The organism is Pseudoalteromonas sp. S327, assembly GCF_005886415.1.
Lineage (GTDB): Bacteria > Pseudomonadota > Gammaproteobacteria > Enterobacterales > Alteromonadaceae > Pseudoalteromonas > Pseudoalteromonas atlantica.
On the sequence record NZ_PNDP01000037.1, the window covers coordinates 57672 to 110993 of the forward strand.

Annotated in this window: 46 protein-coding genes and 4 tRNA genes (1 of these 50 cut by a window edge); 23 read left to right on the forward strand and 27 right to left on the reverse strand. The window is 40.8% G+C overall.

Annotated features, from left to right (window positions below):
- Nucleotides 1–710, forward strand: the 3' portion of a protein-coding gene (locus tag CWB60_RS12530) for a TonB-dependent receptor domain-containing protein (protein ID WP_138577373.1). Its footprint begins 2233 nt before the window's first position; 710 of the gene's 2943 nt are visible here — the last part of the coding sequence; the start codon falls outside the window, past its left edge; the stop codon is at nt 708–710.
- A gap of 282 nt (nt 711–992) precedes the next feature.
- Here the strand turns inward: CWB60_RS12530 and CWB60_RS12535 are convergent, their stop codons facing one another.
- Nucleotides 993–1466, reverse strand: a complete 474-nt coding sequence (locus CWB60_RS12535) for a Dps family protein (RefSeq protein ID WP_004585992.1) — start codon at nt 1464–1466, stop codon at nt 993–995.
- Between the two features lie 346 nt (nt 1467–1812).
- Between CWB60_RS12535 and CWB60_RS12540 the strand changes: the two genes are divergently transcribed.
- Nucleotides 1813–2022: a hypothetical protein gene (locus tag CWB60_RS12540; protein ID WP_024033977.1), complete on the forward strand. Its 210-nt coding sequence runs from the start codon at nt 1813–1815 to the stop codon at nt 2020–2022.
- Here the strand turns inward: CWB60_RS12540 and CWB60_RS12545 are convergent.
- Together CWB60_RS12545 and CWB60_RS12550 are read right to left on the reverse strand one after the other, a co-directional pair.
- Nucleotides 2019–2624, reverse strand: coding sequence for a PGAP1-like alpha/beta domain-containing protein (locus tag CWB60_RS12545; protein ID WP_004585990.1), 606 nt, complete (start codon nt 2622–2624; stop codon nt 2019–2021). The two genes, CWB60_RS12540 and CWB60_RS12545, sit on opposite strands and share 4 nt — an antisense overlap.
- 17 nt (nt 2625–2641) lie before the next feature.
- On the reverse strand, nt 2642–3178 hold the full coding sequence (locus tag CWB60_RS12550; RefSeq protein ID WP_138577375.1) for a YaeQ family protein: 537 nt from the start codon (nt 3176–3178) through the stop codon (nt 2642–2644).
- Between the two features lie 927 nt (nt 3179–4105).
- Between CWB60_RS12550 and CWB60_RS12565 the strand changes: the two genes are divergently transcribed.
- The gene (locus CWB60_RS12565; RefSeq protein WP_024033975.1) at nt 4106–4873 is read left to right on the forward strand and encodes an LlaMI family restriction endonuclease; all 768 of its coding nucleotides are present in this window, start codon (nt 4106–4108) and stop codon (nt 4871–4873) included.
- Between the two features lie 25 nt (nt 4874–4898).
- Here the strand turns inward: CWB60_RS12565 and CWB60_RS12570 are convergent, their stop codons facing one another.
- Nucleotides 4899–6173 carry a DNA cytosine methyltransferase gene (locus CWB60_RS12570; protein ID WP_138577379.1) on the reverse strand — a complete coding sequence of 425 codons (1275 nt, stop codon included), beginning with the start codon at nt 6171–6173 and terminating at the stop codon, nt 4899–4901.
- Between the two features lie 94 nt (nt 6174–6267).
- On the opposite strand from CWB60_RS12570, the gene CWB60_RS12575 reads away from it, so the two are divergent.
- The 3 genes from CWB60_RS12575 to CWB60_RS12585 are packed head-to-tail and all read left to right on the forward strand — an operon-like array spanning nt 6268 to nt 9982.
- Nucleotides 6268–7947 carry an McrB family protein gene (locus CWB60_RS12575; protein WP_055019629.1) on the forward strand — a complete coding sequence of 560 codons (1680 nt, stop codon included), beginning with the start codon at nt 6268–6270 and terminating at the stop codon, nt 7945–7947.
- A gap of 12 nt (nt 7948–7959) precedes the next feature.
- Nucleotides 7960–9210, forward strand: coding sequence for an LlaJI family restriction endonuclease (locus CWB60_RS12580; protein ID WP_055019628.1), 1251 nt, complete (start codon nt 7960–7962; stop codon nt 9208–9210).
- A 13-nt stretch (nt 9211–9223) separates the two neighbouring features.
- Entirely contained in the window at nt 9224–9982 is a 759-nt protein-coding gene (locus CWB60_RS12585) for a dCTP deaminase domain-containing protein (protein ID WP_138577381.1), read from the forward strand.
- Here CWB60_RS12585 and CWB60_RS12590 read toward each other — a convergent pair.
- Entirely contained in the window at nt 9956–10684 is a 729-nt protein-coding gene (locus CWB60_RS12590; RefSeq protein ID WP_055019626.1) for an HAD family hydrolase, read from the reverse strand. The genes CWB60_RS12585 and CWB60_RS12590 overlap by 27 nt on opposite strands.
- 411 nt (nt 10685–11095) lie before the next feature.
- Here CWB60_RS12590 and ylqF point away from each other — a divergent pair, with 411 nt between their 5' ends.
- The gene (ylqF, locus tag CWB60_RS12595; RefSeq protein WP_138577383.1) at nt 11096–12049 is read left to right on the forward strand and encodes a ribosome biogenesis GTPase YlqF; all 954 of its coding nucleotides are present in this window, start codon (nt 11096–11098) and stop codon (nt 12047–12049) included.
- Nucleotides 12050–12863: 814 nt separating this feature from the next.
- The gene (fusA, locus tag CWB60_RS12600; RefSeq protein ID WP_024033968.1) at nt 12864–14948 is read left to right on the forward strand and encodes an elongation factor G; all 2085 of its coding nucleotides are present in this window, start codon (nt 12864–12866) and stop codon (nt 14946–14948) included.
- A gap of 357 nt (nt 14949–15305) precedes the next feature.
- On the opposite strand, the gene mdoH is transcribed toward fusA, so the two are convergent.
- From mdoH to CWB60_RS12670, 14 genes are all read right to left on the reverse strand, one after another.
- The gene (mdoH, locus tag CWB60_RS12605; RefSeq protein ID WP_054983609.1) at nt 15306–17267 is read right to left on the reverse strand and encodes a glucans biosynthesis glucosyltransferase MdoH; all 1962 of its coding nucleotides are present in this window, start codon (nt 17265–17267) and stop codon (nt 15306–15308) included.
- Nucleotides 17239–18858 carry an OpgD/OpgG family glucan biosynthesis protein gene (locus CWB60_RS12610; RefSeq protein ID WP_138577385.1) on the reverse strand — a complete coding sequence of 540 codons (1620 nt, stop codon included), beginning with the start codon at nt 18856–18858 and terminating at the stop codon, nt 17239–17241. Before CWB60_RS12610 ends, mdoH begins: the two co-directional genes overlap by 29 nt.
- Nucleotides 18859–19183: 325 nt before the next feature.
- Nucleotides 19184–21913, reverse strand: a complete 2730-nt coding sequence (locus CWB60_RS12615; RefSeq protein ID WP_138577387.1) for an ExeM/NucH family extracellular endonuclease — start codon at nt 21911–21913, stop codon at nt 19184–19186.
- 130 nt (nt 21914–22043) lie between these two features.
- Complete coding sequence (hemB, locus tag CWB60_RS12620) at nt 22044–23054, reverse strand: porphobilinogen synthase (protein ID WP_138577389.1); 1011 nt, start codon at nt 23052–23054, stop codon at nt 22044–22046.
- Between the two features lie 12 nt (nt 23055–23066).
- Nucleotides 23067–24914, reverse strand: a complete 1848-nt coding sequence (locus CWB60_RS12625; RefSeq protein ID WP_138577391.1) for a sensor domain-containing diguanylate cyclase — start codon at nt 24912–24914, stop codon at nt 23067–23069.
- Complete coding sequence (locus CWB60_RS12630; protein ID WP_138577393.1) at nt 24914–25699, reverse strand: TatD family hydrolase; 786 nt, start codon at nt 25697–25699, stop codon at nt 24914–24916. Before CWB60_RS12630 ends, CWB60_RS12625 begins: the two co-directional genes overlap by 1 nt.
- Entirely contained in the window at nt 25699–26229 is a 531-nt protein-coding gene (locus CWB60_RS12635; protein ID WP_054983614.1) for a hypothetical protein, read from the reverse strand. The genes CWB60_RS12630 and CWB60_RS12635 overlap by 1 nt, the downstream gene beginning before the upstream one ends.
- A 1-nt stretch (nt 26230) precedes the next feature.
- The gene (tatC, locus tag CWB60_RS12640; RefSeq protein ID WP_138577395.1) at nt 26231–26971 is read right to left on the reverse strand and encodes a twin-arginine translocase subunit TatC; all 741 of its coding nucleotides are present in this window, start codon (nt 26969–26971) and stop codon (nt 26231–26233) included.
- 48 nt (nt 26972–27019) lie between these two features.
- Complete coding sequence (gene tatB, locus CWB60_RS12645) at nt 27020–27349, reverse strand: Sec-independent protein translocase protein TatB (RefSeq protein ID WP_004587474.1); 330 nt, start codon at nt 27347–27349, stop codon at nt 27020–27022.
- A 5-nt stretch (nt 27350–27354) separates the two neighbouring features.
- Nucleotides 27355–27609 (reverse strand): Sec-independent protein translocase subunit TatA, encoded by a 255-nt coding sequence (gene tatA / locus CWB60_RS12650; protein WP_004587475.1) that lies wholly within the window; start codon nt 27607–27609, stop codon nt 27355–27357.
- A gap of 79 nt (nt 27610–27688) precedes the next feature.
- On the reverse strand, nt 27689–29293 hold the full coding sequence (gene ubiB / locus CWB60_RS12655; RefSeq protein WP_138577397.1) for a ubiquinone biosynthesis regulatory protein kinase UbiB: 1605 nt from the start codon (nt 29291–29293) through the stop codon (nt 27689–27691).
- A 9-nt stretch (nt 29294–29302) separates the two neighbouring features.
- Nucleotides 29303–29986: a ubiquinone biosynthesis accessory factor UbiJ gene (locus tag CWB60_RS12660; protein WP_138577399.1), complete on the reverse strand. Its 684-nt coding sequence runs from the start codon at nt 29984–29986 to the stop codon at nt 29303–29305.
- 11 nt (nt 29987–29997) lie between these two features.
- Nucleotides 29998–30753, reverse strand: a complete 756-nt coding sequence (gene ubiE, locus CWB60_RS12665; RefSeq protein ID WP_004587478.1) for a bifunctional demethylmenaquinone methyltransferase/2-methoxy-6-polyprenyl-1,4-benzoquinol methylase UbiE — start codon at nt 30751–30753, stop codon at nt 29998–30000.
- A gap of 95 nt (nt 30754–30848) precedes the next feature.
- Nucleotides 30849–31835: a GGDEF domain-containing protein gene (locus CWB60_RS12670; protein WP_004587479.1), complete on the reverse strand. Its 987-nt coding sequence runs from the start codon at nt 31833–31835 to the stop codon at nt 30849–30851.
- 355 nt (nt 31836–32190) lie between these two features.
- Between CWB60_RS12670 and CWB60_RS12675 the strand changes: the two genes are divergently transcribed.
- Together CWB60_RS12675 and CWB60_RS12680 are read left to right on the forward strand one after the other, a co-directional pair.
- Nucleotides 32191–33969, forward strand: a complete 1779-nt coding sequence (locus CWB60_RS12675; RefSeq protein WP_138577401.1) for a DUF885 domain-containing protein — start codon at nt 32191–32193, stop codon at nt 33967–33969.
- Between the two features lie 96 nt (nt 33970–34065).
- Entirely contained in the window at nt 34066–35547 is a 1482-nt protein-coding gene (locus tag CWB60_RS12680; RefSeq protein ID WP_004587481.1) for an FMN-binding glutamate synthase family protein, read from the forward strand.
- A 37-nt stretch (nt 35548–35584) separates the two neighbouring features.
- Here the strand turns inward: CWB60_RS12680 and mtnK are convergent, their stop codons facing one another.
- Nucleotides 35585–36802, reverse strand: coding sequence for an S-methyl-5-thioribose kinase (gene mtnK, locus CWB60_RS12685; RefSeq protein WP_138577403.1), 1218 nt, complete (start codon nt 36800–36802; stop codon nt 35585–35587).
- 128 nt (nt 36803–36930) lie between these two features.
- Between mtnK and mtnA the strand changes: the two genes are divergently transcribed.
- Entirely contained in the window at nt 36931–37956 is a 1026-nt protein-coding gene (mtnA, locus tag CWB60_RS12690; protein ID WP_138577405.1) for an S-methyl-5-thioribose-1-phosphate isomerase, read from the forward strand.
- Nucleotides 37957–38004: 48 nt separating this feature from the next.
- On the opposite strand, the gene CWB60_RS12695 is transcribed toward mtnA, so the two are convergent.
- From CWB60_RS12695 to CWB60_RS12705, 3 genes are read right to left on the reverse strand one after another with little or no spacing between them, the layout of a single operon-like run.
- Complete coding sequence (locus CWB60_RS12695; protein WP_138577407.1) at nt 38005–38547, reverse strand: 1,2-dihydroxy-3-keto-5-methylthiopentene dioxygenase; 543 nt, start codon at nt 38545–38547, stop codon at nt 38005–38007.
- Nucleotides 38544–39227, reverse strand: a complete 684-nt coding sequence (gene mtnC / locus CWB60_RS12700; protein ID WP_138577409.1) for an acireductone synthase — start codon at nt 39225–39227, stop codon at nt 38544–38546. The genes CWB60_RS12695 and mtnC overlap by 4 nt, the downstream gene beginning before the upstream one ends.
- A complete protein-coding gene (locus tag CWB60_RS12705) occupies nt 39227–39850 on the reverse strand; it encodes a methylthioribulose 1-phosphate dehydratase (RefSeq protein WP_004587487.1) in 624 nt (207 codons plus the stop codon). Before CWB60_RS12705 ends, mtnC begins: the two co-directional genes overlap by 1 nt.
- A gap of 212 nt (nt 39851–40062) precedes the next feature.
- Here CWB60_RS12705 and CWB60_RS12710 point away from each other — a divergent pair, with 212 nt between their 5' ends.
- The 3 genes from CWB60_RS12710 (at nt 40063) to CWB60_RS12720 (ending at nt 43453) form a co-directional block, all read left to right on the forward strand.
- Nucleotides 40063–41205, forward strand: coding sequence for a methionine aminotransferase (locus tag CWB60_RS12710; protein ID WP_138577411.1), 1143 nt, complete (start codon nt 40063–40065; stop codon nt 41203–41205).
- Nucleotides 41193–41966, forward strand: a complete 774-nt coding sequence (locus CWB60_RS12715; protein ID WP_004587489.1) for an amidohydrolase — start codon at nt 41193–41195, stop codon at nt 41964–41966. Before CWB60_RS12710 ends, CWB60_RS12715 begins: the two co-directional genes overlap by 13 nt.
- Nucleotides 41967–42034: 68 nt before the next feature.
- Nucleotides 42035–43453, forward strand: a complete 1419-nt coding sequence (locus tag CWB60_RS12720) for a mannose-1-phosphate guanylyltransferase/mannose-6-phosphate isomerase (protein ID WP_138577413.1) — start codon at nt 42035–42037, stop codon at nt 43451–43453.
- Nucleotides 43454–43481: 28 nt separating this feature from the next.
- Here the strand turns inward: CWB60_RS12720 and CWB60_RS12725 are convergent, their stop codons facing one another.
- The 3 genes from CWB60_RS12725 to CWB60_RS12735 all read right to left on the reverse strand — a co-directional run bounded on the left by CWB60_RS12725 (nt 43482) and on the right by CWB60_RS12735 (nt 47002).
- Nucleotides 43482–45638, reverse strand: coding sequence for a response regulator (locus tag CWB60_RS12725; RefSeq protein WP_138577415.1), 2157 nt, complete (start codon nt 45636–45638; stop codon nt 43482–43484).
- 116 nt (nt 45639–45754) lie between these two features.
- Nucleotides 45755–46411: a helix-turn-helix transcriptional regulator gene (locus CWB60_RS12730; RefSeq protein ID WP_004587492.1), complete on the reverse strand. Its 657-nt coding sequence runs from the start codon at nt 46409–46411 to the stop codon at nt 45755–45757.
- A 219-nt stretch (nt 46412–46630) separates the two neighbouring features.
- Nucleotides 46631–47002, reverse strand: coding sequence for a histidine triad nucleotide-binding protein (locus CWB60_RS12735; protein WP_004587493.1), 372 nt, complete (start codon nt 47000–47002; stop codon nt 46631–46633).
- An 88-nt stretch (nt 47003–47090) separates the two neighbouring features.
- Between CWB60_RS12735 and CWB60_RS12740 the strand changes: the two genes are divergently transcribed.
- Nucleotides 47091–47702: a DUF2057 domain-containing protein gene (locus tag CWB60_RS12740; RefSeq protein ID WP_029772876.1), complete on the forward strand. Its 612-nt coding sequence runs from the start codon at nt 47091–47093 to the stop codon at nt 47700–47702.
- Nucleotides 47703–47871: 169 nt separating this feature from the next.
- Here CWB60_RS12740 and CWB60_RS12745 read toward each other — a convergent pair whose 3' ends face one another.
- Nucleotides 47872–49716 (reverse strand): M1 family metallopeptidase, encoded by a 1845-nt coding sequence (locus CWB60_RS12745; RefSeq protein ID WP_029774313.1) that lies wholly within the window; start codon nt 49714–49716, stop codon nt 47872–47874.
- Between the two features lie 133 nt (nt 49717–49849).
- Between CWB60_RS12745 and murB the strand changes: the two genes are divergently transcribed.
- The 8 genes from murB to CWB60_RS12785 all read left to right on the forward strand — a co-directional run.
- On the forward strand, nt 49850–50857 hold the full coding sequence (gene murB / locus CWB60_RS12750; RefSeq protein ID WP_138577417.1) for a UDP-N-acetylmuramate dehydrogenase: 1008 nt from the start codon (nt 49850–49852) through the stop codon (nt 50855–50857).
- Complete coding sequence (gene birA / locus CWB60_RS12755; protein ID WP_138577419.1) at nt 50857–51849, forward strand: bifunctional biotin--[acetyl-CoA-carboxylase] ligase/biotin operon repressor BirA; 993 nt, start codon at nt 50857–50859, stop codon at nt 51847–51849. Before murB ends, birA begins: the two co-directional genes overlap by 1 nt.
- Nucleotides 51846–52571: a type III pantothenate kinase gene (locus tag CWB60_RS12760; protein ID WP_054983626.1), complete on the forward strand. Its 726-nt coding sequence runs from the start codon at nt 51846–51848 to the stop codon at nt 52569–52571. Before birA ends, CWB60_RS12760 begins: the two co-directional genes overlap by 4 nt.
- A gap of 111 nt (nt 52572–52682) precedes the next feature.
- Nucleotides 52683–52758 (forward strand) — tRNA-Thr (locus CWB60_RS12765).
- A gap of 40 nt (nt 52759–52798) precedes the next feature.
- Nucleotides 52799–52883, forward strand: a tRNA-Tyr gene (locus CWB60_RS12770).
- Nucleotides 52884–52928: 45 nt separating this feature from the next.
- Nucleotides 52929–53003: transfer RNA gene (locus CWB60_RS12775), tRNA-Gly, on the forward strand.
- A gap of 11 nt (nt 53004–53014) precedes the next feature.
- Nucleotides 53015–53090: transfer RNA gene (locus tag CWB60_RS12780), tRNA-Thr, on the forward strand.
- Nucleotides 53091–53225: 135 nt separating this feature from the next.
- Nucleotides 53226–53322: GTP-binding protein (locus CWB60_RS12785; RefSeq protein ID WP_249318404.1), on the forward strand; the 97-nt coding region annotated here is incomplete at its 3' end.

The window sequence follows — 53322 nt, forward strand, 5'->3', positions numbered from 1 at the left end:
CGGGCCTTGACGTTACCCTTGATTACTTTGATATAGAAATCACAGATGCGATTGTATCTACACCGCGCCAATTTATTTTAGATCAATGTTATGGCGGTGGTGACGATAGCTTCTGTAGCTTTATAACTCGCCGTAGCGGCCCTTCTGGTAATAATAGCGCAGGTTCACTTGAGTTTATTGACAGTGGTGTATCAAATAGTGGTGGTTTAGGAACTGAAGGTGTTGATTTAACACTAACTTACTCTGCCGATATTGGCCCAGGCGCATTTAGAACTCGCCTTGCATACACTTACTTGATTGACGGTTACACTATTCCGTTACCGGGTGCGGATAAAGATGAATTTGCTGGTGAAATTGGCGCATCTGAACACAAAGCTAACTGGAACTTAGGCTATAAGCTTGATGACTTTGATTTTAACTGGAGCATGACCTACATAGGGGCTGCTGACTTTGATGATCAATTCTTAAGTGGCTTTGGTATACCTGCTGGCGGCGTGGGTATTGGCTCAGTAACCTACCATGATGTACAAGCAAGCTATCATATAAGTGACGCGGTAGAGCTATACGCCGGCGCTAACAACCTATTTGATAAAGAGCCTCCACGTATACTTTCAGGTGTTAGTGGCTCAAGCACAGGTACTGAAACCGACGCAGGTACGTATGACCCAATCGGACAAACCTTCTATATTGGTTTTAGAAGTAAATTTTAAGCAGTTAATACTGCACAATTGTAGTTTTTCCAGCCTCATTTAATTAAGGAGCTGGTATTAACAAAAGCCCCAGCCGTTGCTGGGGCTTTTTAATGCAAGCGCGAAAAGGGTGGGCTGGTTTGCTTTAAAATTATTTATGCTCCGCTTAAACCAAAAACAACGCCACTGGTAACAGTGGCGTTGTTTAGTCAATAGGGGGCGCTAATATAGTATCCGAATCGCAAAGAAATTTACGATTCTCCCTATTTGTAGCCCTCCCCTTTTGAGGGCTTATTTTTTAGCTTAGTCTAAGTACGCTTTTAACATCCATACTAGTTTTTCTTGCTCTGAAATATAATCACCCATTAATGACGCTGTACCTTCATCATCTGCATCACCTGCTTGAGTAAGTACTTCACGTTGCATTTTAATTAGTGTGCTGTAGCCAGCTAATAGGTTTTCTACGGCTGCCGTACCATCGCTAATGTTTTTAGCTTCTTTAATTTCACTTACTTCTAAGTAATCAGAAAACGCATGTAGTGGCGCGCCATCTAACGTTAAAATACGTTCAGCAATTTCATCTACTTTTTCAAGCAGAAGATTGTAAATCTCTTCAAATTTAATGTGTAATTCAAAAAAGTTACGGCCTTTAATATTCCAATGAAAACCGCGCGCATTCATGTATTGAATTTGGTAGCTGCTCAATAATGTATTGAGTGACTTAACAATGTCTTCGCTTTTTGCGCTGTTTAAACCAATTGCATTTACCTGTGACATACCTTGCTCCTTGATGAACCGTTTATTTATGAACTGATGATCATTATTGCTCAGTGCTATTAATTAGTAAAATTGTTTAAAACAGTCAATGCAATAGGTTTTAACTATTAATAACGTGCAGCGCAATAAATCACTCATACAATATAGATGGGTTGAATTTATTAAAATTCTACCCCTTAACAATAAAATAAAGACAAAACATGGATAAATTATGATCTAAAACAAGTTTTCTACAAGGTTGAATATTGGCTATTTGATGTATTGATCTAAATCAGTAAATGCTTATGGCTGTAGCGCATAATTCACTCAAGCAAAATAAATATCTTAAATTTATTGGAGAGCGATTATGGATGCAAAAACAGTAAAACAAAATAAAGCAGAGTTAATAGTGGTAGGTATAGCCGTTATAGCATTTGTATTGGGGCTGGTGGCGCATTTAGCAGGCGCAAGTTTTGCTAATGCCGACACGTTTGGCTACATTGCCGCACCCATGCCACTTATTTTGGGGGTGATATTTTTAATCAGTTATAAAATAGCAGAGGCGGGGGAAGACTAGGCTGCTTCGTTAAGGCACTTAATAATGTATTCAAGCACTTGGCGAGAATAAATCATGCTGGTATGGCTTAAATGAAACACTTTATGCTCAGCCATGCCTTTAAGCTTGGTTTCGTCTAGTAAAACGGTGCCATCGGACTGACTGCCTTTGACAATTAACGGCATTAACCCAATGGGCAAATCGCCAGCAATACTGTAAAGCTTGGCCTTAAACGGCCAGTTACCATTTTTAGTGAGTAAAAACTCGACGCTGTTTTTTAAAAAGGTTTCAAACCCTTTTTGCTTCATCTTTTGCGCTATGTGGCTGCCTTGATGGGGTGTGCCAAGCGTAATCACTTTAGTGACATGGTGACTCGCTGGCGTGCCTGCCTCTAAGTAGGCGCGGGCAATTAATCCGCCCATAGAGTGACATACTAATGCAGAGGGCTCATCACCAATAAACTCATCAATTTGTTTAAATATGGTGCTTAAGTTAGGGTCGAGCGTATTGTAAGTGAGATTAAGTACTTTAACTCCAGACTGTTCAAGACGAGAGCAGAGTGGGCGCATAACAAAGCCCGACATATAAAGGCCGTGTAATACAATAACGTGGTTTATTTTCATACGCCCTTACCTACAATTTACATTAACTGTTGCGGTTTTATTTCGATATTAGCCGTATCAGAACTGACCCACACTTCACCATCTTGAACGGTAATGGTAAGTTTTATATTGCGGTCGGCTAAATCTGCAAGTGCCTGAGTAGCGGCGTAATCAAGGCTAAAAATACTTAAGTTTTTAAAATCGTACAACTTAGGTTGATGTTTTTGCCACCAAATAGCTTGGTTGTTTTCGCCATAGGTATAAAGCACCACTTTTTTAGCTTTATTGCAGGCTTTTTTAAGACGCTTTTCATCTGGCAGGCCCAGCTCAACCCACAGCTCTATCTCTTCACTGTAGTTTACATGCCAAAGCTCAGGTTCATCGTCGGCACTTAAGCCTTTGGTAAATTCTAAGCCATCACAACTATTTAGCGCATAGGCTAATAAGCGAATCATCAAGCGTTGCTCGGTTTCAGAGGGATGCTGTGCCAACGTTAAATTAAAATCTTGGTACACGTGGCGGTCCATATCGCTTAACGATAATTGCGCTTTAATAATGGTAGATTTAAGAGCCATAATATCTAATCTAAAAAAATTTGCGCCAGTATAGCGCATTAATACCCAAACCACCTCAAGATACAGCGTTCAGCGTTTAATTAAAGCCCCAAAGGGATTACTCTGTAAATAGGGTTTTTAAGTGGTAACAGCGCAGATAATCAGCGTTTATGAAACGCCCAAGGGTTGGTTTAAAAGCGATTGATACTGCGTTATTAATTTTAGCAATAGAACCACTATTATTTGCAATCAACGCCTTGCCTAAATCGCTTTTAACTCCAACTGAAACTCAGATCTTAAGGTGGTTTGGGTATAGAGACTTGCCAGTTAAAATAGCTAAAATTATATTAATAATTAGTGTGTAACTTGAAGTAGATTTTTAAATATAGTTATTGTTGAATAGTTTAGATATTAAAATTGTTAGGCGGGGACAATTTTTCTAGATCAGCAATTTTAAGAAAATTTGAATTAATCGTTTTAAAAACTCTCGCTTGAAAAATTCATAATATTAGCGCCATACTGAGATATAGTTTTGCTTTTCAGACTTTTTAGTAAAAGCCTAACTTCAATTAAGTCATTACCAATATCAGAAATTTCATCTTCATCCTTTGATGTTTGACATATTAGAGATATTTTTGATTCCATCTCACAACGGATTCAAGAATGATTTTTAATTCAGATTCAACTAAATCTAATTGAAAGTTGTTCATACTACTTTAACTCCTTTTTTAAACGCTCTCGTTGCTTTAAGTGCTATCTCTTTTAGTGAGCTTTTATATTTATCAATGGGCATGTCTTGAATGAGACTTATACAGTAATGATGAAGCTTATCTTTAATGAGCTCTAGCCTGCTGTAATAATAGAAATCTTAATAAATTTGTTTTTATAGGTACAAAACATTATATTAGCGATTAATTTTTTGATGAGTAAAGTTACAAGGATGATTAAATGGAGTTAAACAAGAAAAAAATTATTGAGCTTTTTATCAACAATGTAAAAGGTAAAAAGCCAGAAGTTCAAGGTCGACGTCATCATGGAAGTCATGGTCATTGGTTAGAAAGACAGATGGGTATTAAGGCTAATTCTAGTAATTTAGCTGATATTTTTGGTTATGAAATGAAGACTCATACCGCATCTAAAACATCTTTTGGTGATTGGTCTCCAGACAAATCACTTTGGGGTCGCTATCGTTCTGAGCCAACAATAAAAAAATTAAATAGAGATAAAGAGTTTTTAGTTGCTTTCGGTCAAGCTAACCCAAATAAAGAAGATCGATACTCGTGGTCTGGAATGCCTGTTCCTAAAGTAAAACAGTTTAATCGATTTGGGCAAAAGTTAATCATCACACCAGGACAAGATATACAAGCAATTTACAATTACTCTGCTGATATGCGTACAAATAAGTCTGATATAATTCCTAAGGAATTACAAAAGCAAAATTTACTCGTGGCTCAATGGACGAAAGCAAAAATAAAGCCTAAGTTAGAGCGAAAATTCAACCAAAAAGGTTGGTTCAAGTGTACTCTTAATGGTTGTGGTGTTTTTGACGCAATTGTTTTTGGTGAACCGATGAACTACGAAAATTGGCTTAATTTAGTGCGAGAAGGGCATGTTTTCTTTGATTCTGGAATGTATCAAGGAAACCGTAGACCCTATTCACACTGGAGAGCTAGCAATAACTTATGGGATAAACTAGTAGTTTCCCGCTACAGTTAATAATTTCGTATTTAAAGAAACTCTATTATTTATTAATATTTAGTAGAGTTTTTACTACTTCATTTGCTAATGCATCAACAACCTTCATACAAACAGAATTACCAAACTGCTTATATATTTGACCTTGAGAAACTGCATCTACAATATATTCTTCAGGAAAGCCCTGTAATCGAGCACACTCTCTGGGCGTTAGCTTTCTAGGGCGCTTACCAAGTTCTGATTGATCAATTAAAATCTCAGAGCCGTCTTTGTAGTAACGAGCACTGATTGTATTTGCATATTCACTTTCAGCATTAAACAGCGAGTAACCAAAGCCATTCCCTTTAGTTTTATGCTCTTCTTTTCTGCGCTGGTGGCCTGCCCATAATTTCTCCGATATTGTAAACTTATCATCACTAGGGGCTATAGCGCTTAAGTCTTCTAAAATATCACCTACTCTTGTTGGTGTTTTAGGCGGGGTCGGCCAGTTAAATAGCTCACTAAAGTCACAGTCTTTAAAGTAATTCTTATCAAACCCTACAATGAAAACGCGCTCTCTGTTTTGAGGAGCGCCAAAGTCACCCGCCCTAAGTACTTTATAATCAACCCAATAATTTAATTTCTCTGATAGCGCATGCCTTGTCTCTTCACTTAAAGGCACATCATCAGGTATTTCTAAATCAAAGTTACCCCTTAAAATATCTAAGATAGTATTTAAGGTACGGCCTTTATCATGCCCCTGAAGTTGCTTTACGTTTTCAAGAACGAAAGCTTTAGGCTTTTTCTCAGTGAGTATCCTTTGAATTTCAAAAAACATGGTTCCACGGGTATCACTAAAACCTTGTTTGAGGCCAGCTTGAGAGAATGCTTGACACGGGAAGCCTCCTAAAAGGATGTCATGATCAGGAATGTCTGAAGCAGCGATTTGAGTAATGTCACCATTTGGCATTTCACCAAAATTAGTTAGGTATGTTTTTTGCGCAAACTTATCCCACTCAGAGGTAAATACACAGTGCCCACCAAGTTTTTGAAAAGGCAATCTGATCCCACCAATTCCTGCAAATAAATCTATAAATGTAAATTCAGACTCTGATAAAGGTTTTTGTTTAAAAGGAGCACTCTCTAAATGAGATTTTAACTCTGATTCTAGATTGAATATATCAGTTAGCTTTTTTGCTGTAGGTTTATGCTCGCCAGTTTCCCACCCCCTAACTGTTCTCTCACCAGTAGAAGCCATACCAAGTAAGTTCGCAAATTCTGTACGTCCTAAGCCTAAGTTTTCTCGTATACTTTTGATTTGACTTGCTATATCTTTATTCATTGAAACAGTACTCATTATGCTATTTAACTTATCCGGTTTTAATCCTGGTAGGATAGCACTGTATAAATGATCAGACAATATGTGAGAGGGAATTTTGCTACAAAATCTCAATACCTTAATTGATAAATGTCAAAATCAATTCACCAAATTGAATTATTCTAGTGATGTTCAAATCGATGAAGAGCTAAAAGCACGACTAATAAAAGCTCTCGGCAATGTTGATTCGTCTGGAACACACGTCATAAACCCATTCTCAATCACGTTTATTGGAAAGGCAGGCCTACGTGCAGATGTACCATCTTCTGGGTTGTGGTATGCCCTTTGCTTTAGTGACTTATATGGTGCTATTTTTGAGTATAAAAGTGTTATAGATGAGATCAAAAAAGGTTTAAGAGCAGAAGGCTATAACGCAAAAGATATTGATACCTACTTGAAACAATTTCCAAGTGAGCTTTGGGGGAATCAAGGTTCAGAAATAGAGAAAGACTTTATCGAAATTTTGGATACCCTCATCACTAATACAGATGAGAAAGACTTTTTTATAAAGTTTATGTCAGATCGTGATTGGTGGATAAAAACTGGTCGTAAGTCTGAGGCTGCCAAAGGTAAAACTTTAGATCGTAGTGATGTTTATGAATCAAGTATCGCATTAGCTTGTAATTTAGTTGTAGCTAACTCGTCAAAGCTTAAAGTCCTTATAAATGCCTTTAATCAAGATATAGATTTAAAGACATACTTCTCGAAAATGAATGTAGAAGAGTTTGAGATCAAAGATAATACCATTACAGAGTTACAAACAACTTATACAACTAATAACTTAAAAGCCATAAATAAAATTTACTATGGTGCGCCAGGGACAGGGAAGAGTCATCGTATAAACAAAATAACTGAGTACCATTGTCGCTACACAACGGTTTTTCACCCTGACACACAGTACAGTGATTTCGTAGGCGCTTTAAAGCCAGTTATGATAGATTCGAATGGTGAAAAAAAGATTTCTTATGAGTTTAGACCTGGGCCATTCACTAAGGCATTAATAGAAGCCTTAAATGATACGAGTAAACATGTTTATCTTGTAATTGAAGAGCTTAATAGAGCGCCTGCCGCAGCTGTTTTTGGTGAGATTTTCCAGCTGCTAGATCGAAATATGCAAGGTGAAAGCCAATATAAGATAGAAGCTTCTGATCCCGATATGTTGCTTCACATTAAAGAAAATCTAAATGAACCAGATAAGTTTAATGAGCTTTACTTGCCTTCTAACTTATCAATTCTTGCTACTATGAATAGTAGTGACCAATCGGTCATGCCGATGGATACCGCCTTTAAAAGGCGTTGGTTATTTGAATATTTACCTATAGATTTTACTCAGGCCGGTGTTGGTAATTTCAAACTAACGTTTGCTGATGATTCAAAGCCTGAAGTACCTTGGAAAGTATTTGCTGAAGTTGTTAATGATACCTTGTCTTCCTTGCAAGTCCCTGAAGATCGCCTTTTAGGCCACCGCTTTGTATCCGATGAAGAGCTCACTACTATTGTAGAAGCTAATAATACACTAAAAGGTAAAATATTAGTTTACCTCTGGGATGATGTACTTCGTCATGGAAAGCGTGATGTGATTTTTAATACATCAGTAGCAGGTACTTTCGGTCAGTTGTCACATCAATTTGGAGAAGGTAATCCTATCTTTTCTGAAAACTTTGAGGCTAAGTTATCTGAGGCATTAAGCGAAGCGCAAAAAGTTCAAGAAGTTGTCGCAGATGAACAACCAGAATAGATTTAATTAAAAATGCGTAAATTATATCTATTTGAAGATAGGCAAAGCATTGTTAAAGCTATGCCCAAGAAGCTAGTTCAAAATTTGAATAAGCAGGGGCTACTTTACGGTAATGGACAAAAAGTTATGTTTTGCGGCTTAATTAACTTTGACGATCAAATTGCTGTATTTCTTCCCCGAAATAGTGACTATGTAGAAATCGATGAGTCAAGCACGAAGAAAGTATGTGCAACTTTATTGAAAGCACTTAAACGTTATTTAGATGATAAAGATAATGCCATAAGTGCTGATGAATTAGTTGATGAAGGTATTCATGGGCAAGAGTACCTAGGCTTAATATTTGCTTTATTTGAAGACTACTTCAACAACGGTCTTTTCACACGTAGAGTATCTGAAAGGAAAGTAAACTCAGGGAAAGTAGATTGGAACCGTACGATTAAGCAATCTATACCGTATACGTCTGGTGATAGTCCTGTTTACTTAGAATTAGCAGGTTCTATCAAGCGAGTATATTCCAACTGTGAAACCGCGAAAATTCATGCGGAAGTTTTACGTAATTTAGATCAAAAAGTCGGCTGGTTAATTAACGATGATGATGGAGCTATAACTAAGCAGCTTATCGATGTCCCTACCTCATTAATGGGTAATGATGCGAAGATTTATCACCTAAACAATGAGTTAACACGCGCTTACTCTGACCGTGATATCTATCTGATTAAACAATTAATTAGCTACCTAAAATTAGAAAGTATGTCACAAAAAAGTGATTTTTCTATTGGCGTGAAAAGGTTTGAGGGTATGTGGGAGCATATGCTATCAAAAACGCTTAAAAATATTTTTCCTATTAATAAAAAGCTAGCTAAGCCAGTATATAAAATAAATGGTGAATTGAAGTTAGCGAGTAGGAAAGGGCAAAGAACCGATATAGTTCTTAGAGATCCCTATACAGAGGACTTTACAGTTATTGATGCTAAATATTACGCTGCGAAAAGTTTAGAAACAGCGCCAGGTTGGCCAGATTTAGTCAAGCAGTTCTTTTACGCAAAAGCAGTGAAATCAATATACCCTGATAACAATGTCTCTAATATGTTTATATTCCCTGGTAATAATGGGCCAATTGAGTCTGCGTACATGGCTGAGCCAAACATGAAAAATATTTTGGAAGAAGATCTGCTAGATGATTACCCTGTTATTATATGCAGTTTTATAGAGCCTTTAGAGGTAATAAAAAGCTTCGTTTTTAAACAGTTAATTAAGTTATAAGGAAGTAGCATAAGTGCAATTATCCCCGTTTGAAGCAATTAATTTAGGTTTGGTGAAAAGCTTTTCAGATGGTTCATTACTAGACACAACCTATCTAGGTAAATCAAGTATTGATTTACATGTAAGAACAATCATTTCAAAGAATGATGATGGTAATGTGGCAACTTCGGATTCTCATAAACTGAAGCCGCAAGAGATGGTATCTTTAGTATCTTCCGAAATAATAGATGTGAGGCCAGGCTATGTCGCCTACGTCTTTTTAAAAAATAGACTGTCGCAAAAAGGAATGTTGGCATTAAACACAGGAATTGTAGATAGTGGTTTTAAAGGGCCTCTGTCCACACTAGTTACTAACTTTTCTACAAAAGAATTTGATATAGATAGTGAGCAGGAATTTTTTCGAGTTGTTTTTCATAAACTTGAGAACTTTGATGAAAAAAATATAAAAGCAGTCAAGCCTAGAGTTTATGATTACTATACATATTTAAAGTATAAAATAGAGGATATTTCTCGATTACCAAAGTATTTTTTAAACAGGGATTTGTTAAAAACCCAAATTGCAGAAGAGGTAGCAAGTAAAGCTGCTGAGATAAAGTTAGGTAAAGCAGCTATATGGCTTTCTGTTTCGTTGGCTTTAATTACTATTATAGCGCCAATAACTATTTCGAAGTATGAACTCCTTGTAACTGAAAAGCAAAAAGCATTAGAGCTTAAAATTGAGGTGTTAACCAAAAGAATAGAGTACTTAGAAAGAGTCGGGACTAAAGATTAACTCTTTTATATAGGCAAGGTTTTCTTGGCCTTTTTTTTGTTTGATAGAAAATGTTGCTATCTGTGATAGCTCAATTTGTGCATTAAAGGCAACTGAAATACCAACACTTTTAGCTAGCGCCACATCATTTTTTCCATCTCCAACAAATGCACATTCAGACGGAGGAACACCATATTCTTTTGCAATCTGTTGCATGAAGCTTGCTTTACCTTCGTTGTCTGTAGGTAAAAGGTTATAAAAATCTAGGTTACCGAAGTCATCGAAAAAGTACTCACATGCACTAAAAGCATGGTCTATCTTTAGCTCTCGCTGTACCTTATCGGCTAAAGCCTTTATTCCACCACTAATTAATACGACCTTGGCATTAGTCGCTTTTATTAATGTTATTAGCTCATGAGCACCATTATGTAATTTTGCTGACTTTACAATTTCATCTACATGCCATTTCTTTATGCCATGTTCTTGTTGAATACGAATTGTATCTTTCATCCAGTCTAAGTAGCCGTTATATTCACCAGCGTTCCACCGATCTTTTGATAACTCTTCCTCTAAGTAACATTCCTCACTAATTAATTTAGCTAAAACGGTCCAAGCACTAGGAGCAACCTTTCCATTATCTAAAGCGAAATCTTTTTGGAGTAATGTGCCCTCCATATCGAAGAACCATATTTTAGGAATGAAGTTTATTTTTGAATTGCTCATTTATATCTCTAGCTACTAAATCAAGTTCATTTTAGCATACTGATGAAATAGTCCTTAAGCTTTCTTTGTGGCTATTAAGTACTTTGTGGTTAGCAAACTATAGAGCACTCAAAGTAACTTTCAAAGGAAGTTATTAACACTAAATTCATTACTTAACCTACACAACTTAGCCAAGTAGTCTAAATCTAGGGGGGTATCTTATTGACCATTAAAAAAGAAATGAACCATGCAACATTCTTTTTTTATCAAATATGATTCTTATTATGGCTTAACCATAAACTTATGCAATAGAGCCAGTAAATGCTGTAAACTTATAAGTATTAGTTGAGGTGATAAATCGAAATTACTCACCCAGTACCCCACACAGTACCCCATGGTGTTATGGGTTGAAATAAAAGGTTTACATATCAAATGAGTAGAGCAGGAATACAGTGGTTCCCTGGGCACATGAATAAAGCCCGAAATGAAATTAAAGAAATAATGCCACAAATGGATGTGATCATTGAAGTGCTAGATGCGCGCATTCCTTACAGTAGCGAAAACCCGATGGTGGCTACTTTGCGTGAAGGTAAGCCGGTCATCAAAATATTGAATAAAGCCGATTTAGCTGACCCTAAAATGACCCAAGCGTGGAAGGATTACTTTGAGCAAGAAAACGGCGTAAAAGCGATTGCATTTGGTAACGATAAAGCCGCAGAGGTGCATCGTATTAATGAGCTGTGTAAAAAGTTAGTACCACATAAAGTGGGCGCCGATAAGCAAATTAAAGCCATGATCATGGGTATTCCAAATGTGGGCAAATCAACGTTAATTAACGTATTAGCTGGGCGCATAGTTGCAAAAACGGGTAACGAGCCTGCGGTAACAAAAGCGCAGCAACGTATTAAGCTTGAAGACGGCATTATGCTTTACGACACACCAGGTATGCTGTGGCCTAAAGTAGAAAACGAGAACTCGGGTTATCGTTTAGGTGCCACCGGTGCAATACGTGATACAGCGCTTGAATACGAAGATGTGGCAAGTTATACCGCAGAGTATTTATTAAAAGCCTACCCAGAGCTTTTAAAAGCACGCTATAAAATAGATGAACTGCCAGAAAGTGACTGGGAGTTTGTAGAAATGGCCGGTAAAAAGCGTGGTTGTATTCGTGGCGGTAACAAAATAGACACCTATAAAATGTCTGAAATACTGATTAACGAATTACGTGATGGGATTATCGGCCGTATTACCATGGAAACCCCAGCCATGCGTGAAGAAGAAGAAATTATGGTAGCTGGCTTACGCGCCGCTGCAGAGGCCAAAAAAGCCGCTAAAGAAGAAGAGAAAAAACAGCGCCGTGCACGTGCACGTAAAAACCGCCGTTAATATGTGAATTTATGTGAGTATGTTACTTACTAAATTACAGACATAAAAAAGCCCGTAAGGGCTTTTTTAGTTTCATATCTACCGTCACCGATATGAGCAATGTAGCAAGTAAAATAGTAGGGCGGTTACTTATCATCAACATCAAGGGGCGTTGCGGTTCATAACAAGTAACCATAGCTGTTTACGTGCGCCACACGTTGTTTCAGGGTCGAGAAACAAATTAGTTCATTCCGTCACAAGTGGGTATGCATTCCCGCCTTGTTGATATTGATTATCAGTTAGATCTAATAAACTGTCAACACCTAAATGCAAATAATTCTTATTTTATTAAGTGCGTTTTTTATTCGCTTTTCAATGGTAATTACTTGTGTTGTTTTTTAGTCATTTAAGAATTTCATACATAATTCGAAAGCATCGAATACAGGAAAACCGAATCGAGTTGATTTCTTAAAAGGAGTTTTTTGCTCAATAAAGAGGCAATTAAATAGCTGTACTGAGGCGAAATATTTATATTTTTAAGTGTTTTTAATCAAAACTAACGCGCTAACGGCAGATTAAAGTGGCGTTAGTATTGCGCACTATGAAGGTGGTTACAAAATAATTAAGTAACTGAGTGCTCTTCAGATTACAAGAATAAAACATAATCTTTTTAATGGGTTACATAATAATCAGTGCTATTTAACCAGTGCTTGATGTAAATCTAGAAAAATTTTATTGAATTGATTGCATTTTAAGCGACTTGTATGGTGATGTTCGCTTTAAGTAATGCTATACTCCCGCCGAATAATTTATCGACTTTATTAAGAGTAAAATAATGGCAGATTTATCGAAGTACAGAAACATTGGTATTTTCGCGCACGTTGATGCGGGTAAAACCACTACTACTGAGCGTATCCTGAAGCTTACAGGTACTATCCATAAAACAGGTGAGGTTCATGATGGTGAATCTACTACTGACTTCATGGATCAAGAAGCTGAGCGCGGTATTACTATCCAGTCTGCGGCAGTAAGCTGTTTCTGGAAAGATCACCGTTTCAACGTTATCGATACTCCTGGACACGTTGACTTCACAGTTGAAGTTTACCGTTCACTTAAAGTATTAGACGGCGGTGTTGGTGTATTCTGTGGTTCTGGTGGTGTTGAGCCACAATCAGAAACTAACTGGCGTTACGCTAACGAATCAGAAGTTGCACGTATTATCTTCGTAAACAAATTAGACCGTATGGGTGCTGATTTTTACCGTGTAACTGAACAAGTACGTAAAGTACTTGGTGCTGTACCACTAGTTATGACTTTACCAATCGGTATTGAAGATGACTTCGTTGGTGTTGTAGACGTTCTTACTAAAAAAGCATACGTTTGGGATGACACTGGTCTTCCTGAAAACTACGAAATCACAGACGTTCCTGCAGACATGGTTGACAAAGTTGACGAATACCATGAAATGCTTATCGAAACTGCTGTAGAGCAAGACGATGACCTAATGGAAGCGTACATGGAAGGTGAAGTACCTTCTTTAGAAGATATCAAGCGTTGTATCCGTAAAGGTACTCGTGACCTTGCTTTCTTCCCTACATTCTGTGGTTCTGCATTCAAAAACAAAGGTGTTCAACTAGTACTTGACGCTGTTGTTGATTACTTACCATCTCCTACAGAAGTTGACCCTCAACCTCTTATGGATGAAGAAGGTAACGAAACTGGCGAGCATGCAATCGTATCTGCTGATGAGTCTTTCAAAGCATTAGCATTTAAGATCATGGATGACCGTTTTGGTGCATTAACATTCGTACGTATTTACTCAGGTAAACTTAACAAGGGTGACACTATCCTTAACTCGTTTACTGGTAAAACAGAGCGTGTTGGCCGTATGGTTGAGATGCAAGCTGACGAACGTAAAGAGTTAACTAGCGCACAAGCTGGTGACATCATTGCAATCGTAGGTATGAAAAACGTTCAAACTGGTCACACTCTATGTGATCCGAAAGACAAAGTAACTCTAGAGCCAATGGTATTCCCAACTCCAGTAATCTCGATTGCTGTACAGCCTAAAGATAAAGGCGGTAATGAGAAAATGGGTATTGCTATCGGTAAAATGGTTGCAGAAGATCCGTCTTTCCAAGTTGAGACTGATGAAGATTCAGGCGAAACTATCCTTAAAGGTATGGGTGAGCTTCACTTAGATATCAAAGTAGATATCCTTAAGCGTACTTACGGCGTAGACCTTATTGTTGGTCAACCACAGGTTGCTTACCGTGAAACTATCACTCGTGAAATCGAAGATAGCTACACGCATAAGAAACAATCTGGTGGTTCTGGTCAGTTCGGTAAAATTGATTACCGCATCAAGCCAGGCGAAGCGAATTCAGGCTTCACGTTCACTTCATCAGTTGTTGGTGGTAACGTACCGAAAGAATTCTGGCCTGCAGTTGAGAAAGGCTTCAAGTCAATGATGAACGAAGGTGTTCTAGCTGGCTTCCCAGTACTTGACGTTGAAGTAGAGCTTTTCGACGGTGGCTTCCACGCCGTGGATTCATCTGCAATCGCATTCGAAATCGCTGCTAAAGGCGCTTTCCGTCAATCGATCCCTAAAGCGGGCGCACAACTTCTTGAGCCAATCATGAAAGTTGACGTGTTCACGCCAGAAGATCACGTTGGTGACGTAATCGGTGACCTTAACCGTCGTCGTGGTATGCTAAGCGACCAAGAAGCTGGTTTAACTGGCGTTCGCATTAAAGCAGACGTTCCGTTATCAGAAATGTTTGGTTACATCGGTTCACTACGTACAATGACATCAGGTCGTGGTCAGTTCTCTATGGAGTTCTCACACTACGCAGCATGTCCACAAAACGTAGCTGACACTGTAATCGCTGCAGAAAAAGAGAAAAAAGCAGCTAAGTAATTAGCTCTGTAACTCTTTAAAAAAACCCGCACATGTTGCGGGTTTTTTATTGCCTACGATTTAATTACTCTTTGAGTTAGCGTCTCTCAAAAACAGTAATACCAACATTGGCAGCCTAAATAAAAGGCTGCTTAAAGTGGTGAGCTATACATGCTTTAATTAAAGCTTAAGTGATGACCGTAGGAGCAATGGCTGCTTAGCTTCGCACAGAGTGCGTAAGAGCGCTCACTTAATACAGTAATCTATACTTGGGTTAGTGAGGCGCAGTTATGAAAGGGAAGTTGTATAGCGGCTTATTTTAGGTATAAAAAAAGGAGCAATCATGCTCCTTTTTGTATTTAGTGCGTGCCCATTGCGCTAATTAAACTTCTTAATTGCTTTAGCTCTTAGCGCTTTCATCTTTGGCAAGCGAGGCTTATTAAAGCTTTGTATGGGCATAACCACTAAATGCTCTTGTGGCAGGGCTGGCACCGTTTTAGGGTATTGCCCAGGCTCTGGTACCGAAATCTCTTTTAAATGCACTTTAAGGTTGTTTAGCATAGGGTCGTTATCAACTTCGCTAGGGCAAATAAATATTCCCATTTTACGCAGTTGCACACCTAACTTAATGCTACTGGTGTAGCGTATTATTGGCGCTCCAAGTAATAGACCGAGTAATATAGGCGATAACCACCAAAAGAACACTGGCGTAAAGTAATAGGCTGTAGCGCCCCATACTATGGCAACCAAGGTAGAAAATAGTGTGTAATTAAACGCCTCTTTCCACGGTACCATGCGGCCTTCGCGCGGTTGTGCATCCCACTTAACTTTTTTACCCAAAAATACACACACTACAAAGTAAGCATGAAACACCATCATAAGTGGTGCCACAATAATGGCAAATACAGTCTCTATTATTGAGCCTAGTATTAATTTAAACGAGCCGCCAAAGCGCTTATTTCTGTGCACTAGCGTGACAATTACACCCATTAATTTAGGCACCAATAATATAATAATGGTTAAATAAAGTAGTGAATCAATTAGGTCTGTTTTAGCTATTTGCCACGTTGGGAATAACTGATAAACCCGATTAAAGTACACATCGCTATTTAATGCACGTGTTACCGCATCTATGGTGCTTAGTGCCAGCATAGATAACCAAATAAGCGATGAAATATAAGCGGTTGCGCCTAATAAAAAGTGAAACTTACTCATTAACTTTAATTTAGACGAGCCTAATAAACCAAGATGCTGAATGTTACCTTGAACCCAACGTCTGTCGCGTATGGCATAATCTAAAATGTTACTTGGTACTTCTTCGTAGCTACCTTCAATATCGCTAAGTAATAAAACATCCCAGCCTGCACTGTGCAGTAGTGAAGCTTCTACAAAGTCATGACTTAAAATTTCGCCACCAAAGGGGGCATTGCCTTCAAGCGTAGGTAAACCACAATAGTTAATAAATGCTTCAACACGAATAATGGCATTGTGGCCCCAATAATTAGCTTTGTCGGTTTGCCAAAAAGCAGACCCCGTTGCCAGCATTGGGCTGTAAAGCACTGAGGCAAATTGTAAAAAACGACCAAAGTAGGTGTCTTGACGAACTGGAATAGGGATAGTTTGAATTAAGCCAGCTTGCGGGTTGTTGATCATGCTTGTGGTCAGCTCTAGCATACATTTACCCGTCATTACGCTGTCGGCATCAAGTACAATCATGTGATCGTATTGGCTGCCCCAGCGCTCGCAAAAGTCGGTTAAGTTACCTACTTTACGGTGTTTATTATCTTCGCGGCGACGATAGAAAACCTGTTTTGCAGTATCGCCTAAACGCTCACATAAAGCATGCCATGCGCTTAGCTCGTTTTGTGCTATTTCAGGGTCTTGCGTGTCGCTAAGTAAATAAAAGTCAAAATTGGCAAGTTGCCCTGTCTCTTTTAGCGATTGTAAGCTCACTTCAAAGCCGGCAATAACACGGTGCGTGTCTTCGTTATAAATAGGCATAACTACCGCGGTTTTTTGCTGTGCAAGCGCGGCATTGTCAAACTCAATAGGCTTAATGCGTCTTAGGGTGAGCGGGTCAATACGAAATAATTGCAGTACAAATCCTATCGTGCCGCTACAAAATGCCGTAACAATCCATGCAAAGGTTATTGAAAATAAAACCAATAGCGCATATTCAAGCAAGGTCATTCCGTTTGAGCTTAAAATTTCAAACATAATGGAGATGCCGTACCCTGAAACAGTGAGTGCTGCAATAGCAAATAACCATACGCGCAGTGTTTTGAATGGCATTGGTGTGCCCTTTCCTTTATTACTTGATGTCATTTGGGTACCAAACATAGCTCCATACCTCACTAATTTCTTTATCACGAAGTTTTAACGATAAACGCATATCTACGGGTTGATCGTCCTGTGGTGCAATTTTAAACGCTACTCGCCAACCAAGAGATTTAGGAAGTTTTTGCACTGTTACATCCCTTACTTCACCTGTTGTTAGCTGAATGTCGGCTTCAAGTGTTAGCTTTTCAGACAGGTTGTTTAAATCGGGGCCTGCAAAGTCAACGGTAAACTGGCGATGGCTTTGCGGTGGTGGATTATCTTCACCTGGCAGCGCTGCGCTACCTATACGTGTGCGTGTTACACGCGCCTTTTGGTGTTGAGTTAAATGGGCGTTAAAGGTGCTCATTTTGTAGCTTAGCTTTAATGAATCACCAGCTTTCATTGGCTTTTCAGGCACCCAGTAACTCACTATATTGTCGTTCGTTTCTGTATCTGTTGGTATTTCTACTAGCTCAACTCGGCCATTTCCCCATTCACCTTTTGGCTCTATCCACAGGCTTGGACGGTCGTGGTAGTGCGCTTCAGTATCTAGGTAATTGTTAAAGTCACGGTCACGCTGTGCTAAACCAAACCCCTTAGGGTTGGTGTATGAAAACGACGTAACGCTTAACTGTGTTGGGTTGTTAAGCGGGCGCCATACCCATTTGTTATCAGCTGATTGCGTTAACAAGCCGTCTGAGTCATGCACTTCTGGGCGGTAGTCATCAAAAAACTTAGTGCTGTTTTCACCATGGTAAAACATACTTGTTAAAGGGGCTACGCCTAGCTTTTTAATATCTTTACGGGCAAAAATTTGCATATCAACATCAACTAACATGCTGGTTGTTGGGTCAATATCAAATTTGTAAGCGCCTGATACCGAAGGGCTATCAAGCAATGCAAAAATAGTGATGTTAGTTTGCTCAGCCTGGGGCTTAACAAGCCAAAACTCTTTAAACATAGGGAACTCTTCACCCGATGTTTCGGCGGTATCGATTGCTAATCCGCGTGCTGATAAACCATATACTTGATTAGGACCAACAACTCTAAAATAAGAGGCCCCTTGAAACACCATTACCTCATCTTTGTATTCGTTTGTGTTAATTGGGTAATGTAAGCGAAAGCCTGCATGGCCTAGTTGCGTGCCGGCTACGCTTTTTGCTATTTCGTCTTTTAAAGGGGCGGCTGTGCCATCGTATTGATAAAAATCAGTACTAAAAGGTAGGCGATTACGTTTTGAGTCGCCTTCTACGGTATTAATTGTTACCGGTGTTTTATATAAAAAACCAGGGTGAAAGAGTTGTAGCTCATACAGGCCTTCACCTTTCCACACTGATTTGTCCTGCTTAAATCGAATTGAGCGGTAATCTTGGTAATCAATATTATTTAATGCTTCTAGCTCTATATTTTTTGGAGGTGCATATTCTTGTTCGGCTAGTTTTTTAGCGCGGGCGCTTATTACTTCAAATAGGCTTTCTTGCGGAATTGCTGCATCAACACTTGCTGCTATTGCCTGCGTGCTATAGCCCCAGCCAGAAAAAATAAAAAGTAGACCCAATAATGGCGTTGCTTTTTTCTGCCAAGTAGGAGGTGTTTGGGTTAATTGTTTCATTTCCATTCCTTTATAAAAACACGACTTATTTTTACGCTTAGGGTTTGTTACTTAACTACTACACAAGGGTGACGAACTTATAGTGCAACTTTTAATCCGTAAATAAAGTGTTTACATTTCAACAGTTAAATTTATTAAAAAGGGTTTTAACTACGGCTTATGTGTAAAAAATACTCATTTAATGTATTTGTTGCGCGGCTAATTCTATTAATAGTTAATAAACGGTATGGAAGATATTAAGGGTTGTTTACTGAAGCTTGTCTGAATTACATTTTTATAAGCATAAAAAAAGCCGCAAAAATGCGGCTTTAAAACAAATCACTCGTTATTTTTTCTTAAATCTGCGCACTAATGAAAGTGGTGCTAATAAAAGAGATAACCAAAGCAATGAGCCTGAGTCGTTATCGTCATCACCACGTAGGTTGTTTACTCTTACTACAACCGTTTGTGCTTCAGATACGTTACCTACACTATCCTCTGCTTGTACTGTAAGGGTAATACGATTTTCAAACTCGTAATCTACTTCGCTTGCAACAATTAACTGACCTTGCTCGTTAATTGATACAGAATCGTTACCTGATACGATAAATTTAACCACAGGTGATACATCAGCGTTAGGGTCACTAAAATCAAGTGTGCCAATCACAGTGCCTACAGCGCTGTTTTCATCTACTGTGAATATTTGATCAGGTGCAATTACCGGTGTTTGCTCTTCAGGGGTAAGTACTACTTCAGATTTTATATCAACAATAACTGGGTCGTGATCAGATGCACGGTATGGCCCTTCTGCGTATAGCGTAGATTGATGACCTTCGCTCTTAAACTCTAGGTTGAAATCAAGCACAATAGGCTCATCAGCATTGATATGCCAATCATTTGCTGCAACAACTTTGCTTAGTAAAGACTCGGTTGCTAAAGCATGGTCAAGGCTACCTGCACGACCAGAGAAGCTATAAGAGTAGCTTAGTGTATCGCCATCAAGCTCTGCGACTACGTTTTTATAGCCTTTTTCATCAAACTTACGGATTGGATCTTCCATTGCATAAGCGTTCATATCACCAACAAGAATGATATCTTCGTCATCTACGCCAGTAGGTTTGTTGTCTAACCAATCAGTAAACGCATCAGCAGCTTCGGTACGAATTTCATTCCAACAGCCTTGGCCATCACCTAGGTCGTCGTTGTTATCATCACCACAGCTCCCTTTAGATTTAAGGTGGGCTACAGAAACAGTAAATACTTCATCTGTTGAAAGTGACTTAAAGCTTTGTGCAATTGGGGCACGGTTGCTGTAATCAAACGGGTAATCAGTAGTAATAGCGGCTGTGCCTACTTCTTCTACTTTATCTGCGCGGTAAATAAGGGCAGTGGTGATTTCGTCGGTACCAATTTGGGCTACGTTAAAATCTACAAACGCGTAGTTGTTAGCGCTGTCAGCATCGTTTAATGCATTTACTAAACTTGCTATAGCACTGAACTCACCAAAGCCATCATTTTCAATTTCCATTAAGCCAACAACATCAGCTTGCATTGCACTAATAGCACTTACAAGTTTTGCTTCTTGACGTACAAACTCTTCTTCTGAGTCTGCACCACGGCTAGTAGGGAAACCACCGCCTTGGCCATCACCGTTAAAGTAGTTAAGTACGTTAAAGCTGGCGATTCGTAAATCGGCTTCTTCACTTTGCTCAGGCGCATCTTCACGCGCATTAGTCGCTATAAACTGTGGTGTAACTGTTGGGTGAATGCGATACGTGCTAAAGCTGTATGTAACTACCCCTGTTACCGCATTTACAGTATCGCCGGTACGTAGAGTATTTTCTGCCGATAGGCCTGGCGCTGGGTAAGCCGTTGGATCTGAGTTTTGAGCTGTAGAGCCATCATCTAATAAGATTTTTTTAGTCAAGTTAGCCGCTTCAACAGCATTGGCTGCATCACCTGGCAATGCAACTTGAGTACCTTGGTATAAACGCTCAGTGGCTAGCTCTACTTCACCATAGCGACCTAAGCCGTAGTTGTTAGTAACTACAAGTGTTTGATCTAGGCTTACTAGCATACCTTCATAAGCTTCTAGGTCAGCTTGGCTCTCTAAAGGTAAGCTTATTGAGGTTGCAGAGGCCACTTCGTCAGTACCACATACTGCAATTTGTGTTACATCTGCAAGTTGTGTTGAATCATAGTATTCATCAACCGTACCCTGTACGCGCACATGGTCACCTACATTTACATCGGTATCAGTAAAGTATACAAATAGACCTTCAGAGGTCATTGGGTCGTTATCTACATCTGCAGCAAGCGAGGTCACAAAGAAACCATCTAAGCCATCTTCACCTTGAAAATCGGCAGTGACAATACCTTCAATTTCAACAAGGGTATCTACTAACGGGCTTGCTTCACCAGAACCTTGCACAGCGCTAATTAGCGTTTTATCTGCGCCACATACAAGCGGTTCTAATGGTTCTGGCTCAGGGTCTGGCGCAGGAGCCGTACCACCATCGCCAGCATGCGAGCCTAAGCCGTCAAAGGTGTCAATATCAAACTGTTCCCATTCATCGCTAGGATTAAAAGTTGCAGTTGAGTCAGTTCGACCCGTTGTGATGCTATTTTTTCTTCGTAAGGTTTTATTTTGAGTTTGTACTGTATCATCAGACCAAAAAGAGCCAGGATCAACACCCACTTGGCCAAAGCTATCAACCACCACACCATCTTTAGTTAAAACAAGGGCATCGTCACCGTTGTAGTAAGTTACTGTGCTGGTTTCATCTGCAATATCAAGAATGGCAGCGTCAGCACTAGGGTTTGAAATGATATAGGTGGTATTGGCAGCCAATGTGCCTGATAAATCAATTGAGTTACCTACCGAACTACTACCATTTGAATAAAGTCCTAAAGTATAACCTTCAAGAGAAAGCTCTGTATCAGCATTGTTATAAAGCTCAATCGCTTTATTGTTGCTGCTGCCTTCGATGTATTCAGAAATGATTAGATCGGCGGAGGCTGGTGCACTGAGGCTTGCTAATACAAGCGCCAGTGGCGTTATTTTCGTTTTTAACATTTTTTATTATTCCCGTGTATTTAAATCCCAAAATGGGACACCAGTTTAGGCAATCTAAATGACAAAAAGAATACAAATATGTTAATGATTGTAAAAAAATTAAGGCGGCGTACCGCCTTTGATAACATGTTTACTTATTTTGCAGCCATTGCGCGGCCTGCTTGGCAAAATACGTTAAAATACCATCCGTTCCGGCGCGTTTAAATGCCAGTAAAGATTCCATAATTGTGGCCTCTTCACTCAACCAGCCGTTATCGATTGCCGCTTTGTGCATTGCATATTCGCCACTGACCTGATATGCGAAAGTAGGTACACCAAATTCATCTTTAACACGACGAACAATATCAAGGTACGGCATACCGGGTTTCACCATCACCATGTCGGCGCCTTCTTGTAAATCAAGTGCCACTTCACGAATTGCCTCATCAGAGTTGGCAGGATCCATTTGATACGTTTTTTTGTCGGCCCCTTTCAAATTACCTGCAGAGCCAACAGCGTCTCTAAACGGCCCATAATAGCTAGAGGCATATTTAGCTGAGTAAGCCATTATGCGTGTGTGAATATGTCCATCTGCTTCAAGTGCTTCGCGTATAGCACCAATACGGCCATCCATCATGTCAGAGGGTGCAACCACATCTGCGCCTGCCTCGGCGTGCGAAAGCGCCTGCTTAACAAGAATTTCAGTGGTTATGTCATTAATTACATAACCTTCATCATCAATAATGCCGTCTTGGCCATGAGTAGTAAATGGGTCAAGGGCTACATCGGTAATAACCCCAAGCTCAGGAAAAGCTTCTTTTAAAGCACGAACTGTGCGTTGTGCTAAGCCATCTTCACTGTAGGCTTCTTCGGCCATCAAAGACTTTTTGTCAGCAGGGGTTACCGGAAAAATAGCGACGGCAGGTACACCTAAATCTACAAGCTCTTTAGCTTCTTCAAGCAATAAATCAATTGATAAACGCTCAATTCCTGGCATTGATTCAATTGCTTCGCGGCGGTTTTTACCTTCAAGTACAAAGACCGGAAAAATTAAATCGTTTACCGATAGTTGGTTTTCGGCCATAAGACGGCGAGAAAAATCACTGCGGCGCATTCTACGCATGCGGGTATATGGGAAAAGGTCGAGTCCTGATTGGGCCATGTTACTAAGCTCCTACTGTGGAATTGGAAAACTAATTACTTGATTTCGGCCATGTTGTTTAGCGAAATAGAGCGCTTTATCTGCGTCGTCTGTAAATAGCTCAGGGTTACTAATATCGTTTACTACAGCGCTGTTTACGCCAGCACTAATGGTTACTTTTACGGATGTTCCGGCTACGTTTACGGTATTACTCTCTACGGCTTGGCGAATTTTTTCAGCAATATCAACAGCCCCCTCTTTTGGAGTGTTAGGTAGCAAAACAACAAACTCTTCGCCGCCGTAGCGAGCCACTTCATCCAACGGGCGTTTTAAATGCTGTTTTATAATGTCGGCTACAGCGCGTATTACTTGGTCGCCGGTTAAGTGCCCGTAGTTATCATTTACGCGTTTAAACCGGTCTATATCGAGCATAATCATACTCAAAGGCGTTTGTTCACGCCGAGAGCGACGCAGTTCCATCACTAATTTTTTATCAAAAAAGCGACGATTTTTAACGCCACTCAGCGCGTCTTCCATATTAAGTAGCTCAAGCTCGCGGTTTTTATCTTCTAGTTCACGCAAAGTGACTTGTAACTCAAAGGTGCGCTCATCAACTAACGACTCTAATTCTTTTTGTGTTTGGGCTTGCAGCGCGAGTCGCTCATTTAATAGTGTATCTTGGGCTGCATTTTCAGCAATCAAGGTTTGTTGAGCAATAACTTGTTCATCACGCTCTAAAATAAAGCGCTTCATAACGCCATAACATAGGCAAAATGTACTACCAAAAAAGCATATAAAAACAAAAGCTAAGCTACTTCTACCTAAAGGGTATAAGCCAAATACCGCAACAATAAGGTACACCATAACAAGTAAAAATAGCATGAGTGCAATTAGTAGTGCTTGAATTGGTTTTGAAGGCGCATTTTGCTGGCAGATGTAGGCGCTTACCAAGCAATAAATAATAACAATCGGGCTCGCCAGTAAGCTAAATGGGGTAAACACTGTGCTAGGTAAAGCCCACATAAACAGCAGGCTAATTGCGTAAATATTAGCAACAATGGTTTGCCATTTTAGTAGTTTAGAGGCTTTAGGTTGGCACAGTTGTTTTTGTAGCGGCACAAAAGCAAGCGTAGTGAGCATTAGTAAAACAGGTATCATTACTTGCTGTAATGAAGGCGAATTTGGATGAAAATAACGAGCGCCAAAACCGCATAAATAAGCCAGTAGCACACCTAAGGTCAGCGTAATAATACCAGCATAAGCAAAATACAACTTGCGCGAAAACCCATACAAAACCAAGCAACTTATGGCCAATGAAAATAAAAAACCAATGAGTAAGCCATAAATTAAATTAAGCTTACCTTTGTGCGCTAGGTAGGCATCTGGTTGCCATAAAGTCAGCGGGATGCGCAGCCCTGCACTGTTGTTAACCTTCATTATTACGGTGCTAATACTATTTGCCGGCAGCCTCAAGGTTGCTAATAAAGATTCACTTTTTATTAGCCGTGATGAGAGCTTAAAGTTATCGCCAGTTTGCATGTGTGAGAGCAGTGCTGAATTATAAAAATGAAAAAATTGCGCTTCATTTAACAGCGGGTTATCGAGCGATAAAATAGGGCTTATATTGTTATTTAAGGTATTTTTAACTGTAAACTTGACCCATACAGGGCGTTGTTCAAACCCTAAATTTAATGGCTTATCACTTACTGTTTGCCAGTCGTTAACCTCATGGTAGGCATTGTTTGCTGTGGTGGGCGTAAACGAATAGCTCAGGGTGTCTATTTTTATTGATTTAAAATTTTCAGAAATTACGGGGTTTGCAACACTGCAAAATGAACAAAGGAGCATAAATAGGCTAAATAGCGCCTTTGGGCTTGTCATTAGCGACCTGCTATATCAAATAAGCTATAAAAGTTAGCCGTACTATGGGTGGCAATAGTACTTGGTTCAACGTTATAAAGCTTAGCGAGTGTTTCACACACATAGCTAAGATAGGCGGGCTCATTTTTACGTGATTTTGGTTTAGGGGTTATTGTGCGTGGAATTAAAAAAGGCGCATCGGTTTCTATTAATAACCGCTCAAGCGGGATACTTGGCACCAATTGTTGCAATGCTTTACCGCGGCGCTCGTCACACACCCACCCAGTAATGCCAATATAAAGGCCTAATTCTAAATAATCTTTAAGTGCTTGGGCATTGCCTGTAAAGCAATGCAGCACGCCACGTACGTTATAGTTAGCCAAAATATTTAGCATATCTTCGCTTGCGTCACGTTCGTGTAAATAAACAGGTAGGTTTAGTTTTTCAGCTAACGCTAACTGGCGTTTTAATACGCTGCGCTGAATATCGCGAGGAGAAAAATCGCGATTATAATCAAGCCCACACTCACCAATGGCCACAACGCAATCGTTACTAGCAAGCTGCGTTAAAGTGGTTTCAAGTTCATCGGTGGCGTCTTTAGCGTCATGTGGATGCACGCCAGCAGTAGAAAACTGATTATATTGTTTTGCTAATGTAAGCGATTGTTCGCTACTAGGCACATCGCAGCCAATTAGTAGCATAGCTTGCACGCCCGCGGCATTTGCGCGGGCAATAATGGCCTGATGCTCATCTTCAAACTGGTGATTGGTTAAATTAACGCCGGCATCAACTAACGTGTAGGTCATTACTGAGTGCGCTTCACACGGATTGAGCGGTTTTGACCATCTTTACGAAGTAAAAAAGAATTAAATACACCGCGGCTAATAACCACTGTGTCTGACTCTTTTAATTTGAGACTGTCAGAACCAATTTGACGCCATTGCTGATCGTTATCAAGAGTAATAATGAGCTCGCCATAAGGGGCTTTTCTAACTGATGATACTAATGCTGTGATATTTTCGTCTTTATCTTTAGTGATCTCTTTATGCTCAAGGCCAAAATCATCTGCTTTAGCAGCAGGCGCCGCTTTAGAAACAGCTGCAACAGGTGCACTTACGTTTGGCGATACATTGGTTACAGCTTTTGGTGGGGTAAGGGTTTTTTTCTCACTAGGTTTAGTAAGCGGTTTACCTGCCACTGTGTTGTCATAACATAGTAAACGGTTAAAGTCGTTTTCAATAAAGCTACATGCTTGCAAAGCTTGCACGTTAATTTCTTGCGCTGCAAACGTCGGTGCGCTTAGTAAAACCAGTAGTGAGAGTAGTTGTTTTTTCATTTTATTCCTCAGATTCCTGTTGTTCTTTAGCGCTATAAAATTTCGCTAAAATTAACCCTAGCTCAAATAAAAGCAGCATAGGAAGTGCTAATAGTGTTTGTGATAACACATCGGGCGGTGTTAAAAACATCGCCACAACAAATACACCAACCACAATATAAGGGCGTTTTTGCTTTAAACTCTGCGTGGTTGTAGCGCCACTCCAACATAGCAGCATTATGGCTACGGGTATTTCAAACGCCACACCAAATGCAAAAAATAGCTTAAGTACAAATCCTAAATAGCTACTAATATCCGGTGCTAGGGTCATCATTTGCGGCCCTACACTAGTAAAAAAGCCTAATATAATAGGAAGCACTATAAAGTAGCAAAAAGCGATACCGCCATAAAATAGCAAAATACTCGAGGCCAAAATTGGCATTAGCATGCGTTTTTCGTGTTGGTATAAGCCAGGCGCTATAAATCCCCAAATTTGATGCAATATCCACGGGATAGCGCCAAACAAGGCAACAAATAGCGTTAGCTTAAACGGTGCAAAAAACGGTGCCGTAACATCGGTAGCTATCATAGTGGCAGTGCCTGGTAAATGTGCGACTAAAGGGGCCGCTACAAACTCATATATATCATTGGCAAAATACACTAGGCCAATAAATATCACTAAAATACTAAAAAGTGATTTAATAAGCCGATCGCGCAGCTCAATTAAGTGAGCGACGAACCCTGATTTAGCTTGTTCAGACATTATTTTTTATACCACGTAATAAGTTGACCACAAATAGGGGAATTAATTTCACTTTTTTTCATCGAGTTGTTCGTTAGATGACGTGCTTGAAGTGTTTTTATAGCTATGAGTAACCGACTGCGCTGCTTTTTGCAGTTCATCAACCGATTGTTGTAGCTCAGGGCTTAAATCTTTAAGCTCTTGTTGCTCTGCTTTTTTTAGGTTTTCGTGAAGCTCGTGTATGCGTAGCTCTTCACTCACTTCTGCTTTAACTGAGTTGGCCATCGACTTAACGGTTTTTACCCAGCGCATTACGGTGCGAATGGCAACCGGTAACCGCTCAGGGCCAAGTACCACTAGGCCAACAATAAAAACAACAACGAGCTCCCACATTCCCATATTGCTTAAACCTTAGTATCGTCTTTGGTTTTTTCAGTGCTTTGTGTCTGTGTTGGCGCTGCTTTTTGAGACTCTTGGATTTGCTCAGCTTTTTCGCTTTCAGTCTCTTTAGTTTGATCATCAGACATGGCTTTTTTAAACCCTTTTACTGCACCGCCTAAATCACCACCCATGCCGCGTAGTTTTTTAGTACCAAAAAGAAGTACGATAATCGCTAAAACAATCAATAATTGCCAAATACTAATGCCACCTAAACCCATGGTTATCTCCAACTGATAAATGCTTAAATGTTTATTTTAAGTACTAATTATACGCCCTGTGGCATAAATAGCACTTAGTTTATGTGTTACGCCACGCCACAATAAAGCTAATTGCAGACGCTGCTAATGTTACGCCTGCCGCTATGAGGTCGTGCTGCAGATAACACAGTGCCGATACAATCAGTGTAGCACTGCCAAATAGGCTAAGTACTAGCGCTTTGTGTGACACTTTACTTGGCTGAGAATGCTGTATTTGCGGACTACGTTTTAAATTTTGATAAATTAAATCAGGTAGTTCTGGCATTTTTTCAGCCCAAAATGGCAAGTTAGCATACATTTGTTTCATTACTGATAACGGTCCAACTTGTTGTTTTACCCAATCTTCTAAAAATGGCTTAGCGGTTTTCCACAAATCAAGCTGAGGATAAAGCTGACGCCCTAAGCCCTCAACGTATAATAACGTTTTTTGTAATAATACTAACTGCGGCTGTACTTGCATGTTAAAGCGGCGTGCGGTGTTAAATAAATTAACGAGTACATGGCCAAACGATATCTCAGCCAGCGGTTTATTAAATATAGGTTCGCACACGGTACGAATAGCAAATTCAAACTCTTCTATGCTGGTATCGGGCGGAACCCAGCCTGAGTCAACATGTAGCTGAGCAACTTGGCGGTAGTCACGATTAAAAAAGGCGATAAAGTTTTCTGCGAGATAGCGTTTATCTTCTTTGTTTAATGTGCCAACAATGCCACAGTCGATACCAATATACATGGGGTTTTCAGGGTGCTCGCGAGAGACAAATATATTGCCAGGGTGCATATCAGCATGAAAAAAACTGTCTCTAAATACTTGGGTAAAAAACACTTCTACACCGCGTTCAGCGAGTAATTTCATATTGGTATTTTGCGCAATTAACGACTCAGTATCTGATACAGGAATTCCGTAAATACGCTCCATAACCAAAACGTTACTGCGGCTATAGTCGCTATAAACAGCCGGGATATATAACGAATCAGAGCCTTCAAAGTTACGCTTAAGTTGTATGCCATTTGCGCCTTCGCGCATTAAATCGAGCTCATCTAGCAAGGTTTTTTTATACTCTTTGACCACTTCGACTGGGCGTAACCTTTTTGCTTCGCTGTGTACATTGGCAAGTACTTTAGCGAGCTTTTCCATAAGTGCTAAGTCGGCATTAATTTGTGTTTTTATATTTGGCCTAATCACTTTTATAACAACATCTTGGGTATTGTTATGGGCATCAACTAGCTTAGCAGTATGCACTTGTGCAATAGACGCTGAGGCCAATGGGGTTTGCGAAAACTCACTAAATAACTGGTTTATATCGCTAATTTCGAGCGCTTTTTCAATTATTTTTTGGGCAAGTTCGCCTTCAAAGGGCTCGACTTGGTCTTGCAAAAAAGCAAGCTCTAACGCAATGTCGTGAGGAAGTAAGTCTCGGCGGGTAGAAAGCATTTGGCCAAACTTAATCCACACTGGGCCAAGCTCTTGCAAGGCTAAGCGCAGGCGCAAGCCCGCTGGTTTATTTTTGTGCTGGTTACGTAACCAAAACAAGCTACCACGCGCAATTTTAGCGTACCAAGGTATTTTTTGTTTTGGTATTAACTCATCTAATCCGTAGCTAAGTAATGTTTTAGTGATGTAATACAATCGAGCAGTCGACACAAAAAATCCTTAGCGGCTGTTGGTGTTAGAAGAGTTGATTAATGCATTTATGCGTTGTTCAATAGCGGCCACTTGCCCTTTTAGCACTCGGTTTTGTTGTTTAAATTGTTCAAGCTCTAAAGGGTGAATAGTTACAGCGAGCTCATCTTGGCATAGGCTGGTTAATGTGGTGCTAATTTGCTGACGCGCTTTACGCTCTTTACTGCGTAAAGCGTTTAGCTGTATGTAAAGTTGTTGTGCGGGCGCATCGCCAATATAGTGCGATAGTTGCTCAGGCCAATCTATATCTAGCCCAGAAAATGCGGCGCTGTACGCCTGAGCGACGTTTAAGTCGCCTTGCAGGTCTAGCTTATCTTGACGAATGAGCTGTGTAAGCATGGCTGGGTCTTTAAGCGCCATGAGTGTATCTATATCTGCGCTGATCATACACTCCGCGCTATCTTCATCGCTGGCACTGTAAAGGTGTAATAGTTTACCATCAAAGGTTAATACTATTTGCTGCTGCCAATTGCGGATTTCGACCTTTAATGGTTTGTGCTTAACGGCACTGAGCTTATCTATTAAGGTGGCGTCGAGTTGCAGTACCTTATTAAGCACTCGCTCTATAAGCGAAAGTACAAAATTAGGTAACATAAAAAACTGCGAATCGGGTTTTGCTGTGACCACTTGCTCGCTTTTTTGCTCAAACGCCATAACTGCCTGCCTTAATATTTAAAACCACGGTGCAGTGCAACAATACCACCGGTTAGGTTTTGATACGTTGTTTGTTCAAAGCCTGCTTCTTCCATCATTGCTTTTAAGGTTTCTTGGTCTGGGTGCATACGAATCGACTCAGCTAAGTATTGGTATGACTCGCTATCGTTCGCCACTACTTTACCCATAGTTGGTAATAGATTGAACGAGTAAAAATCGTACGCTTTACTTAAAATTTCATGCTCAGGTTTGGAAAACTCTAATACTAATAAACGTCCACCTGGCTTTAATATACGGTACATAGAGCGCAGGGCTTTGTCTTTATCGGTTACATTACGTAGGCCAAAGGCAATCGTGATCACATCAAAGCTGTTATCTGGAAATGGCAGCATTTCGGCATTCATTTGCACGTAGTCGATATTGCCGACTAAACCCAAGTTGTGCAGTTTTTCGCGGCCCACTTTTAACATTGATGAGTTAATGTCGCCTAAAACTACTTGGCCGGTGTCACCGACTAGTTGGCTAAATTTTGCTGTTAGGTCGCCAGTGCCGCCTGCTAAATCAAGGACGTGGTGGCCTTTGCGCACACCTGAGCTGGCTATAGTTTGACGTTTCCATAATCGATGTACACCAAAAGACATTAAATCGTTCATTACATCGTACTTTGCTGCAACCGAGTGAAATACGTCTGCAACCATTGAGGCTTTATCGTTTTCGGCTACGGTTTTATAGCCAAAATGCGTGGTCTTTTGCTCTGTTTCGTTCATGGTTAGTCTCTATCGTGGCAATAAAGACTAGTGTACTTGATTGTATACTGCAGGTGCAATTTGAATATGATTTATCAGGTAATTTAGCGTAAAACCTAGTGGCCAGCTGTAAAGCTACTTTGCCCCAGTGAGCGTGCTTTAAATGCCGCTTGCGAGGCTTTTTTAGCTAACTGGTTAAAGTCATCATTTTTGAGTTGCTGCGCTATGCCTAAAGATAAGTTAATGCCAGGCAGCTTAGTGCCGCTTTTTGAGCTAACAAAACGAAGTTTTTCTACGCCATTACGCACTTTTTCAGCAATAACATTGGCGGTTTCGGGGTCTATATCTGGCAGTAATACGGTAAATTGGTCCTTTGCTGTACGCCCAGGTAAACCACTTTGAAAGACATATTTTTTTACTTGTTTAGCCACTTTGTTCAAAATAACTTCGCCAATTATATCGCCGTAATTATCTACAAAATGATCTAAATTATCTATTTGAATAGCAATTGCGCAAATTGATTTGTCTTGGTTGCTCCATAGTTGGGTTTGCTGCGTTAAATAATGACGTTTATACAGCCCCGTTTGTGAGTCAATAATGTGCTGCTTACGTAATTGCGCCAGCTGTTTTTGGGTTTTTTCGTGTAACTTTTTAGCTTTATGTAGCTCGTGTTTGAAGTGCTTGTGTTGCTCAAGTAACGTGGCTGATTGCGTGTTTAACGTATCGAGTGCTTGGCGGCTTTGCTCTATATTATTCTCATCAAGCGTGTGCATGCACTCACTTACTTGGCCGGCAAAGCTAACAATTTGTTTTTCGGTTGATTGCGCATTGCGCGACAGTGAATCAATAACCCCATTTACGTTATTAATCATTGCCACTTGCGTGGTATGCCCTTCGTTTAAAAACTCAAAGTAGAGCTGCTCAATCAAAATACTATCAATTTGGGCTTTATTAGTAATGGCCTCGTCTATGGCGTTATTTAGCTGAGGATTTACTTTACTAATATAGGTATAGGCAACGTGGTAATTTAACGGAGAGGGAGGCAGCGTATGACGTTCTAAAAACAGGCATACATTCGTCATTTTTTCTTGAGCTACAGCCATGGAATCATGGAACATCATTTTAACTACCAACTAAGTACGCATTAAATTACACATTAAAATAACTCTTCAATGAGGCGGCAATGCATCCAAGCTTTATTATTTTTTTACTACAATAATCGTTAAGCAGGCTATTTAAAAGTAAAAACAAGTATTAGTGAACTTAATTTTTTACTTTTGCTGCCTAATAGCTGATTTTATCATCAAAGAGCACGTATTTAGCTTAATTTAGGCGGGTTCAGCTTATTTTACCCGCTCCAATTAAGCGTGTGCTATTGAGATTAATCGCATTTATCTTGCTATTTACTCAGCCTACGATAGTTTTGTGAAATCTATTGTATGGTTAAGTAAAACTAAAATGAATTATTCCTTACCCCCGCGAATTTGCCGCACACTGCTTGTGCTATCACTTTTTGGCACGCTAAGCGCATGTACATTAACAAGCCCCAACGCAAACACACAATTTGAACAAGTGGCGCAAAGTATTGTTGATTACCGCAAACGTGTTAATCCCTACACTCAGCCTGAAGGGGTTGATGGCTATTTATTACCTAATTTATCGGCCGGATTCTTAAAGCAGCAATATGAGGAAAAAACAGCATTATTAAGTCGTTTAGATGCAATTGATAGCGATGAGCTTTCAAGTGAAAACAGTATTAACCTCAGTATTATTCGTGCGCAAGTACAAAATAGTGTTGATGAATATGTATTTAATGCGCACTACATGCCGCTAACTTCTGAGTATGGGTTCCATTCTAGCTTGTCTTATATGATTAATAGTTCGCAGTACAAGCAACCGCAACAGTTAGAAACGTATTTAGCCCGCCTTGAACAAGTGCCGCGCTTTTTTGAGCAAAATATACATTGGATGAAAAAGGGGCTCGAAACGGGGCTTACTCAACCACAAGCGGTATTAGCTGGGTATGAAGACTCAATAAGCGCATACATAGTAGATGATGTAACACAGTCAGACTTTTACTCCCCGTTTAAAACGAACACAGCAGGGCTAAGTGAAAACGACTTTAAAGCGTTGCAGCAAAAAGCTAAACGCATCATAAAAAACGATGTTATAGCCTCTTACAAAGCGTATTTAACATTTTTTACTACGCAATATCAGCCGGGTGCACGTACTACGATTGGTATTTCGCAAACCCCTAATGGCAAGGCGTTTTATAAAAACCGCGCACAGTATTACACCACCACAAATATGAGCATTGATGAAATACATCAGCTGGGGTTATCTGAAGTGGTGCGTATCCGCAGTGAAATGCAGGAAATAATTAAAGAAGTAGGCTTTGAAGGCACGTTTGCCGATTTTATCCACTTTTTACGTACCGATCCGCAATTTTACGCCACCACTCCAGAGCAGCTATTAAAAGAAGCTGCTTATATAGCTAAAAAAATGGACGCGCAGCTGCCTAAGTTATTTCACACATTGCCACGTATGCCCTATGGCGTTGCACCTGTACCTGCAAATATAGCCCCTAAATATACAACAGGCCGCTATGTTGGCTCGAGCCGAAGCGATCAAGCGGGTTATTATTGGGTAAATACATATGCGCTAGATAAGCGCCCATTGTATGTATTAGAGGCGCTGACCTTACACGAAGCCGTACCAGGGCATCATTTACAAATATCGCTTAATGCAGAGCTTGAAAACTTACCAAGCTACCGACGTGACGCCTACCTTTCGGCTTTTGGTGAAGGGTGGGGGCTTTATTCTGAATACTTAGGTATAGAAGCAGGCTTTTACCAAGACCCATACAGCCGATTTGGCCGTTTAACCTATGAAATGTGGCGTGCAGCTCGTTTAGTGGTTGATACAGGCATGCACATGTACGGCTGGAGCCGAGAGCGTGCTATGAACTTTATGAGTGAAAACACGGCGCTTTCATTACACAATGTTAAAACCGAAACCGACCGCTATATTTCGTGGCCGGGGCAAGCTTTGTCGTACAAAATTGGCGAGCTGACTATTAAGCGTTTACGCACAGAGGCCGAGCAAGCGCTTGGGCCTCGTTTTGATATTCGTGAGTTTCATCATCAAGTATTGCGTCATGGTTCAGTGCCGTTATCAGTGCTTGAAGAGCAAGTTCGTTTGTATATAAAAGCTGAGCTTGAAAACACGCAAAGCTAATTATCTAAAGGTATAAACCTTGAACAACGAAAGGTGTTGTGTCATTTTGACGCAACACCTTTTTTATTTTTAAAAACAGCCATCAAGGGGCCTTGGATGAGCGATTTTATTATTTTTAGTATTGATGTATTTGCGAGTATTTTTATTGTTGCATTAGGATTAATTGTACTTACCGTTATTGTTTTTTATTTTCGTGATATTACTCAAACAAAGCATGCAATTAGGCGAAATTACCCGGTTATTGGCCGCTTTAGGTACTTTTTTGAGCGCCAAGGCGAGTTTTTTAGGCAGTACTTTTTTGCCCTCGATAGAGAAGAAATGCCGTTTAACCGAGCAGAGCGCAGCTGGGTGTATCGTGCTGCAAAAGATGTCGATCGTACCGCTGCATTTGGCTCCACACAAAGCTTAGAGGTAACAGGTACAGTGATGTTTATGAACTGTGCTTTCCCTACCTTAGATGAAGAGGCGCTGGACCCAAGTAATGTAACTTTAGGCCCTTATTGTAAAACGCCGTACACCACTAACTCCTTGTTTAATATATCGGGAATGAGCTTTGGTGCGCTCTCAAAACCGGCTGTTAGAGCGTTATCAAAAGGGGCAAAATTGGCCGGCTGCTGGATGAATACCGGCGAAGGCGGGTTAAGCCCTTATCACTTAGAGGGCGGAGCCGATTTGGTGTTTCAAATTGGTACGGCTAAATATGGTGTGCGTGACGAGCTTGGAAATTTAAGTATCGATAAACTTAAAGAAATTGCGGCGCATAAAAACGTAAAAATGTTTGAGCTTAAATTAAGCCAAGGTGCCAAACCAGGTAAAGGCGGTATGTTACCAGGTAAAAAGGTTAATGCTGAAATTGCTAAAATAAGGGGTATTCCTGAGGGCAAAGATTCAATTAGCCCAAATGGGCACCCAGAGATCAAAAAGCCAAGCGACATATTAGATATGATTGCAACAGTGCGAAACGCCACAGGCAAACCTACCGGCTTTAAAGCCGTTATTGGTGATTACACTTGGCTAGAAACGCTATTTGCAGAAATAAACCACCGCGGGCTTGAATCAGCACCGGATTTTATCACTATTGATAGTGCCGATGGCGGTACGGGCGCAGCGCCACAACCCTTATTAGATTCGGTAGGTTTACCGCTGCGCGAAAGCTTACCGCTGGTTGTTAATATGCTTGAAAAACATGGCTTAACAGGACGGGTTAAAGTCATTGTATCGGGTAAGTTAATTGTGCCCTCTAAGGTGGCATGGGCGCTTGCTTTGGGTGCTGATTTTGTTGTTTCTGCTCGTGGTCATATGTTTGCGTTAGGCTGTATACAGGCTATGCAATGTAATAAAGACACCTGCCCAACCGGTGTAACTACCCATAACGAGCGGCTACAGCGTGGGTTAAATGTTGCAGATAAAGCCCAGCGAGTTGCCAATTATAATAAATATATTCATTACGGCGCTGGCTTAATTGCCCACTCATGTGGTGTAACGAGTGCGCGGGAATTAAGGCGTAAACACGTGCGTATAGTGCAAGAAAGTGGGCTGTCGGAGCCGCTCGATAAAATTTACGAAAACTACCAATAACGGTATTGGTAGTAAAAAAGGCGCTTTGGCGCCTTTTTTAATTTAGCTGGCTTATTAATAAACTAAAAAAGGCATCTTTGTTGTCGCAGCTTTTGGCATTTAAAATAAGTTGCTCACCTAAGCTCAGCGTTTGTTTTTGTACTGCAAGGCGCGTATTTTCATCTTCAATGCTGTCAATATCTACCACATGCGCGAGCCCTATGGTGCGCCTAATTAGTTCTGTTCCACAATAGCCTATGGCGTCTTGTAATACGGTTTTCATAAAGTACTGTGGGTAGCCCTCGGTATTAAGGGTGCGATCTGTGCTGTGGTTGGCAATTAAAGCTAACCATTGTTGCTCAAATAAATTATAGCTTTCAACAATGCAGCTAAGTAAATGCGTTTGATAGTTTCGTCGTGCTACAAACTCTTCAATATGCCCTGCTTGTGCGCAGTAATTTAATAGTAAATTGCCAATAAAAGAGCCTATATCAAAGCCAACAGGGCCAAAAAAGCCAAACTCGGGGTCAATCACTTTAGTGGTATTGGTATCTACAAAAATACTGCCGCTGTGCATATCGCCGTGCAGCAATGTTTGCGGGTTAGATAAAAAATTAGCTTTTAATTTCGCAACTTCTAACTTAAGTGCCGTGTTATCGCGCAAAGCGTGTACATGTGTAGTAAGTTGCTCGTTAAAGTGATTGCGTTCGTGATCTGTATACGGATCGCTAAAAAATAAATCTTCTGTAATTTGGCAAAGCTCAGGGTTAGTAAATTGCTGTACGAGGGCCTTTTTATGCTGGGCGGTTAGGTAAAAATCTGAATTATAAAACCCGGTATGGCTTAAATACGTAGCTACGTGCTCGGCTAACTTAGGAAATTGCTCCGCGTTATTTTGCGCGGTACGCAATATTTTTAAGTGACCTAAATCTTCTAAAATGGTAAGTGCGTAAGCTTGGTTATAGTGCAGTACTTTAGCGGTATTTTGTGGGCAAATAGCCCCATGGTTAAGTAACACTTGCGCCTCAATACGGGCTCTATCAAGCGTGAGCGGCCATGACTCACCTACACAACGAGCATAAGGCAGTGCTTGCTTTAAAATAATGCTGTTATGGTGCTCATCGCTAATTCTAAATACTAAATTAAGGTTACCGTCACCAAATTCGTACGCAGTTAAGTGTGCGCCAGCATTAAAAAAATCATACTGCTTAGAGTCAATTAGCGAATTTACATATTCAATTGCGCGCTGCGCATCAAACGCGACATAGTTAGCCATAGTGAGTTCTCAAATAACCTTTTTGGGCATTCTATACCTTTAAATGTTTAGATGTCTACAAGTCTAACTTGAGAGTTATTCAAACTGATGTAAAATACCCTTACGCATTTTATTTAAGCAGCCTCACCATGCAAAACCTAATCGCAAGCAGTTTAAAATATGAAAACGGCACATTAAGTGTGCTTGACCAGTATTTACTTCCTCATCAGCAGGTATGGCACGAATGCCATAGTGTTGAGACGATGAAGGAGCTGATCATCAGTTTAAAAATTCGTGGCGCACCATTAATAGGCTTAGGTGCGAGTTTGCTGGTTGCTCATTTAGCGCAGCAGGGGGGAACTCAAGCGGCGCTTGCAAAAGCAATTGATGAGCTTGAAGCCACAAGGCCAACCGCTGTTAATTTAATGCATTGCATGGCTACATTAAGAGAGGCCCTTAAAAGCGATGACTTTGTAGCAGCTGTGGTGTGCAGCGCAGAGCGCCTTTTTATTGAAGACATTGCCCTATGTGAGCGCATGGCAACGCGCGGAGCTGAGCTTATAAACAGCGGCGACAATATTTTAACCCATTGTAATACCGGCGCATTAGCGACTGCTGGTATTGGTACAGCATTAGGCGTTATTTACAAAGCGCAGCAACAACACGGCAATATACATGTGTGGGTTGATGAAACGCGGCCCTTGTTGCAAGGCGGGCGTTTAACCGCGTTCGAACTTGAGCGCTGGCAAGTACCGTATACGCTTATTTGCGATAATATGGCAGCAAGCTTAATGGCCGCAGGCAAGGTAGATAAAATAGTGGTAGGCGCCGATCGTATTGCTGCTAATGGCGACTTTGCTAATAAAGTGGGAACTTATAATTTAGCTATATTGGCCCATTTTCATGATATTCCTTTTTATGTTGTCGCGCCTTTAACTACGCTTGATACACAAACAGCTCACGGTAGCGATATAGCAATAGAGCAGCGAAATAGCGCAGAGGTACGCGGCGTAAGTGGCAGTTTTGGTGAGGCGCTGTGGGCACCCACGAATGCCAATGTGTATAATCCCGCATTTGATGTAACACCTGCAAAACTAATAACAGCTTGGGTGTTAGATACCGGTGTTTACAATAAAAGTGATGTAGAGAGTGGGGCGTTAACAGCGCTTAAGTAGTTTTTAAACAGCGCTCCACTTATCCCTTTGTGGAGCGTATTACTTTTGCTATGCGAGCAACGGAAACTGCTTCGCAATTTCAGACTCGGTGCTTTTTGCAACCCAGCCCTCGGTATTATTAAATAATCGAATGGCGGTAAATTCTGGGTCGCTTCCCATATCAAACCAATGTGGGGTAAGAGTTGGGACCGAAATTAAGTCACCTTGCTGGCATAATACTTGGTAAATTTTGGCATCAATATGTAGGCAAAATAACCCTTGGCCTTTTACAAAAAAGCGAACTTCGTCTTCACTATGAGTGTGCTCAAATAAAAACTTTTCTCGCATTTGTGTCGCTGCAGGATTACCTTTTGCAAGCGAAATAACATCTACCGTTTGGTAGCCATTTTGCGCTTTTAAGCGCGCTATATCATTTTTATACGCTGCAATAATTTGCTCATTTGTAGTGTGCTCATTAATGGGTGCAGTTGCTTGCCATTGTTCAAAACGTACATTTACCTTTGCTAATTGCTGAGTAATTTCGCTTAAATCACAGGTGTTTACCAGCGCATTACTTGGATTGTTGTTAGCATAAATTGTTAATTGGCTCATGCAAATTGCTCCAATTTAACTGTGCTAAAGTCATGTACGTATGGGTGCGCGCTATGTGCTTGGCCATCACGTATTAAGTGCAAGGTTTTAAGCCCTGCGGCTTTGGCTGCATCAAGCTCATCTGCAACATCACTTAAAAACAAGATTTCGTTAGCACTAAAAGGGAGCTGATTAACTATAGTGTTATAGGCTGCTTGCTCTTGCTTTGCGCCGACTTTGGTATCAAAAAAATCGTTAAACAGGGGGCGAATATCGCCATAGTCACTGTATTTAAAGAGTAACTGCTGCGCCCTTACCGAGCCTGATGAATACACATAGAGTGCGGTGCCTTGAGCGTGCTGAGCTTGTAAAAACTCAAACGCATCTGCGTATAGGTGGCCTTTAAAATCCCCGTGCTCGTAGCCCGTTTGCCAAATTAGCCCTTGTATTTGCTTTAAAGGGGTAATTTTTTTATCTTCTTCAATCCACTTTAGTAACACGCTAATGACATTTTCTATATCGGCATCTGGCTCATTAATAATGGCTTTTACTGCCGCTATTTGCTCAGCGACATGGGTTTTATTTTCGTTTAAGCGCATAAACGTTGCTAGTTGCTTGGCTGCATACGGAAACAACACCTCTTTTACAAATGAGATACGTGTTATGGTGCCTTCAATATCAGTTAAAATTGCTTTTATCATTATAGCTGTGCCCCAATACCTTCTATTTTTAACCGTTCCAGCTCGCAACTAAATAAAAACTCTAACCCTTCTAAATGGCGAAGTGCTTGCTTGTAATTACGCCCTACTACATAAACGCCATGCCCACGAATTAACACTGCATGCTCAATGGGTGTATGTAAATGGTGATCGCTAAGCAGCAAGCTTAAGCGGTCTATGTCTTGGTCGTTTTCAAAAATAGGAATGCTGAGCGTATCTAAATGCGAGGTTACCCCACTGAGTGACTTTTGCATTTCGTAACCGCTTAAATTTAATGCATGGCTTTTAATTACACGCGATAGTACGGTGGCTGCTACTGAGTGAGTATGCAGTACCACGTTTGCGTGCGGAATAAGCTTATACATGCCTAGGTGCAGTTGCGTTTCGGCCGATGGGTTGCCAGCACCTTTAGTGCGATTACCTTGATGATCAAGCTCAATGAATGTGTGTGTACCGAGCTGACCTTTATCAAAGCCGCTAGCGGTAACCACATACCCTGTTGCGGTGCGCGCCGAAAAATTTCCGCCGGTGGCGGGGACCCAGCCTTTTTGACTGATCCATTTTCCGGCTTCAATAAGTTGCGAAATAGCGGTATTGTTGTGCATACATTCCTCACCAATGAGTGTAATACCAATGCGTAATAATACTTAATGCATTTGAGGCGCTAAACCAAACGCGAGCTGCGTTTTTGCTACCTCAAAATAGCTCAGTTAATTAAGCAAATTGATATAAAGCTATTTAATTTTAGACGGCTATACTTCTGTTTTAAGCAATGATAGCATCGCTTTAAGCGCAAAACCATCATTAAGGGCCTGTCGTGTTTGAAAGTAAATTACCAAATTTAAGTGTTAGTATATTTAGCCAAATGAGTGGCTTGGCAAGTCAGCATTCGGCAATAAATTTATCGCAGGGTTTTCCTGAGTTTGATGCGCCAGAACTACTGAAAAACCAGCTAAATTTTTATGTTCAGCAAGGGGTTAATCAATACTCGCCATCCAGTGGTGTGCCCCGTTTACAGCAACAAATAGCAAATTTAGTTTCGCGTAAATACGCGGCTAATATTGATGCAGCTGAGCAAGTTACGGTAACGTCGGGCGCCACCGAAGCATTATTTGTGGCTATTCAAACTATAGTACGCCCCGATGATGAAGTTATTGTGTTTGACCCCGCTTATGACTCTTACCAGCCTGCCATTGAGCTTGCTGGCGGTAAAACAGTTCATATTGCATTGCATGCCCCCGGTTATGCTATTGATTGGCAAACTGTTCGCAGTGCAGTGAGCAAAAACACGCGCGCTATAATTATTAATACGCCACACAACCCAAGCGGAAAAATACTTAAAAGCCATGATATAAACGCGCTTAAATCGTTAGTGAACGATCACGATTTATATGTAATAAGTGATGAAGTTTACGAACACATTACCTTTGATGGCGATAAGCACTTAAGCATGCTTTGTGATGAGCAGCTGCGTGAAAAAAGCTTTGTTATATCAAGCTTTGGCAAAACGTTTCACAGTACCGGCTGGAAAATGGGGTACTGTGTTGCGCCTGCACCACTTGCTACTGAATTTAGAAAAATACACCAGTATGTTACTTTTTCAAGTTTTACACCTGCACAACACGCTTTGGCCGACATGCTTGAACAACAAGGCGAGCATGTCGATGAGCTGAGTAATTTTTATCAGCAAAAGCGCGATTTACTGGCACAGCACTTAAGTGACAGCCGTTTTAATATTTTACCAAGCCAAGGTACGTACTTTTTATTGCTCGATTACAGTGAAGTGTCTGATCTTAATGATGTAGATTTTTGCCACTGGTTAGTAGAGCAAGCTGGGGTTGCTGCTATTCCTTTAAGTGTGTTTTATAAGCAACCTTCAAATGATAAAGTGATTCGACTGTGTTTTGCTAAAAACGATGAAACCTTAATAGAGGCCGCGCAAATATTATGTCAACTTTAACGCTTACACTCGTTCAAAGTGCGCTGCATTGGCTTGATAAAGACGCCAATTTAGCCATGTTTGATAAAAAATTAGCAGCGATGAGCGCTCAACCTGATTTAATTTTACTACCCGAAACCTTCGCCACAGGCTTTGCTATTAACCTTGATTGCGCAGAGCCCGAAAATGGCAAAGTGCTGAGCTGGCTAAAAACCCAAGCACATAAACATAAAGCTGTTATTGCAGGTTCGGTTTTGGTTGCTCAAGGCGATAAAAAAGCGAATCGCTTTTATTGGGTGACGCCAAGTGGCGAGGTAAATTATTACGATAAACGTCATTTATTTCGCTTAGGCAGTGAGGGCGATTACGTTGTCGCAGGACAAGCGCGTAAAACGTTTGAAATTAACGGTTTTAAGTTACTGCCGCAAGTATGTTACGACTTGCGCTTTCCGGTTTTTCAGCGCAACAATAATGATTACGATGTAATGATAAACGTTGCAAACTGGCCTGCGGTTCGTCGCCATATTTGGGATACGCTATTAATGGCGCGTGCTATGGAAAACCTATGTTATGTAGTAGCCGTTAACCGTGTTGGCGACGATGGCAATGGTGTTGCGCACAATGGCGGCACGGCCGTGTACGACTTTAAAGGCGATACAATCGCCAAAGCAAAAGACAATACACAAGAGTTACTTACCGTAACACTTGAAAAAGCACCGCTCGATGATTTTAAAGACTCGTTTCCTGCTTATTTAGATGCCGACGCGTTTACCTTGGTATAAATCGCTAAGCATTAGCGCCTAGCTAATAAAGTGCTAAAATAGCCGCTGATATGTTTATTGGCGGCTTTATGAATACAACCCTTATTACACCGGTAATTTTAGCCGGCGGCATTGGCACACGGTTATGGCCGCTTTCTCGCCAAGCTATGCCTAAGCAATTTTTACCTCTGCTTGATAACAAACACTCACTATTACAAAGCACGTTAGCGCGTGTGTCGGGCAAGGAGTTTGCAAAGCCAATACTTGTTTGTAACGAGCAGCACCGCTTTATTGCTGCTGAGCAAAGTGCACAGGCCGCTCCTCATGCACTTTTGTTAGAGCCCCAGGGTAAAAATACCGCGCCGGCTATTGCGCTGGCAGCACACTACGCTTTACAGCAAGGCATAACTGGGCCAATACTGGTGATGCCTGCCGATCATCATATATCCAACTTTACTGAGCTCACACTTAAATTAAACGATGCAATTGAATTAGCCCAGCAAGGTATGTTGGTCACGTTTTCAATTACACCAACACAGCCCCACACTGGGTTTGGCTACATTAAACAAGGTAGTAAAATAGCGGGCTCAAATTGCTATAAAGTGGCTGAATTTAAAGAGAAGCCAAGCTTGGCTACCGCTGAGCATTATTTAACTCAAGGCGGTTATAGCTGGAATAGCGGCATGTTTTTATTTACACCACAAGCCTATTTAAATGAGCTAGAACGCTTTGCACCAAAAATTGCACTCAGTGTAAGCGCGGCGGCTAATTTCTCTGACGATTTAGGGTTTACAAGGCCGGTAAGTGAGCCACTTAAAACCTGCCCAAGTGACTCTATCGATTACGCCATTTTAGAGCGCAGTAATAATGTAGCAGTGCTGCCTGTTGCTCTTAATTGGAGTGATGTAGGCAGCTTTAGTGCCTTGGCTAGCCTTATTAAAAAAGATGCACATGGCAATAATGAAAACGACAGCCATAGCGCGCAAAATAGTACTAATAATTTTGTTTTAAGCGAAAACGATCACAGCGTTGCTACCCTTGGGGTTAGCGACTTAGCTATTATTCATACCCACGATGCCACCCTCGTTGCCAATAAAAACAAGCTCGATGGTCTGCCTTTATTACTTAAACAATTAGCACAGAGTCAAAGCGATAAACTCAATCACCATCAGGTTGTGTATCGTCCATGGGGTAACTACCGCACTTTAGTAACAGGGACAGGGTTTAAAGTTAAAAAAATAACCGTAAACAGCGGGGCTAAACTTTCAACGCAGCGCCATCAGTATCGTGCAGAGCATTGGGTGGTGGTATCGGGGGTTGCCGATGTACGTATTGATAAGCAAGCATTAACACTTAGCCACGACCAATCTTGCTACATTGCAGTAAAACAAATACACAGCTTAGCGAACAATCAAAAAGAGGCGCTAATTGTCATTGAAGTGCAAACTGGCGCCGTACTAGATGAAAGTGACATAGAGCGTTTTGATGATAAGTATGGAAGAGAGTAAACAGCTTAATCTGTAATAGAAAAGCCCATTAACTTAACTGCCCGCGCACGTACTTTAAGTATTGTTCTAGGCTGCGCTGCCATAGCTCTAACGCCTCATCTAGCAGGTTATTATGGGGTTTGTTATCAAGCAGGCGGCGCTCTATTTTTTTAAGCTCAATACCGTAACGGTTAAAGCCTAATTGCAGCGCGGTGCTTGCTTGGCGGTGCAATAATTTAATGCACTGCTCTGGTTGCTGGTCAATAAGTTCTTGGCATCGGGTTAGTTTAGTCCGTGCTGAGAGTACAAATTCATTGTAAATCGACGACACTTCATCCTCACTAAATGAGCTGGTTAGCGTTTCTGCTGCGGTTTCGTCGTACAAGGTGTCTACTAGCTCTACAGCTATATTTGCAGTTTGATTGGATTGTGAATCACTCAGTGCTTGGCGAAGCTTTTGCTGCTTAATTGGTTTGCCTACTATGTCTTTTATTCCCAGAGCTAAGTATTCTTTTACCTCATCAGGGCTTAAGCTTGCTGTAAAAGCCAGTACGGGCGTGCGCTGGTTTTTATGCTCCAAACGCTGCAGTCGTTTTAATACTTCTTGGCCGGTAAAGTCTGGCAGGTTCATATCCAGTAAAATAACGTCAAAGTGATGCGTTTGCAGCAGTTCAATAGCGCTTTTGCCATCTTTGGCGAGCTTTATTTTATGCTCATCTTCGGCCATAAATTCAATGGCAATTTTTTGATTTAAATCTAAATCTTCGACTAGCAGTACTTCAAGGCCGGTTAAGTAGTCTTTGTTTTGATGTCGCTGCTCTACCAAACTAAGTTCCCCTAGCGTAAAGGTGGTAGTAAAGCTAAATACGCTACCAGTGCCTAGTTGACTGGTTATTTCTAAGCGGCTGCCTAGCTTTTCTAGTAAGCGGCTGGTGATGGCAAGCCCAAGGCCGGTGCCGCCTTTTTCTTTGCCGGCGCTACTTTGTACGTAGGGTTCGGTTAAGTAGGCTATTTCGTCTTTTTCGATACCAGGGCCTGAGTCTTTAACGCTAATTTTTATGGTGTGCTCAAGTTGCCTGTCGCTTATTAAATCAACCTGAATTTTTACTATACCGTGGTCGGTAAATTTAATGGCGTTACCAACAAGGTTAATAATAATTTGCCTTAATTTTTGCTGATCGCAGTAGTAACAGGCTTGTTCAGGGATATTACATACCAGTTCAAACTTAAGTTGTTTTTGCTCCGCTAATGGGCTGAGCAATAAACATAAATTGTTTAACCAGGTTTTAAATTCAATGTCTTCTTCGTAAAGTGCTTCATCACTTTGATCTAGGCTTGCGTAGTCGAGCACTTTATCAACCAGTAAATTTAATGACTCGGCTGAATTAATGATGGCCTCACAATAGGCTTTATTGCGGCTGTCGGTGCTTTGGTTCATAACTAATTGGGCGCTGCCTAATATGCCATTAAGGGGGGTGCGAATTTCATGGCTAATCGTTGATAAAAACAGGCCTCTAATTTCTAAATCTTTTTGGGCTTTGTCGGCCAGCTTGTTAAGGTTTTTTTCTCTGCGTTCATTACACAAAAGCGCCATACCGGCGGCATAAAACATAGGTGCAATAACGCCATTTAAAAACAGTAAGCTGCTAAACCATGGGCTTTGCAATAGCAGGGGTTGTTCAATATTAACCATAAATAGTGAGCGGCTAATAAAGCTCAGGCCAACTAAAGTTAATATTAAAATGTAAACAATGGTGCCATTTGGGTAGGTTTTTCGGGCATATTTAATAAATAAAAACAGCAAAAAAGTGGCTTCTGCAATGTGCTGTACATCCGAGACGTAAATACGCTCGCGTAAAGAAGGGTCAATAAAAGAATAATACCCCAACATTACGGCGCTAAACGCGGTAAAGGAGCACAGTAGCTTAAAGCCAATACCCCGATAATCTAAAAATTGGCATATAGCCAAGCTGTGCACAATTGATGCGCCAAACATCATACTGCTGGCAATACTAATCACAATAAGGTTGTGCGTTTTGCCAATAAGCGTAAAGCCAATTACTGCGCCTAGTAATAAAACCGGGTAAAAAATATAAAGCAGAGTACCTGGGGTACTTTTGTTGGTACGCCATGTTAAAAAGTTAAGAAGGGTCATTACAATAATAACGGCAATGCTGGCAAAAAAGAGGGTAAATGAGTCGAGCATAGAGGTTCCAGCAATGGGTACTTTAAATAGAGTAATAAAAAGCGATTAATTTAACAAGCATGCAGCATAAACAAAAACAGGCACCATAAGTGCCTGTTTTTAAATTACGAAATTGATTAACGAATTTCGTCTGGAATGTTTTGTTGAGCCCAAGATAGTAGCTCAATACGGTTACGACATTTAGTTTTTCTAAATGCGCTGTATAAATGTGTTTTAACTGTGTGCGGGCTGATGCTTAAATCTTCAGCAATTTCTTTGTTTTTAGAACCCTTACTCATTAACGAGATTATTGCTTTTTCTCGTTTAGTGAGTTTAATTGGCTCTATGTCACCTTCGGTCAGCTTGTGTAGTGCGTCTTTATTAAACTGCAGCATGCGGTTTAATGCATTACACATAATGTCACGTCTGTACCAAAGCTGATCTTCTAAAAGTAAGCGAATACCTTTCATTAATACATCAGCGTTATCTGTCGTATAAAACACGCCACGAATACCGCTCAACAGCGCGCGGTTAGCGAGCTCTGGGTTTTCGTCTAGGTTAAATAATACGATATCGCACTTGGTGCGCAGGTTAACTAGCTGTTCTTTTAGTTTACCCCATGCATCGTTACTTGATGTTTCAATGAACAGTAATCGAGTCCCTTCTGGTACATCTAAAATATTTGTACCCGTGGTTACGTCAAGGCCTTGCGTTTTTAACAAAGGTTCTAAAACGTTAATGCCAATGGTGTTAATTGGCTCTTGATCTAATAACAAAAAGGCTGAACTGCTCATGTTTTTATACTCTTTTTATAAAGCTGACTAGTTAAGTTTATCACGACTTCCACACCTTTTGTATTAGAAAGTCGGGTTTCGCCTTGTGAACAAGTACGATTTTACGATTATTTAAACATAAAATGTTGCAAATAAGTAATTATTTTTCACTTTATATACATGATAAACCATAACATTTGTAACTAGCTAAATACTAATAATTCCAGTGAATTTTTATTATTAAATTTTTAATTTTTTAGCTTCTTGATACGGAGGCCAGCCCATTTCTTTGCCTGCAAGCATATGTAAATGTATGTGATACACGGTTTGCCCGCCGTGTTTATTGCAGTTCATTACTACTCTGTAGCCATCGTCACTAAAGTTAAATTGCTTGGCTAATTTAGCAGCAACCTCGTATAAATTTCCAACTAAATGTGAGTTTTCGCTGTTAATATCATTGATAGTGGCAATTGCTTTTTTTGGAATAATTAACACATGAAAAGGAGCTTGCGGGTTTATATCTTTAAATGCAAGGGTAGTGTCGTCTTCGTAAATAATGTCGGCAGGAATTTCGCGGTTAATAATTTTTGTAAATATTGTTTCTGTGCTCATAATCGTTTCAGTGTAAGGTTTGAATTTAAAGTCACTAATGACAAATTTTGTTTGCAGTGTCAAACTCAAAACAAATAAAGGAGTTTTTATGCGTAAACCAATGTTAATAACTGCAGCTGCGGCACTATTGATGAGTATGTCAGTAAGTGCCGGAAATATTCACTTTCCTGAAGAGTTAGTGCCTTTACAAGTCGGCGAAAGAGTGATTGAAAGCTCTCTGTTTAGCCGCGTTGACGACATTGAACTTGCCCCTGGGTCTTATCGATTAAAATTAAAATACACCGATTTATACGAGCTAGGCTTTGACGACCATGAGGTAATAGAGTCTGAACCGTTTTGGGTTGATATTACTATTGACGATAACAAAGACTACGACATGGTGTTTAATCGTGCCGATAACGCGGTATCAGCGAAAATATTTGCTGAGGCACCACAGGTAAGTTTAAAAGCAAAGGGCGCGTCTGTGGCACAGCCGCTTAGTGTTATTTCAAATACACAGCTTGCAAGTCAAAAGCCTGCTTTACAAAATACGGTGCCAGCGGGTCCAACGCGTCCAAGCCAACCTATAAAGCCTATTGCGCCTATTAATGGCAAAGGCATGCCAAGTGCACCGCAAATGCTAGAATTTTGGTGGCAGCAAGCCACGATTGCTGAGCGAAAGGCCTTTTTAGAAAAGGTGACGAACCAAGGCGCTGAATAATAAACTTATCTCAAGCTACTAATTTTAAGCGCTAACTGCGCTGAGCTTAGTTACAGTTTTTAGTTTGAGAAAATTACAGTATTAAAAAAGGCCGATAAATCGGCCTTTTTTAATGGTTTTGCTGTTTTACCCTAAAGGTGTGAATTCCTTTCGGGGTGGCACAGGTTGCTTATTTATCAAATAAAGCGTCAATGGTGCCTTGTGCAAGAGGGTGGTAGCCTGGGCGAGCTTTGATGTATACATCATGTGCCCACTCACGCTTACCATTTTTAATAAGTGCTTTGTATAACGGCACAATTAATTTACGGCGGCCAATACCTGATAAGTGCTTATCAAGCGCTGGGTAAATAGGTTGGTAACCATTACCTACCGCTAACATAAACCATGCAAACGCGCGCTCTGCATTGGTTGATTGCGTTAAGTTAAATTGCTTATCAAGCTCGCTCATCTTATCTAAGCTTAAATCACGTGGTAGGTTATTTAAAAAGTGTAACCACTCGTGCACTGTCCATTGAGCCGTAGGTAATTGTGCTGCGCTTGTTTCACCTTTTAACCATGCTGCGCTTGCTGTATCTACTTTATCAAACGCATCCGATGTTGGGTTAGGTGCATCGCTTGGTAAACCTGGCTCAAAAATCCACTCATTCACTTTATCCATGCTTACAACGCCTGGATATTTTTCAATTAAGTTAGCTTTTAAATAAGTAACAAATTGCGCAGTAGTCAGCGATTTAAATGCAAATTCATTAAAGTAGGTCTTAACAAAGTCATCAAACTTATCACGGCCGTATTTTTCTTCTAGGTAGATTAAAAATAGCTGACCTTTAGTGTATGGCACTGAGCTAAATGCATCATCTGGATCGCGGCCATTAAGTTTTAAATTAAGGCGCGTATCGGGTGCATCAATGGTTTTAAGCTGAGCACGTAAGCCTGCTGCATCTAAAGCTTGCTCCATTACGGCGCGGTCGCGGCCAAACACTTCTTCCATAATGCGGTTTTCAACGTAAGAGGTAAAACCTTCGTTTAACCATAAATCTTCCCACGTAGCGTTGGTAACTAAGTTACCAGACCAAGAGTGTGCAAGCTCATGGGCAATAAGGTTTACTAAGCTTTTATCGCCAGCAACTACGGTAGGGGTAATAAACGAAAGACGCGGGTTTTCCATACCACCAAACGGAAAGCTAGGCGGTAACATTAATAAATCGTAACGGCCCCATGCATACTCACCATACATTTCGTTGGTTTTGTCGATCATGGCTTGGGTGTCGTTAAACTCGGCAACCGAAGCGTCTAAAATTTCAGGCTCGGCAAATATACCAGTTTGTTTTGACATGGCTTTAAATTCTAAATTACCTGCACCAATCGCAATTAAGTACGGCGAAATAGCTTGTGGCATTTCAAAGTGGTAGTCGCCATCTTTGTATAGTGCGTCTTTGTTATCGGCGCTCATTACGGCACGTATATCTTTTGGTGTATGAATACGGGCAGAGTAAGTAACGCGCATGGCAGGGGTATCTTGTACTGGTAACCAGCTACGAGCGTGAATAGCCTGCGATTGGCTGTACATAAACGGGTGCGTTTTGCTAGCTGTTTGCTCTGGTGTTAACCATTGCAGGCCAGATGCTTCTGGGCGGCTGTTGTAGTAAATACGTACTTTTGGCGCTTGGCTTTTTAAAGTAATTGTTAGTTTTGAGCCTTTAACATCATCGCGATCTGCCAGTGTAAATTTAGCTTTGTGCCAATCGCCCGAGGTGTCTTGGTACATTACTTTATCAATGTCTAAGTCGCGGGTATCAAGTACCAGCTTTTTACTCGTGTCATTGTTCCACTTTAGCGTGTGCTCAACAAAACCTTCTAATTGCTTGTCGGCAAAATCGACATCTAAATCAAGGTTTAAGTGTGTTGTTACCACATCATCTAGGTTGGCGTATGAGTTTTGATCAATCGCGTTTGCCATTGCTTGCGAGCACATACCGGCCATAGCGAGGCTTAAAAAAAGAGGTTTAATTTTCATAAAATACCCTGAACACTAATAATAAGTGCAGGTTTTATATCATGATTGATACAGCGGGTTGAGTGATTTTTACATTCTTTGCGACAATAAGGTAAACTACTGCGATTAGTTACCAGTACACTCAGAGACCTTTGTGGCGCACTCATTAAAACCTTTACATACCTTTGCACTAAACAATCAATGCCAGCATTTTGTTGAAATAACCTCGGTTGAGCAACTTAAAGCACACCGTTTTAGTGCTCCGTTTTGTTTATTAGGGGAAGGTAGCAACACAATATTTTTAGAAAACTACGCAGGCACCGTAATTAAAATGGCCACTAAGGGCATTACTATTACCGAGCGTGAAAATGATGTACTAGTGAGTGCAGCTGCGGGCGAGAACTGGCATAACCTAGTAAGCTATTTACTTGATAAAGATATTGCAGGGCTTGAAAACCTAGCCCTTATTCCGGGCACCGTTGGGGCATCGCCGGTACAAAACATTGGTGCTTATGGTGTTGAGCTTGCTCAATTTGTAGAGTCGGTTGAATACATTGATATAGCCACAAAAACCAAGGTGACTTTAACTAACGCACAGTGTGAGTTTGCTTATCGTGACTCTATTTTTAAACATGCTTTAAAAAACAAAGCGGTGATCACTCAAGTTAATTTAGCGCTCCCTAAGAAGTGGCAGCCAGTTTTAAGTTATGGCCCACTCAAAGTATTGCAAAATCCCACCCCTAAAATGGTATTTGAGCAGGTTATTGAAATTCGTAACGCTAAGCTGCCAAACCCATACACTTTAGCCAATGCGGGTAGCTTTTTTAAAAATCCGATTATTAGCAATGCGCGTTTAGAAGCGCTGCTTGTGCGGTTTAATGATTTACCGCATTACCCCTATGGGGAAAGCCATCACAAAGTGGCGGCAGGTTGGCTAATTGACCAAGCGGGCTTGAAGGGCTTTACAGTAGCAGGGATTGAGGTGCATCAGCAGCAGGCGCTGGTATTAGTTAATCATGGTGATAGTAAAGGAAGCGATTTAATCACTATGATCACGCATATACAAAATACGGTGTTTACACGTTACGGCATAATGCTAGAGCACGAAGTAAGGCTTATAAACACAAATAGTGAATGCCATGTTATTACGGAGCACGCGTAATGAAAGCACCAGATGGAAATAAACTAGCTATATTAAATGCACTTAACCAAGGTGGCTTTGTATCGGGCCAAGTCCTTGGCGAGCAACTGGGTATAAGCCGTGCTGCAGTGAGTAAACATATACAAACACTGCAAGACATGGGGCTCGATATATTTAAAGTGACGGGTAAAGGTTACAGTTTAAACAATGCGGTGGGTTTGCTAAACCGAGACGATATAACCAAACATTACCATGCATTAGGTGCTAATACAGCCCAAGTAGAAGTACACCCTATTATAGATTCAACCAACAGCGAGCTAATGCGCCGTATTCAAAATAAAGTCGCACTTGAGTCTGGCACTGTTGTGGTTGCCGAAATGCAGCAAGCCGGGCGCGGAAGGCGAGGGCGGGTATGGCAATCTCCATTTGGCGCCAATTTATATTACAGTTATTTTTGGCGCTTAGATGATGGCCTGCAAGCTGCTATGGGCGTATCAATTGCAGTAGGGCTTGCGGTATATGATGCTATAAAAGCACTTTACGATATAGACATTGAACTTAAATGGCCAAACGACATATACATAAATAAGCAAAAACTAGCTGGAGTATTAGTTGAGCTAGATGGGCAACCGCAAGGCCCTTGTCAGCTAGTCATTGGTATTGGCATTAATCTACAAATGCCGCAAAACACCAGCGAACACATTGACCAAGCATGGACTGATTTAAGCCAACACACCACCGCGCTTGATAAAAACCAGTTAGTTGCTTCGCTTACCTTTTATTTAGAGCAGCGTTTGGCAGATTACCAGCAAGACGGGCTCAACAGTATGTACGCACAGTGGAACGCCCTAAACGCCTTTGCAGGCGAATGCGTAGAGCTAAATACGGGGCACAGAAGCTGGCGGGGTATTTGTGAGGGGATTGATCAGCACGGCGGAATACGTATTCGCCAAGACGGCGAAGTTAAAAGTTACTATGGCGGCGAAATCTCGTTAAGAAAGGCCGAATTATGAAACTGCTAATAGATGTAGGTAATACGTCATTAAAAGCGGCCTTATGGCGCGAGCAACAAGCAACGCCCGTTTCTATGAGCGACGTGCCGTGGCAAGCAATAACTGAGGTTGTGTATGCTTGTGTAGGTAACAGTGAATTATTAAATGACGCGCTCACATTAGCCACCCAAAAAAAAATCCCGTGTTTTGAGGCGCATGTTAGTAAAAATCTCAGTGGCTTAAGCTGCGCATATGAACAGGTTAGCAATTTAGGTATTGATCGCTGGCTTGCGCTGGTGGCAGGTTTTACCCTTTACCCAAACAGAGCGTGTATTATTGTGGATGCTGGCACTGCAACCACTATTGATGTATTGAGCGGCGAAGGCGAGCACTTAGGGGGCTGGATATTGCCCGGCCTTGACTTAATGACTCGCTCATTAACACAAAATACTCAGCGCGTGTTTGATGATGCCAATACCCCCTTTTTAAACGAGCTAGGTAAAAACACACCCAACGGATTAAAAAATGGCGCACTGGTGGCAACATTAGGCGCTATTGAACAGGCCAAATATCAACTTAAACACGTAACAGGCGAACAAAAACCACAAATTTTGTGCGCCGGTGGTTACGGTTTGCTGTTACAGCAACAAATAAGTGGCAGTATTTTTGATTCTTTATTGGTTATGAAAGGATTGAATTATTGGCATGAGCTAAGTAAAAACGACGAAAAACAGCAAAATTAAGCACTTTTGCATGAATTGTGAGCATTTAAGCTAAAAAATTACATTTTTTTTAATTTTATAGTTGCATCATAATAAACCTTACTCTAATATCTCGCCCCGTACTAAAGCAGTGCCGACTTAGCTCAGCTGGTAGAGCAACTGACTTGTAATCAGTAGGTCAACCGTTCGACTCGGTTAGTCGGCACCACTTTCCTTTTACCGAAAGTGAATTAGTAAAGAATTATCGTGGAGGGGTTCCCGAGCGGCCAAAGGGATCAGACTGTAAATCTGACGGCTCAGCCTTCGCTGGTTCGAATCCAGCTCCCTCCACCACTTTATTCTTGACGGTTAGAGGTAGTTTAAGAACAGGTTCCTAAAGCGGGCATCGTATAATGGCTATTACCTCAGCCTTCCAAGCTGATGATGCGGGTTCGATTCCCGCTGCCCGCTCCAATTATGGTGTTGCTGATATAGCTCAGTTGGTAGAGCGCACCCTTGGTAAGGGTGAGGTCGGCAGTTCAAATCTGCCTATCAGCACCAGTCATATGAATCTCCTTGAATACTTCCTTTATCTGTCAGAAAAAACTATTTGAAATTTGAAAAAATTAAATTAATCTACCTCTGGTGGATTATTTTCATATGTAATCTAGATACACAAAACTGATAGGTTCCGTCATGGCAAAAGAAAAGTTTGAACGCGTAAAACCGCACGTAAACGTTGGTACAATCGGCCACGTTGACCACGGTAAAACTACACTAACTGCAGCAATCC

Bases quoted from the DNA above. Each gene is read 5' to 3' on its own strand.
- ylqF (WP_138577383.1), top strand. From the start codon at position 11,096: ATGAGTAGAGCAGGAATACAGTGGTTCCCTGGGCACATGAATAAAGCC.
- birA (WP_138577419.1), top strand. From the start codon at position 50,857: ATGAAAGCACCAGATGGAAATAAACTAGCTATATTAAATGCACTTAAC.
- ubiE (WP_004587478.1), bottom strand. From the start codon at position 30,753: ATGAACGAAACAGAGCAAAAGACCACGCATTTTGGCTATAAAACCGTA.
- CWB60_RS12760 (WP_054983626.1), top strand. From the start codon at position 51,846: ATGAAACTGCTAATAGATGTAGGTAATACGTCATTAAAAGCGGCCTTA.
- CWB60_RS12540 (WP_024033977.1), top strand. From the start codon at position 1,813: ATGGATGCAAAAACAGTAAAACAAAATAAAGCAGAGTTAATAGTGGTA.
- CWB60_RS12670 (WP_004587479.1), bottom strand. From the start codon at position 31,835: ATGGCTGTAGCTCAAGAAAAAATGACGAATGTATGCCTGTTTTTAGAA.
- CWB60_RS12635 (WP_054983614.1), bottom strand. From the start codon at position 26,229: ATGAAAAAACAACTACTCTCACTACTGGTTTTACTAAGCGCACCGACG.
- CWB60_RS12675 (WP_138577401.1), top strand. From the start codon at position 32,191: ATGAATTATTCCTTACCCCCGCGAATTTGCCGCACACTGCTTGTGCTA.
- fusA (WP_024033968.1), top strand. From the start codon at position 12,864: ATGGCAGATTTATCGAAGTACAGAAACATTGGTATTTTCGCGCACGTT.
- CWB60_RS12715 (WP_004587489.1), top strand. From the start codon at position 41,193: ATGTCAACTTTAACGCTTACACTCGTTCAAAGTGCGCTGCATTGGCTT.
- CWB60_RS12735 (WP_004587493.1), bottom strand. From the start codon at position 47,002: ATGAGCACAGAAACAATATTTACAAAAATTATTAACCGCGAAATTCCT.
- tatB (WP_004587474.1), bottom strand. From the start codon at position 27,349: ATGGGAATGTGGGAGCTCGTTGTTGTTTTTATTGTTGGCCTAGTGGTA.
- CWB60_RS12680 (WP_004587481.1), top strand. From the start codon at position 34,066: ATGAGCGATTTTATTATTTTTAGTATTGATGTATTTGCGAGTATTTTT.
- hemB (WP_138577389.1), bottom strand. From the start codon at position 23,054: ATGGCCCAATCAGGACTCGACCTTTTCCCATATACCCGCATGCGTAGA.
- CWB60_RS12745 (WP_029774313.1), bottom strand. From the start codon at position 49,716: ATGAAAATTAAACCTCTTTTTTTAAGCCTCGCTATGGCCGGTATGTGC.
- CWB60_RS12580 (WP_055019628.1), top strand. From the start codon at position 7,960: ATGCGTAAATTATATCTATTTGAAGATAGGCAAAGCATTGTTAAAGCT.
- CWB60_RS12565 (WP_024033975.1), top strand. From the start codon at position 4,106: ATGGAGTTAAACAAGAAAAAAATTATTGAGCTTTTTATCAACAATGTA.
- CWB60_RS12660 (WP_138577399.1), bottom strand. From the start codon at position 29,986: ATGGCGTTTGAGCAAAAAAGCGAGCAAGTGGTCACAGCAAAACCCGAT.
- CWB60_RS12695 (WP_138577407.1), bottom strand. From the start codon at position 38,547: ATGAGCCAATTAACAATTTATGCTAACAACAATCCAAGTAATGCGCTG.
- CWB60_RS12535 (WP_004585992.1), bottom strand. From the start codon at position 1,466: ATGTCACAGGTAAATGCAATTGGTTTAAACAGCGCAAAAAGCGAAGAC.
- mtnC (WP_138577409.1), bottom strand. From the start codon at position 39,227: ATGATAAAAGCAATTTTAACTGATATTGAAGGCACCATAACACGTATC.
- CWB60_RS12615 (WP_138577387.1), bottom strand. From the start codon at position 21,913: ATGTTAAAAACGAAAATAACGCCACTGGCGCTTGTATTAGCAAGCCTC.
- mtnA (WP_138577405.1), top strand. From the start codon at position 36,931: ATGCAAAACCTAATCGCAAGCAGTTTAAAATATGAAAACGGCACATTA.
- mtnK (WP_138577403.1), bottom strand. From the start codon at position 36,802: ATGGCTAACTATGTCGCGTTTGATGCGCAGCGCGCAATTGAATATGTA.
- CWB60_RS12550 (WP_138577375.1), bottom strand. From the start codon at position 3,178: ATGGCTCTTAAATCTACCATTATTAAAGCGCAATTATCGTTAAGCGAT.
- mdoH (WP_054983609.1), bottom strand. From the start codon at position 17,267: ATGTTTGGTACCCAAATGACATCAAGTAATAAAGGAAAGGGCACACCA.
- CWB60_RS12705 (WP_004587487.1), bottom strand. From the start codon at position 39,850: ATGCACAACAATACCGCTATTTCGCAACTTATTGAAGCCGGAAAATGG.
- CWB60_RS12590 (WP_055019626.1), bottom strand. From the start codon at position 10,684: ATGAGCAATTCAAAAATAAACTTCATTCCTAAAATATGGTTCTTCGAT.
- tatC (WP_138577395.1), bottom strand. From the start codon at position 26,971: ATGTCTGAACAAGCTAAATCAGGGTTCGTCGCTCACTTAATTGAGCTG.
- CWB60_RS12740 (WP_029772876.1), top strand. From the start codon at position 47,091: ATGCGTAAACCAATGTTAATAACTGCAGCTGCGGCACTATTGATGAGT.
- CWB60_RS12610 (WP_138577385.1), bottom strand. From the start codon at position 18,858: ATGAAACAATTAACCCAAACACCTCCTACTTGGCAGAAAAAAGCAACG.
- tatA (WP_004587475.1), bottom strand. From the start codon at position 27,609: ATGGGTTTAGGTGGCATTAGTATTTGGCAATTATTGATTGTTTTAGCG.
- CWB60_RS12730 (WP_004587492.1), bottom strand. From the start codon at position 46,411: ATGAGCAGTTCAGCCTTTTTGTTATTAGATCAAGAGCCAATTAACACC.
- CWB60_RS12630 (WP_138577393.1), bottom strand. From the start codon at position 25,699: ATGACCTACACGTTAGTTGATGCCGGCGTTAATTTAACCAATCACCAG.
- CWB60_RS12625 (WP_138577391.1), bottom strand. From the start codon at position 24,914: ATGACAAGCCCAAAGGCGCTATTTAGCCTATTTATGCTCCTTTGTTCA.
- CWB60_RS12720 (WP_138577413.1), top strand. From the start codon at position 42,035: ATGAATACAACCCTTATTACACCGGTAATTTTAGCCGGCGGCATTGGC.
- CWB60_RS12545 (WP_004585990.1), bottom strand. From the start codon at position 2,624: ATGAAAATAAACCACGTTATTGTATTACACGGCCTTTATATGTCGGGC.
- CWB60_RS12725 (WP_138577415.1), bottom strand. From the start codon at position 45,638: ATGCTCGACTCATTTACCCTCTTTTTTGCCAGCATTGCCGTTATTATT.
- CWB60_RS12570 (WP_138577379.1), bottom strand. From the start codon at position 6,173: ATGAATAAAGATATAGCAAGTCAAATCAAAAGTATACGAGAAAACTTA.